Here is a 57,671-nt window from a genome sequence, read left to right as displayed (position 1 = left end):
AGGCGTCGCGGAGCCGGGCCCGCAGCGGGCGGGTGCCGGGGTTGGTGACCGTCAGGTGGACCTCCGCGGCTTCGCCGAGGCGGACGTTGGTGTCGCCGGAGCGGGCCAGGCGGAGGGTGCGCACGGGGGCCGCGAGGGCGTAGTCGCAGGCGCAGGCCAGGGCCAGCGGGCCGTTGACGGCCAGCAGACCCGTCCAGCTGGGTTCCAGCAGGCCGACGGGGATCGAGCCGAGGGCCGCGAGGAGCGCGGCGCGTCCGGTGAGGGCCATCAGCGCGGTACGGGGACGTGGGCCAGGATCGCGTTGATGACCGAGTCCGCGGTGACGCCTTCCATCTCCGCCTCGGGGCGCAGCTGGACGCGGTGCCGCAGCGTGGGCAGGGCGAGGGCCTTCACGTCGTCCGGGATGACGTAGTCGCGGCCGGTGAGCCAGGCCCAGGCGCGGGAGGTGGCCAGCAGGGCGGTGGCGCCGCGGGGGGAGACGCCCAGGGTGAGGGAGGGCGACTCGCGGGTGGCGCGGCAGATGTCGACGACGTACCCGGTGATCTCGGGGGAGACGGCGGTCTTCGCGATGGCGTCGCGGGCGGCCTCCAGGTCGGCGGCGGTGGCGACGGGGCGTACGCCGGCGGCGGCGAGGTCGCGGGGGTTGAAGCCCTGGGCGTGGCGGGTGAGGACGTCGATCTCGTCCTGGCGGGACGGGAGGGGGACGGTGAGCTTGAGGAGGAAGCGGTCCAGCTGTGCTTCCGGGAGGGGGTAGGTGCCCTCGTACTCGACGGGGTTCTGCGTGGCGGCGACCAGGAAGGGGTCGGGCAGCGGGCGCGGGGTGCCGTCGACGGTGACCTGCCGCTCCTCCATGGCCTCCAGGAGGGAGGACTGGGTCTTGGGAGGGGTGCGGTTGATCTCGTCCGCGAGGAGGAGGTTGGTGAAGACCGGGCCGGGCTGGAAGGAGAACTCGGCGGTGCGCGCGTCGTACACGAGGGAGCCGGTGACGTCGCTGGGCATCAGGTCGGGGGTGAACTGGACGCGCTTGGTGTCGAGTTCGAGGGAGGCGGCGAGGGCGCGCACCAGGAGGGTCTTGGCGACGCCGGGGACGCCTTCGAGGAGCACGTGGCCGCGGCAGAGGAGGGCGACGACGAGACCGGTGACGGCGGGGTCCTGGCCGACCACGGCCTTGCCGATCTCGGTGCGGAGGGCCTCCAGCGCGGAGCGCGCGCGGTCCGCGGTGGCTGCGTGGTCTGCGGGCTGGGCCGTCATGAGGAGCGGACCTCCCTTTCGAGGGCGTCGAGGTGGTCGGTGAGCGCGACGAGGGCCGCGTCGTCGGTGGGTGCGGGTCCGAACAGCAGGCCCGTCAGGTCGCGTCCGTCGCCCGGGAGTTGGGCGGCGACCGCGGGGGTCAGGGTGGCCGGGTCGTGGGCGCCGGCCGGGGGTACGCCGAGGAGTGCGGCGAGGCGTTCCCGGGTGGCGGCGCGCAGCACCTGGGCGGCACGGTCGCGGGCGTCGGCCTTGCGGTAGAGGCGGGCGCGGCCCTCGGTGGCCTCGGAGGCGCGGACGACGACCGGGAGGTCCTCGTGGACCAGGGGGCCGAGCCGCCGGGCGCGCCAGGCGGCGGCGAGGACGGCGGCGACGAGGAGCTGGAGCAGGGCCCAGGACCAGCCGTCGGGGATCAGGTCGGAGAAGCTCTGCTCGGTGCCCTCGCCGGTGGCCGCGGGGTCGGTGAGCGTGGGCAGGTACCACGTCACCTCGGGGCGGGTGCCGAGGAGTTGCAGGGCCAGGGAGGCGTTGCCCTCGTCGGCCAGGTTCTCGTTGAGGAGGGGTGCGGGGGAGCCGAGGAGGACGGTGTCCGCGCCGTCCCGGCCGGGGAGGACGAGGAGGGTGGCGGGACCGCCGTCCTCGTAGCAGGAGACGGCTCCCTGACGGGTCGTCGTGTACGCGAGTCCCTCGCCGGTGGTGGCGCGGCCCGCGCCGGCCGCCGGGGCGTACCCGCACCGCGGGTCCAGTACCTCGTCGCCGCCGGTGGCCGAGGCGGTGACGCCCGGGGCGAGGCCGGTCAGGGCGGTGGGGCCGGGGGAGAGCAGGACGGTGCGGCCGCCGGAGAGGTCCATGGCCGTCTTGAGGGTGTCGCGCTGGCCGTCGGTGAGGAGGCCGGGCGAGGTGACGACGAGCGTGGTGCCCGGGGCGGCCGCGGTGACGGCTTCGGCGGTGGTGGTGACCACGTGGGTGCGGATGCCGTGGCCGGTGAGGATTTCGGCGAGGGCGCGGGTGCCCTGGGGGTCGGCGGAGCGGGGGTCGAGGCGGCCGTGTGCCTCGCCGGAGTTGAGTGCGGCGAGCACGACGCCGGCCAGGAGGAGCGCCGCGAGGGCCAGCAGGGGGCCGCGGGCGCGGGCCCACAGCTGTGCCGGGCCGGGGGCGGTGGAGGTGCGGCCGGGGGTGGCGGCGGGGGCGGGGGCGGTGGTGCCGGTCATCCGGCGGCTCCCGGGGTGGTGGCGTCGAGGAGGGGGCGGGTCCGTTCCAGGGTGAGGTCGAGGTCCCGCAGGCGTACGTAGGCCTCCTGGTCGGCGGTGCGGCCGCCGTAGGTGACGTCGTCGAAGGCCCTTGCCGCGGCGCGCAGGGCGTCGGCGTGCCCGGGGAGGGTGCGGGCGGCCTCGGCGGCGGCCTCGTCGGCGGTGCGGCCGGGGCGCGGGTCGAGGAGGGTGCGTTCCTCCAGGGAGCGGACCAGGGCGCGCATCCGCTCCTGGACGGCTTCGGTCCAGCGGCCCGCCGCGGCGTGCGCCTCGGCGGCGGTGCGGTGTTCCGCGGCGCTGCGGGGGCGGTCGTCGAAGAGGGCGGCGGCGGAGGCGGCGGCGCGGCGGGGGGTGCCGAGCCGCCACCAGAGGGCGGCGAGGAGGGCGAGTACCAGCAGGACGACCACGACGAGGCCGAGCGTGCCGCCGGGGGTGACCCCGGAGGCGGCGTCGAGCACGTCGTCCACCCAGTCCCAGAAGGCGCTCCAGGCGCGCTGGAGCAGGCCCGGGTCGTTCTCGTGGTACATCGGCTTGGACAGTTCGCGTTCGGCCGCCTCGCGGGCGGGGACGCGGGGTGTCGTCACCGGTGGTTCGTCCGCGCGGCGGGCCAGTGCGGCCGCCGCGCGGGTGGTCGTGCCCCCCGTGGCCGTCACCGCATCAGCCTCCCGCGGCGGCGGTGCCGGGCGGGGTGTCGCCGGGGCCGTGGAGGCCGGCGGCGCGGGCCAGCTCCAGGTCCAGGGCCTCGCGCCGGATGCGCTGGTCGATGTACAGGAGGACGGTGACGCCCGCGCTGATCGGCATGGTGACGGTCAGGGCGATCACGGAGCCGATCGCGGTGATGACGAGGAAGCCCCAGCTGTAGGTGGCGGTGCCCTCGACGATGCCCTGGAAGCCGTCGCCGCCGAAGATCATGCCGGCGATCGTGAAGGGGAAGACGATGATGCCCGCCACGATGCTGGTGATGATGCCGGTCAGGAGCGTGATCAGGAAGATCCGCCACCAGGAGCCGCGGACCAGGCGGGCCGAGCGGGCGAGCGACTTGAGGACGGGCTGCTTCTCCAGCATCAGGGCCGGGGAGGCCAGGCTGAAGCGGACGTAGAGCCAGAGGGCGACGGGGAAGGCGAAGAGCAGGCCGCCGACGCCGAGTCCCCAGCTGCCGGCGAGGATGCCGGGCAGCAGGCCGACGGCGAAGATCGCCACGACCACCAGCAGGAGCAGCAGGGTGAGCCCGGTGAGCTTCAGCAGTCGCGGGCGGGCCTCCTGCCAGGCCTCGGCGACGGTGGAGGTGCGGCCGAGCACGGCCCGGCTGAACACCATCGTCAGGGTGGCGGTGGCGAGGATCGTGCCGACCAGGGTGATGACCTGGGCGACGGCGCTCGCCGCGATGCTGCCGCCGATGGCGTCGAGCTGCTGGCGGAGTGCGGCCTCCGGGTCGCCGGTGGCGGCCGTGTTGAGGTCGTCGAGCGCGAAGCCCTGGACCAGGGTGATCGCGAGCTGGGTGACCACGGCCACCGCGAGGGTGATCGAGAGGACCGTGCGCCAGTGGGCGCGCATGGTGGAGACCGCGCCGTCCAGGATCTCGCCGACGCCGAGGGGGCGCAGCGGGATCACGCCGGGCTTGGGCGCGTACGGCTTTGCGCCCCAGGCGCTGTGGGCGCCGCCGCCGGAGGACGGGTCCCAGCCGCCGCCGGGGGTGCCCCAGCCCTGGCCGGGCCCGCCGGGCGTGCCGGGACCCTGGGCCGGGCCGCCGGGGGTGACGCCGGTCCACTGGCCAGCGGGGGGCTGCTGGGCCGACCACCGCTGGTCTGCCGGGGGCGTGGCGCCGGTGCCGCCGTCGGGAGCGGTGGCGGCCGGGTCGGGGGCGGGGGCCGCTCCGTCCGGCGTGGCCGCCGCCCCGTCGGGGCGTTCGCCGTCCGACGGGGAGGATCCGGGCGAGGCCCAGCCCGGAGAGTCGTTCATCGTCACTCCTTCACGTGCCCGTACGGGGGCGGGGCGCTGGTCGGCTGCCATCGTGCCATGTGGTTGGGCCGATCGGGCGGGCCCCCGGGGTTGTTTCCCGATCTAGGTCCGTGCCGGGGGTCCCGTGGCCCCGGGGCCTCCCGAGCCTTCTGCCGGCACCCGCGGACGGGGCAGACTGGGGGGCCGGATCACGACGGGTGACCGGGGCGAAACCGCTGGTCGCACTGCTGTGTGCCAGCTCACCGCCGGGTAACGATTGGCTAATGGGATGATGTCAGTCATGAAGGGACGCGTCCTTGTCGTCGACGACGACACCGCGCTGGCCGAGATGCTCGGCATTGTGCTGCGTGGAGAAGGTTTCGAGCCGTCGTTCGTCGCGGACGGCGACAAGGCCCTGGCTGCCTTCCGTGAGGCCAAGCCGGACCTGGTGCTGCTGGATCTCATGCTGCCCGGACGGGACGGCATAGAGGTCTGCCGGCTGATCCGGGCCGAGTCGGGTGTGCCGATCGTGATGCTCACGGCCAAGAGCGACACCGTCGACGTGGTCGTCGGCCTGGAGTCGGGTGCCGACGACTACATCGTCAAGCCGTTCAAGCCCAAGGAGCTGGTGGCCCGCATCAGGGCCCGCCTGCGCCGCTCCGAGGAGCCGGCCCCCGAGCAGCTCACCATCGGTGACCTGGTCATCGACGTGGCCGGGCACTCGGTGAAGCGGGACGGGCAGTCGATCGCGCTGACCCCGCTGGAGTTCGACCTGCTGGTGGCGCTCGCGCGCAAGCCGTGGCAGGTGTTCACCCGCGAGGTGCTGCTGGAGCAGGTGTGGGGCTACCGCCACGCCGCCGACACCCGGCTCGTCAACGTGCACGTACAGCGGCTGCGCTCCAAGGTCGAGAAGGACCCGGAGCGCCCCGAGATCGTGGTGACCGTCCGTGGCGTCGGCTACAAGGCGGGGCCGAGCTGACATGCCGTCCCGCACGGCCCCCCGGGGCGGCCGGCGGTTCCTGATCGGAGCGTCCGGCCGGCCCCTGCTCCGTCTCTTCGTGCGCTGGGTGCGCCGACCGCTGCTGCCGGCGATCCGGCTGTGGCGGCGCAACCTCCAGCTGCGCGTCGTCGCGGGCACGCTGCTGATGTCGCTCGGCGTGGTCCTGCTGCTCGGTTTCGTCGTCATCGGACAGGTCAGCAACGGCCTGCTCGTCGCCAAGGAGGAGGCGGCCCAGAGCCAGGCCTCCGGCGGTTTCGCGGTCGCGCAGGAGAAGGCCAACGCGCCCGCGGTGACCGGCGCCCAGGACAACGCGGCGGGTGACAACCGGGCCGGGCGCAACGCCAGTGCCTGGATGTCCGACCTGGTCGAGCAGCTCGCCAGCAGCGGCCAGAAGGCGTACTCCGTCGTCGCGCTCGGCGCCGGCGAGGCCGAGGACGCGGCCGGCGACCTCGGCTCCGGCGTCCGCGGCCCGCGCGCCTCCGGTGGGGTCGACCCGACCGCGAGCGTGCCGGCGGCACTGCGCACGGCCGTCGACAGCGGGGCCGGGCCGTACCAGACCTTCTCCAGCATCGAGTACACGAGCAGCGGCAAGGCCCCCGAGCCCGCGCTGGTGATCGGCAAGCGGCTCACGGACATCAACGGCGACCCGTACCACCTGTACTACCTCTTCCCGCTCACGCAGGAGGAGGAGTCGCTGAACCTGATCAAGGCGACCATCGCGACCGCCGGCCTGTTCGTCGTCGTGCTGCTGTGCGCCATCGCCTGGCTGCTGGTGCGGCAGGTCGTCACGCCGGTGCGGATGGCCGCCGGGATCGCCGAGCGGCTCTCCGCCGGGCGCCTCCAGGAGCGGATGAAGGTCACCGGCGAGGACGACATCGCGCGCCTGGGCGAGGCCTTCAACAAGATGGCCCAGAACCTCCAGCTCAAGATCCAGCAGCTGGAGGACCTCTCGCGCATGCAGCGGCGGTTCGTCTCCGACGTCTCCCACGAGCTGCGCACGCCGCTGACGACCGTGCGGATGGCCGCGGACGTCATCCACGACGCCCGGGTCGACTTCGACCCGGTGACCGCGCGCTCCGCGGAGCTGCTCGCCAGCCAGCTGGACCGCTTCGAGACGCTGCTCGCCGACCTGCTGGAGATCAGCCGGTTCGACGCGGGCGCCGCGGCGCTGGAGGCCGAGCCGATAGACCTGCGCGACGTCGTACGCCGGGTCATCGACGGCGCCGAGCCGCTGGCCGAGCGCAAGGGCAGCCGGATCCGGGTGCTCGGCGACTCCCAGCCGGTGGTCGCCGAGGCGGACGCGCGCCGGGTGGAGCGCGTGCTGCGCAACCTCGTGGTCAACGCCGTGGAGCACGGCGAGGGCAAGGACGTGGTGGTCCGGCTGGCCTCGGCCGGCGGGGCGGTGGCCGTGGCCGTACGCGACTACGGCGTGGGCCTGAAGCCCGGCGAGGCCACCCGGGTGTTCAACCGCTTCTGGCGGGCCGACCCCGCGCGGGCCAGGACCACCGGCGGCACGGGCCTCGGCCTGTCGATCGCCGTCGAGGACGCCCGGCTGCACGGCGGCTGGCTGCAGGCCTGGGGCGAGCCCGGCGGCGGCTCGCAGTTCCGGCTGACGCTGCCCCGTACGGCGGACGAGCCGCTGCGCGGTTCGCCGATCCCGCTGGAGCCGGAGGACTCGCGGGCCGCCCGCGCCCGCGCCGCGGCCAAGGTGGAGGAGCGGTCCGGTGACCTGCCCCCCCAGGGCGTCGCCGAGCGGGACCGCGACCCGATACCGCCGCGCACCCTCGTCGCCACGGCCGTGCCCACCGACCCCACCGCGCTGCCCGGCAACGGCGCACGGGTGGTGGCCAGGCCCGGCGGCGACCAGGCCGCCCCGCAAGGACAGACAGCCCGGCCGACGGGCACGGACCGGGAGGACGGCGCAGGTGGACGCTGAGGCCCCGCAGGCCACCGAGACGACGGGCCGGGACGGCCGCGCCGGCCGGGACGACCGCAAGGGCCGGGACGGCCGCAGCGGCCGCGGCACCGGCGGTGGCCGGGGACGTCGCTGGCGGGCGGCGGGAGCCCTGGGCGGCGGCGCCCTGCTGCTGGCCGGCTGCGCCTCGATGCCCGACAGCGGCGAGGTCAAGCAGGTCGAGGCCTCCCAGGGCGTCGACTCGCAGGTCCGGGTCTTCGGCGTGCCGCCGAAGGACAAGGCCACCCCGTTCGAGATCGTCGACGGCTTCCTGGAGGCCATGACCAGCGACGACCCGAAGCTGGCCATCGCGCGCGAGTACCTGACCAAGAAGGCCGCGGCGAAGTGGAACCCGGGCAAGGGGATCACGGTCCTGTCGTCCGAGCTCAACCGCCAGCGCCTCGGCGCCGGCAACGACCAGGACGAGGAGGGGCAGCGCTTCGAGCTGTCCGGCAACCGCCTGGCCCGCGTGGACGAGCGCAGCGCCTACCAGCCGGAGGCCGGGAACGCCTCGTACAAGGAGTACCTCCAGCTGGTGAAGGAGGACAACCAGTGGCGGATCGACGGGCTCCCCGACGGCCTGGTGCTCGGTGAGTCCGACTTCCAGCGCATCTTCCGGTCCGTCAACAAGTACTACTTCGCCTCGGGGATGCTCGTCGCCGACCCGGTGTTCGTGCGCCAGCGCCCCGACCCGGAGTCGCGCATGGACGCCATCACCCAGACCGTGCAGTCCCTGCTCGCGGGCCCCTCGAAGTGGCTCGGCCCGGTGGTCGGTTCGAGCTTCCCCACCGGTACGGCCCTGCGCGACGGCACGCGCACGCTCTCGTACGACGGGGACAACGCGCTGCGGGTGCCGCTCAACGGCAAGGCCGACAACGTCGCCGACAGCCAGTGCCGGCGGATGGCCACCCAGCTGCTGTTCACGGTGAAGGACCTGACGGCCTCCCGGGTGACCAGCGTCGAACTGCTGCGCTCCGACGGCAAGTCGGCCCTGTGCCAGGTCGGCGAGCCCGAGGCCACGGTCACCGCGAACCGCTTCTCCAACGTCTCGCCGCAGCACCAGTACTACGTGGACCCCGAGAACCGGCTGCGCAGGATCCAGCTGATGTCCGACAGCGAGGCCAGGCCGGACCAGGGCGAGCCCGTGGCCGGGCCGCTGGCCACCGCGCAGCTCAAGATCGGCTCGGCGGCCGTCGCGCACGACGAGAAGCGCGCGGCGGTGATCGGCGAGAACGGCCGCGAGATGTACGTCGTCTCGCTGACCACCGGCGGGCCGCTCGGCCAGCCGCTGCTGACCAGCAAGGCGCCCGCCAACGCGGGCACCGGGCAGCGGCTCTCCGCCCCGAGCTGGGACGGCCGCGGCGACCTCTGGGTGGCCGACCGCAACCCGGCGGACCCGGCGGTGTGGGTGCTGAGCGGCGGCGAGGGCACCCCGCAGCGGGTGGACGTGGCCGGGCTGAACGGCGGCCGGATCGAGTCCCTGCGGGTCTCCTCGGACGGCGTGCGCATCGCGCTGCTGATCGAGAAGGACGGCCGGCACACCCTCCACGTGGGGCGGATCGAGCGCCCCGACGCCCGGGGCGGCAGCGAGGAGACCAGGGTGCTGGTGCGCGAGCTGCGCCCGGCGGCCCCCCAGATGGCGGACGTCACCGCGATGTCCTGGGCCTCGCGCGGGCGGCTGCTGGTCGTCGGCCGGGAGGCCGGGGGCGTGGTGCAGGCCCGCTACATGCAGGCCGACGGGTCCGTCGTGGTCTCCGGCAGCCTGCCGGGCGCCACGGGGCTGAGCGCGATCGCCGCCTCGGAGGACGAGAAGGCGCCCGTGGTCGCGTACTCCGGGACGGACGGCATCGTCTGGCTGCCGCCCGGCGCCCAGTGGCGGACCGTGGTGGACGGCGGCTCGGCCCCGGTCTACCCCGGCTGATCCGCTCCCCTCCGGACCGGACCGCCTGTCCCGGCCCACTCCTTCGGGTGAGATCCGGCCGACTTCCCCGGCACCTTCCGGGTGAGGTCCGGCCGGCTTCCGCCGTGTCCGCCCGGGGGCGCGGGCGCGCGCCGTCGGGGCGGTTGTCCACAGGGGTGGCCGGGCCGGTGCGCCGGGGGCACAGTGGAGCCATGCGGGGGTGGTGGCGGGAGCTGTCCGGGCTGGTCCTGCCGGTCGACTGCGGTGGGTGCGGCGCCGCGCGCACCCCGCTCTGCGAGGCGTGCCGCCGTGCGCTGCGCGGGGCCCGGGCGCGGCGGGTGCGGCCGAGCCCCGAGCCGTACGGGCTGCCGCCGGTGTACGCGGCCGCGCCGTACCGCGACGCGGTGCGCGCGGTGCTGCTCGCGCACAAGGAGCGCGGGGCACTGGGGCTCGCGGAGGTGCTGGGCGGTGCCCTGGCCGGGGCGGTACGGGCCGCCGCCCCCGGTGCCGGGGGAGGGCCGCTCGTACTGGTGCCCGTGCCCTCCGCGCGGCGGGCGGTGCGGGCGCGCGGGCACGACCCGGCCCGGGGGATCGCGCTGGCGGCCGCGCGGGAGCTGCGGCGCGGGGGCCGGCCGGCGCGGGTGGCGGCGGTGCTGGGGCAGCGGCGAGCGGTGGCGGACCAGGCGGGTCTGGGGGCGCGCGAGCGGCGCGCGAACCTGTCCGGGGCCCTGGAGGTCCGGCGGGGTGGTGTGCGGCTGCTGGCGGGTGGGCAGGTCGTCCTCGTGGACGACCTGGTGACCACCGGGGCGTCGCTGGCGGAAGCGGCGCGGGCGGTGCGCGCGGTGCTGCCCGGAGAAGTGTTCCCGGAAGGCGGAACACCTCCCCGAACGGTCGAATCCGATCGGGTACGAGCGGCCGTGGTCGGAGGACCTTCAGCCTCTTTCGAAAAGAATTGGAACTGACAAGATTGGCGCATCGTTGCAGGTGGTAGGAGGGAAAACACACCTGATCGGAGGTACGTTCCGGTAGCGGGTGCCGACAACCGTCCGAGCGAGATATGTTCGGTTGTAAGCGGTAATGGCGAGCACTTCGGCCCCACCAGCGGATCGCGTACTTCGGAGTTCGGGCGGGTTTCCCCGCCTCCCGAAGTCGGTGGGGTGGAGATCTTGCCGATGGGGGAGGAGGAGGTGAAAGTCGCCAAGTCCGAGGCTCCGGTGCTCACCGGAGTCTGGTGCAAAAGGGAGACGCTTCGCCCGATGAGGCGGAGCGATCCGGGAACGGAGTTCTGCGTGGACATCGTCGTCAAGGGCCGCAAGACCGAAGTGCCCGAGCGGTTCCGCAAGCACGTGGCCGAGAAGCTCAAGCTGGAGAAGATCCAGAAGCTCGACGGCAAGGTGATCAGCCTCGACGTCGAGGTGTCCAAGGAGCACAACCCGCGCCAGGCCGACCGTTCCGACCGCGTGGAGATCACGCTTCACTCACGTGGCCCGGTGATCCGGGCAGAGGCCGCGGCCGCGGACCCGTACGCGGCGCTGGACCTCGCGCACGAGAAGCTCGAGGCGCGCCTGCGCAAGCAGCACGACAAGCGCTTCAGCCGCAGGGGGACCGGCCGCCTGTCCGCCGCGGAGGTGGCCGACGCGGTGCCCGGCGCAGCGGTGCTGAACGGAAACGGCCACCTGGTCACCGAGGAGAGCGACGAGATCCCGACGACGCGGATCGGCTCGCTCGAAGTACAGGGCGAGGGACCGCTCGTGGTCCGCGAGAAGACCCACGCGGCCGCGCCCATGAGCCTGGACCAGGCGCTCTACGAAATGGAACTCGTCGGTCACGACTTCTACTTGTTCGTCGACGCGGACACCAAGCAGCCGAGCGTGGTCTACCGACGCCACGCGTACGACTACGGCGTCATCCACTTGGACGCCGACAGCCACTCGACCTCGGAAGAGGGCGGCGGAGCGGGCGGGGCGCTCGGCGGCTGACGGCCCCGGTCCCGCGCGCAGGCAAAACGTCAGCGAGATGCCCCTGGGAGGCGCTCCACGCGCCCCCGGGGGCATCCATTTGCGGCCAGCGGCCGACCATCGTGTCGGCCGGGCATGGAATCATGGCGGGCAGCCAACGGGCGGCCTGGGCGCCCGATTCGGCGCGGCACATGTACTTCGGGCCACGGCCTTCAGGGGGAGGAACGATGGCGGACAGCTTCGGACCGGTTCACGAGGACGAGGCGGACTGCTCCGGGACACCCGGCGCGGGCCACGGCGGGGAACCGATCCGGGTCCTGGTCGTCGACGACCACGCGCTCTTCCGCCGCGGGCTGGAGATCGTGCTGGCCCAGGAGGAGGACATCCAGGTCGTGGGCGAGGCCGGGGACGGCGCCGAGGCCGTGGACAAGGCCGCGGACCTGCTCCCCGACATCATCCTCATGGACGTGCGGATGCCCCGGCGCGGTGGCATCGAGGCCTGCACCTCCATCAAGGAGGTGGCCCCCAGCGCGAAGATCATCATGCTGACGATCAGCGACGAGGAGGCCGACCTCTACGACGCGATCAAGGCCGGGGCCACCGGCTACCTCCTCAAGGAGATCTCCACCGACGAGGTGGCGACCGCGATCCGGGCCGTCGCCGACGGCCAGTCGCAGATCAGCCCCTCGATGGCGTCGAAGCTGCTGACCGAGTTCAAGTCGATGATCCAGCGCACCGACGAGCGGCGGCTGGTGCCCGCGCCCCGGCTGACCGACCGTGAGCTGGAGGTCCTGAAGCTGGTGGCGACCGGGATGAACAACCGTGACATCGCCAAGGAGTTGTTCATCTCCGAGAACACGGTGAAGAACCACGTGCGGAACATCCTGGAGAAGCTCCAGCTGCACTCCCGCATGGAGGCCGTGGTCTACGCGATGCGGGAGAAGATCCTCGAAATCCGCTGACCGCGCCCGGGCCCGCGCCCGCGCCCGGGCCCGCGCCCGCGCCCGCGCCCGGGCACGGGCCCGCGCCCGTACCCGGGCCGGCGGACGTACGCGCACCGGGGCCCGGGCCGGCGGGCCGCGGGCCCACCCGGCCCCCGGCCGCTCCCGCCGTACGGGTCCTACGCGCCCAGCACCGCCAGCTCCGCGCTGACCGCGGCGGCCTGCTCCGGGGTGGCGCCGCGCTCCACCCGTACCGCGTCACAGCCCACCCACCCGGCCGCCTCCCGCAGCGCGGCCGCGACCGCGGGCGCCGACTTCGGGGTCTCCAGGGACAGCTGACGGGCCACCAGCGTCGTCCCCTCGCGGGCCGGGTCCACCCGGCCGACGAGCCGCCCGCCCGCCAGCACGGGCATCGCGAAGTAGCCGTGCACGCGCTTGGGCTTGGGGACGTACGCCTCCAGCTTGTGCGCGAAGCCGAAGATCCGCTCCGTACGCGGCCGGTCCCACACCAGGGAGTCGAAGGGCGACAGCAGCGTCGTGCGGTGGCGGCCGCGCGGCTCGGTGGCCAGCGCCTCCGGATCGGCCCAGGCCGGCTTGCCCCAGCCCTCGACCTCCACCGGCACCAGGCCGGAACCGGCGATCACCGCGTCGACCTGCTCGCCCTTGAGGCGGTGGTAATCAGCCAGATCCGCGCGCGTGCCCACCCCGAGCGAGCGGCCGGCCAGGGCCACCAGCCGGCGCAGGCACTCGGCGTCGTCCAGATCGTCGTGGAACAGCTCGTCCGGCACCGCGCGCTCGGCCAGGTCGTACACCCGCTTCCAGCCGCGCCGCTCGGTCACGACCACGTCCCCGGCGTCCAGCAGCCACTCGACGGCGATCTTGGTCTCGGACCAGTCCCACCACGGACCGCCGTTCTTCGCGCCGCCCAGCTGCGTCGAGGTCAGCGGGCCTTCGGCGCGCAGCCGGTCGAGGACCAGGCGGCACGAGGCCTCCTTGTCCTGCATCCGGTGCCAGCGGTACCCGTGGGCCCGCTTGACCCGGCGCCGGAAGGCGAAGTGCGGCCACTCCTCGATCGGCAGGATGCAGGCCGCGTGGGACCAGTACTCGAAGGCGTGGCTGTCGGTCCAGTACGCCCGCTCGACCGCCTCCCGGCCGACCGCGCCCAGCCGCGCGTACGGGATCAGCTCGTGCGAGCGCGCCAGCACCGAGATGGTGTCGAGCTGTACGGCGCCCAGGTGGCGGAGTATGCCGCGGACCCCCGCGCGCCGGTCGGGGGCTCCGATGAACCCCTGGGCGCGCAGGGCGATGCGGCGTGCTTCGTCGGCGGAGAGCGAGACCATGGTCATGGCCGCACCTTAGGCGGCACCACTGACAACGCCTCCCCGGGCGGCACTCAGGCCCCGGCGGCCGTGTCCGACTCGTGCGGCAGCGCGCTCGGCAGGCCCAGGTCGGACGGGAGCAGCGCCGCGGACCAGCAGTCGCGCAGGACGCCGTCGTGCTCCATGCCCGAGCGCTGGACGCCCTCCATCACGAAGCCGACCTTCTCGGCGATGGCGCGCGAGGCGTCGTTGCCGACGCCGGCCCGCCAGACCAGCCGTACCACTCCGGCCTCGGCGAAGGCCCAGTGGGCGGCGGCGCGCACGGCCTCGGTCGTGTAGCCCTTGCCGCGGTGGCCGGGGGCGGCCCAGTAGCCGATCTCGTGGATGTGGTCGTCGAGCCGGTGCACGCAGAGCGCGGCGACGAGCGGGCCGCCGTCGGCCTCGCGGGCGACGAAGTTGTACTGGGAGCCGTCCTTCCACCCGGCGGGCACGGTCTCCTCGACGAAGCGGGCGGCGGCCTCCACCGGGTACGGGTCCGGGATCGTCATCCAGCGGCGGATCTCGGGGTCGTGGCAGGCCGCGTGCATCTCGGCCGTGTCCTCGGGGGTGTGCGGGCGCAGGACGAGGCGTGCGGTGGTCAGGGTGACCATGTCCATCGGGTGTTACTTCGCTTCCGTGGGGTGGGGCAGGTAGGGCTCGGCGGAGGGCAGGCCCAGGTCGGAGGGGAGCAGGCCGGCGATCCAGGCGTCGCGGGCGGTGCCGCGCTGGGGGAGGGCGGCGCGCAGCAGGCCCTCGTAACGGAAACCCACCTTCTCGGCGACGGCGCGCGAGGGCGTGTTGCCGGCCTCGGCCCGCCACTCCAGGCGGGTGGCGCCCAGGTCGGTGAAGACCCAGCGGGCGATCCGGTCGACGGCCTCGGCCGTGTAGCCGCGGCCGCGGTGCTCCTTGGCGGTCCAGTAGCCGATCTCGTACTCGCCGGGGCCGTGGACGTGGACGCCGGCCGAGGCGACGAGGAGGCCCGAGTCGGCCAGACAGACGGCGAAGGCGTACTCGGTGTCCTCCCGCCAGCCGCGCGGGGCCAGCTCGCCCACCCACCCTTCCGCGTGGTGGTGCTCGTAGGGGGAGGGGACGGTCGTCCAGCGCTGGATGGCCGGGTCCTGGCAGTAGGCGTGCACCTGGTCGGCGTCGTCCGGTGTCCAGGGGCGCAGCAGCAGCCGCTCCGTGGTCAGTGTGGTGGGCTCCATGAAGGGATTCTCGTCACCCGCGCGTGGCGGGTGCGAACAGTTTTCGGGGAGACCGGCACCTTCCAGGCCCCCCGTACGTTCTCATTCCGGGCGCGCGCCGCCCTGCGGCGACGGCGGACCTCCCGGCGCGACCACGTCCTCGCTTACGATGGCCGTTGCGGTGGGGCCCACCTGCCGTGCCCGTGTACGAACCAGTGCCAGGCCCGACCGGCAAGGAGACCAGCCTCAGTGTCCGTCTTCAACAAGCTCATGCGTGCAGGCGAAGGCAAGATCCTGCGCAAACTGCACCGCATCGCGGACCAGGTCAACTCCATCGAAGAGGACTTCGTCAACCTCTCCGACGCCGAGTTGAAGGCGCTGACGGAGGAGTACAAGGAGCGGTACGCCAACGGCGAGAGCCTGGACGACCTGCTCCCGGAGGCCTTCGCCACCGTCCGCGAGGCCGCCAAGCGCGTCCTCGGCCAGCGCCACTACGACGTGCAGATCATGGGCGGCGCCGCCCTGCACCTCGGGTACGTGGCCGAGATGAAGACCGGTGAGGGCAAGACCCTCGTCGGCACGCTGCCCGCGTACCTCAACGCGCTGTCCGGCGACGGCGTCCACCTGATCACGGTGAACGACTACCTCGCCGAGCGCGACTCCGAGATGATGGGCCGCGTCCACAAGTTCCTGGGTCTGTCCGTCGGCTGCATCCTGGCGAACATGTCGCCGGCGCAGCGCCGCGAGCAGTACGCCTGCGACATCACGTACGGCACCAACAACGAGTTCGGCTTCGACTACCTGCGCGACAACATGGCGTGGTCGAAGGACGAGCTGGTGCAGCGCGGCCACAACTTCGCCGTGGTCGACGAGGTCGACTCCATCCTGGTCGACGAGGCCCGTACGCCGCTGATCATCTCCGGCCCGGCCGACCAGGCCACCAAGTGGTACGGCGACTTCGCGAAGCTGGTCACCCGCCTGACCAAGGGCGAGGCCGGCAACCCGCTGAAGGGCATCGAGGAGACCGGCGACTACGAGGTCGACGAGAAGAAGCGCACGGTCGGCATCCACGAGGCCGGTGTCGCCAAGGTCGAGGACTGGCTCGGCATCGACAACCTCTACGAGTCGGTGAACACCCCGCTCGTCGGTTACCTGAACAACGCCATCAAGGCGAAGGAACTGTTCAAGAAGGACAAGGACTACGTCGTCATCGACGGCGAGGTCATGATCGTCGACGAGCACACCGGCCGAATCCTCGCCGGCCGCCGCTACAACGAGGGCATGCACCAGGCGATCGAGGCGAAGGAAGGGGTGGACATCAAGGACGAGAACCAGACCCTCGCCACCATCACCCTGCAGAACTTCTTCCGCCTCTACACCAAGCTTTCCGGCATGACCGGTACGGCCATGACCGAGGCCGCCGAGTTCCACCAGATCTACAAGCTGGGCGTCGTGCCGATCCCGACGAACCGGCCGATGCAGCGCACCGACCAGCCGGACCTCATCTACCGCACCGAGGTCGCGAAGTTCGCCGCGGTCGTCGACGACATCGCGGAGAAGCACGAGAAGGGCCAGCCGATCCTCGTCGGCACCACCTCGGTCGAGAAGTCCGAGTACCTCTCGCAGCAGCTGAGCAAGCGCGGCATCCCGCACGAGGTCCTCAACGCCAAGCACCACGAGCGCGAGGCCGCGATCGTCGCGCAGGCCGGCCGCCGCGGCGCCGTCACGGTCGCCACGAACATGGCCGGCCGCGGTACGGACATCAAGCTCGGCGGCAACCCCGACGACCTCGCCGAGGCGGAGCTGCGCCAGCGCGGCCTCGACCCGGAGGAGCACATCGAGGAGTGGGCGCACGCCCTGCCCTCCGCGCTCCAGAAGGCGGAGGAGGCCGTCAAGGCTGAGTTCGAGGAGGTCAAGTCCCTCGGCGGCCTGTACGTCCTGGGCACCGAGCGGCACGAGTCGCGCCGTATCGACAACCAGCTGCGCGGTCGTTCCGGCCGTCAGGGCGACCCGGGCGAGTCCCGCTTCTACCTGTCGCTGGGCGACGACCTGATGCGCCTGTTCAAGGCCCAGATGGTCGAGCGGGTCATGGCCATGGCCAACGTCCCGGACGACGTCCCGATCGAGAACAAGATGGTGACGCGCGCGATCGCGTCGGCCCAGTCGCAGGTCGAGACCCAGAACTTCGAGACGCGCAAGAACGTCCTGAAGTACGACGAGGTCCTCAACAGCCAGCGCGAGGTCATCTACGGCGAGCGCCGCCGCGTCCTGGAGGGCGAGGACCTGCACGAGCAGGTGCGCTTCTTCATGGACGACACCATCGACGCGTACATCGCGGCCGAGACGGTCGAGGGCTTCGCCGAGGAGTGGGACCTGGACCGGCTGTGGGGCGCCTTCAAGCAGCTCTACCCGATCAAGGTCACGGTGGAGGAGCTGGAGGACGCCGCGGGCGACCGTGCCGGCATCACCGCCGAGTTCATCGCGGAGTCCGTCAAGGACGACATCCACGAGCAGTACGAGGCGCGCGAGAAGCAGCTCGGCTCCGACATCATGCGCGAGCTGGAGCGCCGCGTGGTGCTGTCGGTGCTGGACCGCAAGTGGCGCGAGCACCTCTACGAGATGGACTACCTCCAGGAGGGCATCGGCCTCCGTGCCATGGCGCAGAAGGACCCGCTGGTCGAGTACCAGCGCGAGGGCTTCGACATGTTCAACGCCATGATGGAGGGCATCAAGGAGGAGTCCGTCGGCTACCTGTTCAACCTGGAGGTCCAGGTCGAGCAGCAGGTCGAGGAGGTCCCGGTGGCGCCTTCGCTGGAGAAGGAGGACGCCATCCCGGCGGCCCGTCCCGAGATCCGCGCCAAGGGCCTGGACGCCCCGCAGCGTCCGGACCGGCTGCACTTCTCCGCCCCCACGGTGGACGGCGAGGGCGGTGTCGTCGAGGGCGACTTCTCGGACACCCTTCCCGAGGGCGACGGCCTGACGCGGGCCGAGCGCCGCAAGGCGCAGAAGGCCGCGGGCGGCCGGCGCCGCAAGAAGTAGCACCGCCGCGCGGTGCGTACGGCCGGGGCCGGTCACCCTTCGGGGGTGGCCGGCCCCGGCCGCGTTCCGCCTCATCCGCGGGGGCCGATCTCCACCGCCGCGCAGCGCCAGCGGAGGTCCCGGCCGCGCTCCAGGCGGAAGGCCATGGCCGAGAGGCGGTCGCCGGCGGCGATGCGGGCGAAGGCCTCGATGACGTCCGGGGCGGGCATGCCGATGTCGCAGTACCGGACGACGGGGCGGACCCGGGCCGCGGGGCGCAGGGGTGCGCCGGGGGCGAGGACGACCAGCTGCTCGTACGCCTCGCCGATGGTGTGGCCCAGCATCCGGTGCACCGGGCACTGGCCGCTGAGCACCGCCAGCAGGCGTTCGGCGAACCACTGGTGGGGCCGGGGGGCCCGGCCCGGGCCCGCCGGGCCGCCGGGGCGGGCCGCGTCGTGGCGGCCGCGGGGCCTGGTCCGGTCGGTGCTGCGCCTGTCCCTCTGCATGCCGGTCGTCCCCATCCGCCGGGCCCGGGCTATACCGGGCGGTAACTTCGTCGGGGTTCTTCTACGGCCCGTCCGGGGGCCCGGCAATCGTCCGCCCGGCTCCGGGCCCGCCGCCGGCCCGTTCACCTATCCGGGTGAGCGGTACCGCGTCCGCCCTGGTCAGAGGCGGCGGGAGAGGTGTGCGGGTGGACGGGAGGGAGACCGGGGTCCGCACCCCGAAGGGGGACCGGCGCACGTATCCTGAGCAGGTCCCGACTACGGAAAGCGGCCGCCCATGCGCGTGTACGTCCCCCTGACCCTCCCCGGCCTCGCCGAGGCGCACAAGGCGGGCGAGCTGGGCCCGGCCCCGCTGCTCGCGTACGCCGTGACCCCCTCGCTGCGCGAGTGGTACGTCTCGGACGACATCGAGGAACTGGAGTACGCGGCCCTCAGCCGGGCCGCCGCCGCCTCCCTGCGCCTGATCGCCACCAGCCCCGGCACCGCCCGCCGCCGCGTCGTCGTGGCCGTGGACGTGGACGACCGGGCCGCCTCGGCCGTCCCCGGCATGGAGACCGCCACCCTGGGCGAGGTGAAGATCGACGGCACGGTCCGGCTGAAGCTGGCCGCGGCCGTCCACGTGGACGCCGACGACGCCGTCGCGGACATCACCGCCGCCGCCGACGCCCTGGGCGCCGCGGACCAGGGCGACGACGACGCCCAGTTCACCGTGGACGGCGCCGAGGACCACGAACTGCTCTGGTACGGCGTGCAGGAGATCCCCAACCTGATCTCCTGACCAGGCGGTTTCAGCCACCGGGTACGGTCTTCGCATGGGGAAGAACGCCGGGAAGGCCGCACCGCACCTCGTCTGGGACTGGAACGGCACGCTGCTGCACGACATCCACGCCGTCATCGACGCGACGAACGCCTCGTTCGCCGAGCTCGGCCTGGAGCAGATCACGCTGGAGCGCTACCGCGACCTGTACTGCGTGCCGGTGCCCAAGTTCTACGAGCGCCTCATGGGCCGCATGCCCACCGACGCCGAGTGGCTCGTCATGGACGACGTCTTCCACCGCCACTACTGGGCCTTCGCCGAGCACGTGGGCCTCACCGACGGGGCCCGCGAGCTGCTGGCCGGCTGGCAGGACGCCGGGCTGACCCAGTCCCTGCTCTCCCTCGCCCCGCACGACCGGCTGATACCGCTGGTCCGCACCCACGGCATCGACCACCACTTCCTGCGCGTGGACGGCCGTACGGGGCCGTCGCACACCAGCAAGGCCGGGCACCTGGTCCGCCACCTGGAGGCCCTGGACGGGGTCACGGCGGCCCGTACGGTCGTCATCGGGGACGCCGTGGACGACGCGGCCGCCGCCGCCCACGTGGGCGCCCTGGCGGTGCTCTACACCGGCGGCTCGCACAGCCGCGCCAGTCTGGAGACGGCCGGCGTGCCCGTCGTCGACACCCTTGGGGAAGCGGTCGAGACCGCGCGGGAACTGGCTCGATAGCCACTCCAGCCCGCGTCGCTGTCCAGAGTGTCAAAGTTCTCCCCCAGGTTTTGTACACATACAGCTCATGACGGCCCGGGGGGATGGCGAGATAGCCTTGGACCCGTGATCAGCGCGATATCCCTCGGGGGCAGTGACGCCCCCGGACTGCGCCCGGAGCACCACAGTGCCCGGGCAGTCGCTGATTCCCGCTTCCGGAGCCCGCTGCCGATCTTGGCCGAAACCGCTCCGGTCGCCTCTCCTTACGGCATAGCGTCGAAGTCGGCCGGGCACCCCGTGTCGCGGCGCAACGCCATTCCTTCCTTCCCCTACGTCACGCAACGGCGCGCGACAGGAGCCAGAGGACATGCAGACCAAGCTGGACGAAGCAAAGGCCGAGCTGCTCGCACGGGCGGCACGGGTAGCTGAGAACAGCCCGGCCGGGGGGCTACTTCCGACTGGGTCCGAGCAGACGGAGCGTCCGGACCGGGACACCCTGCTCTCGTACCTCCAGCGCTACTACCTGCACACCGCACCCGAGGACCTGCTCGACCGCGACCCGGTGGACGTCTTCGGCGCCGCGCTCTCGCACTACCGGCTCGCCGAGAACCGCCCGCAGGGCACGGCGAGCGTCCGCGTCCAGACCCCCACGGTCGAGGAGAACGGCTGGACCTCCAGCCACTCGGTCGTCGAGGTCGTCACGGACGACATGCCGTTCCTCGTCGACTCCGTCACCAACGAGCTCTCCCGCCAGGGCCGCGGCATCCACGTCGTGATCCACCCGCAGGTCGTCGTCCGCCGCGACGTCACCGGCAAGCTCATCGAGATCCTCGGCCCGGACTGCGACGCGCACGGCCCGCGCACCTCGCGCCCCCACGACTCCCTCGTCGAGTCCTGGATCCACGTCGAGATCGACCGCGAGACCGACAAGGCCGACCTCAAGCAGATCACCGTCGACCTGCTGCGCGTGCTGTCCGACGTCCGCGAGGCCGTCGAGGACTGGGAGAAGATGCGCGACGCCGCGCTGCGCATCGCCGACCAGCTGCCCGACGAGCCCACCGCCGGCGACCTGCGCGAGTACGAGCTCGAAGAGGCCCGGGAGCTGCTGCGCTGGCTCGCCGACGACCACTTCACCTTCCTCGGCTACCGCGAGTACAACCTGGTCGACGGCGACTCCCTGGCCGCCGTGCCCGGCACCGGCCTCGGCATCCTGCGCTCCGACCCGCACCACAGCGGCAAGGAGGACGGCCACCCGGTCTCGCCGTCCTTCAACCGCCTGCCGGCCGACGCCCGCGCCAAGGCCCGCGAGCACAAGCTGCTGGTGCTGACCAAGGCCAACAGCCGCGCCACGGTCCACCGCCCCAGCTACCTCGACTACGTCGGCGTCAAGAAGTTCGACGCCGACGGCAACGTCATCGGCGAGCGCCGCTTCCTCGGCCTGTTCTCCTCGGCCGCGTACACCGAGTCCGTCCGCCGGGTCCCGGTGATCCGCCGCAAGGTCATCGAGGTCCTGGAGGGCGCCGGCTTCGCGCCGAGCAGCCACGACGGCCGCGACCTGCTCCAGATCCTGGAGACCTACCCGCGCGACGAGCTGTTCCAGACCCCGGTCGACAAGCTCCGCGAGATCGTCACGTCCGTGCTGTACCTCCAGGAGCGCCGCCGGCTGCGGCTCTACCTGCGCCAGGACGAGTACGGCCGCTACTACTCGGCCCTCGTCTACCTGCCGCGCGACCGCTTCACCACCGGCGTCCGCCTGCGGCTGATGGACATCCTGCGCGAGGAGCTCGGCGGCACCAGCGTCGACTTCACCGCCTGGAACACCGAGTCGGTCCTCTCCCGGATCCACTTCGTCGTCCGCGTCCCGCAGGGCACCGTCCTGCCCGACCTCACCGACGCCGACGCCGAGCGCATCGAGGCCCGCCTGGTCGAGGCCGCCCGCTCCTGGGCCGACGGCTTCCAGGAGGCCCTGGTCAACGAGCTGGGCGAGGAGCGCGCCGCGGAGATGCTGCGCCGCTACGGCGACGCCTTCTCGCAGGGCTACAAGGCCGACCACTCGCCCCGCGCCGCGGTCTCCGACCTCGTGCACATGGAGCGGCTGTCGGCCAGCGGCCGCGAGTTCGCGCTCTCGCTGTACGAGCCGGTCAGCGCCGGCCCGGGCGAGCGCCGCTTCAAGATCTACCGCCGGGGCGAGCAGGTCTCCCTCTCGGCCGTCCTGCCCGTGCTGCACCGCCTGGGCGTCGAGGTCACCGACGAGCGCCCGTACGAGCTGCGCTGCAGCGACCGCAAGGGCGCCTGGATCTACGACTTCGGTCTGCGGATGCCGGCCGGCAGCGGCAACGGCGACCTGGGCGACGACGCCCGCGAGCGCTTCCAGGACGCCTTCGCGGCCGTCTGGACCGGCGAGGCGGAGAACGACAACTTCAACGCCCTGGTGCTCGGCGCCGGGCTGACCTGGCGGCAGGCCGTCGTCCTGCGCGCGTACGCCAAGTACCTGCGCCAGGCCGGCTCGACCTTCAGCCAGGACTACATGGAGGACACCCTCCGCAACAACGTCCACACCACCCGCCTGCTGGTCTCGCTCTTCGAGGCCCGGATGTCGCCGAGCCGCCAGGCCGCCGGCACCGAGCTGATCGACGCGATGATGGAGGAGCTGGACGGCGCGCTGGACCAGGTCGCCTCGCTCGACGAGGACCGGATCCTGCGGTCCTTCCTCACCCTCATCAAGGCGACCCTCCGGACGAACTTCTTCCAGAGCGCCAACGCGGAGGGCGAGCCGCACTCCTACGTGTCGATGAAGTTCGACCCGCAGGCGATCCCGGACCTCCCCGCGCCGCGCCCGGCGTACGAGATCTGGGTCTACTCGCCGCGCGTCGAGGGCGTGCACCTGCGCTTCGGCAAGGTCGCCCGCGGCGGCCTGCGCTGGTCCGACCGCCGCGAGGACTTCCGTACGGAGATCCTCGGCCTGGTCAAGGCGCAGATGGTCAAGAACACCGTGATCGTGCCGGTCGGCGCCAAGGGCGGCTTCGTCGCCAAGAACCTGCCGGACCCGTCGGTCGACCGTGACGCGTGGCTGGCCGAGGGCATCGCCTCGTACAAGATCTTCATCTCGGCGCTGCTCGACATCACCGACAACATGGTCGCCGGCGAGGTCGTGCCCCCGAAGGGCGTGGTCCGCCACGACGAGGACGACACCTACCTCGTCGTCGCCGCCGACAAGGGCACCGCCACCTTCTCCGACATCGCCAACGGCGTCGCGGAGTCGTACGGCTTCTGGCTGGGCGACGCCTTCGCCTCCGGCGGCTCGGCCGGCTACGACCACAAGGGCATGGGCATCACCGCCCGCGGCGCATGGGAGTCGGTCAAGCGGCACTTCCGCGAGCTGGGCCACGACACGCAGACCGAGGACTTCACGGTCGTCGGCGTCGGCGACATGTCCGGCGACGTGTTCGGCAACGGCATGCTGCTCTCCGAGCACATCCGCCTGGTCGCGGCCTTCGACCACCGGCACATCTTCATCGACCCGAACCCGGACGCGGCCACCTCGTACGCCGAGCGCCGCCGCCTGTTCGAGCTGCCGCGCTCCTCGTGGGCCGACTACGACACCGAGCTGCTCTCCGCGGGCGGCGGCGTCCACCCCCGCTCCGCGAAGTCCATCCCGGTCAACGCCCAGGTCCGCGAGGCCCTCGGCATCGAGGCCGGCGTCACCAAGATGACCCCGGCCGAGCTGATGCAGGCGATCCTCAAGGCCCCGGTGGACCTGCTGTGGAACGGCGGCATCGGTACGTACGTCAAGGCCGGCAGCGAGTCCCACACGGACGTCGGCGACAAGGCCAACGACGCCATCCGCGTCGACGGCGCCGACCTGCGGGTCAAGGTCGTCGGCGAGGGCGGCAACCTGGGCCTGACCCAGCTGGGCCGCATCGAGTTCGCCCAGCACGGCGGCAAGGTCAACACCGACGCCATCGACAACAGCGCCGGCGTGGACACCTCCGACCACGAGGTGAACATCAAGATCCTGCTGAACGCGGTGGTCGCGGACGGCGACATGACCGTCAAGCAGCGCAACAAGCTGCTCGCCGAGATGACGGACGAGGTCGGCCACCTCGTGCTGCGCAACAACTACGCGCAGAACACGGCCCTGGCCAACGGCATCGCCCAGTCCGCCAGCCTGCTCCACGCCCAGCAGCGCTTCATGCGCCGCCTCGGCCGCGAGGGCCGGCTGGACCGCGCGCTGGAGTTCCTGCCCAGCGACCGGCAGATCCGCGAGCTGCTCGGCAACGACAAGGGTCTGACCCAGCCCGAGCTGGCCGTGCTCCTCGCCTACACGAAGATCACGACCGCCGACGAGCTGATCCTCACCGGCCTGCCGGACGACCCGTACCTGCGCCGCCTGCTCTTCGCGTACTTCCCGCAGGCGCTGCGGGACCGGTTCCCCGAGCAGGTCGAGTCCCACGCGCTGCGCCGGGAGATCATCACCACGATCCTGGTCAACGACACCATCAACACCGGTGGTTCGACCTTCCTGCACCGTCTGCGGGAGGAGACCGGCGCCTCGCTGGAGGAGATCGTCCGGGCGCAGCTGTCCGCCCGCGAGATCTTCGGCCTGGCCGAGGTGTGGGACGCGGTCGAGGCCCTGGACAACCAGGTCGCGGCCGACGTCCAGACCCGGATCCGGCTGCACTCGCGCCGCCTGGTCGAGCGCGGCACGCGCTGGCTGCTCAACAACCGCCCGCAGCCGCTGGAGATCACCGAGACCATCGAGTTCTTCAGCGAGCGGGTGGCCACGGTCTGGGCCGAGCTGCCCAAGCTGGTGCGCGGCGCGGACCTGGAGTGGTACCAGCTGGTCCTGGACGAGCTGACCGGGGCCGGCGTGCCGGAGGAGCTGGCCCAGAAGGTCGCGGGCTTCTCCTCGGCCTTCCCGACGCTCGACATCGTCGCGATCGCCGACCGGACGGGCAAGGACGCGCTGGACGTCGCCGAGGTGTACTACGACCTCGCCGACCGCCTGAACATCACCCAGCTGATGGACCGGATCATCGAGCTGCCGCGCAACGACCGGTGGCAGTCGATGGCCCGCGCCTCCATCCGCGAGGACCTGTTCGCCGCCCACGCGGGCCTGACCGCCGACGTCCTGGCGGTCGGCAACGGCACCTCGACCCCCGAGGAGCGGTTCAAGGCCTGGGAGGAGCACAACGCCGCGATCATCGGCCGCGCCCGGACCACGCTGGAGGAGATCCACGGGTCGGACGACTTCGACCTGGCGAACCTGTCGGTCGCGATGCGGACGATGCGGACGCTGCTGCGCACGCACAGCTGACGCGGGCGGCCACGCCGTACGACGGAGCGCCCCGGACCTTCACGGTCCGGGGCGCTCCCGCGTGCGGGCCGGTGCCGTCGTGGGGGCCGGTCCCGTCGTGGGGGGGGCGTCCCGTTCCCCCGGGCCGCCTCCGGCGCTACTTCCTGCCGAAGGCCTCGTACGCGTCGCAGACCTCCTTCGTCGGGCCGTCCATGCGCAGCACGCCCGATTCCAGCCAGATCGCCCGGTCGCAGGTCTCGCGGATGGTGCCGATGCCGTGGCTGACCAGGAAGACGGTGCCGGCCTCCTTGCGCAGCTCCTCGATGCGCCGCTGGCTGCGGCGCTGGAAGCGGGCGTCGCCGGTGGCCAGCGCCTCGTCGATCATCAGCACCTCGTGGCTCTTCGCGGCCGCGATGGAGAAGCGCAGCCGGGCGGCCATGCCGGAGGAGTAGGTGCGCATGGGCAGCGAGATGAAGTCGCCCTTCTCGTTGATGCCGGAGAACTCGACGATCTCCTGATAGCGCTCCTGGATCTGCTGCCGGGTCATCCCCATGGCGAGGCCGCCGAGCATGACGTTCCGCTCGCCGGTCAGGTCGTTCATCAGGGCGGCGTTGACGCCGAGCAGCGAGGGCTGGCCGTCGGTGTAGACCCGTCCGGCGGCGGCCGGGAGCAGGCCGGCGATGGCCTTCAGGAGGGTGGACTTGCCCGAGCCGTTGGAGCCGATCAGGCCGATGGCCTCGCCCTTGTACGCGACGAAGCTGACGCCCCTGACGGCGTGCACCTCGCGCACGCCGGGCCGCTCGCGGCGGGAGAAGATGCGGCTCAGGGCGGAGGTGGCGCTGCCGCGGCCGCCTCCGGCGCCCTGCACCTTGTAGACCACGTGCACGTCGTCCGCGATCACGGTCGGAATCCTGGGTTCAGCCACGGCCGTACTCCTCCTCCGCCTTCCAGAACCAGACGAAGCCGCCGATCCCCGCGAGCAGCGCCCAGCCGACGGCGAGCGCCCAGGCGTGGTGCGGCAGCTGGTGGGCGTGGTGGCTGTCGAGCAGGGCGCAGCGCACCAGGTCGATGTAGAGCGCGGCCGGGTTCCACTGGAAGGCCAGCGTCACCGCGTGCGGGACGTGGTGCTTCTCCAGTGTGGGCCCGATGTTCCACATCACGCCCGAGAAGTACATCCAGGTGCGCAGCAGGAACGGCATGAGCTGCTGGACGTCCGGCGTCCGGCTGCCGATCCGGGCCATCACGAGCGCGCAGCCGGCGCAGAACACCGCGAGCAGCGCCAGGGCGGGCAGGGCCAGCAGCCAGGACGGCCGGGGCGGCTGGCCGAAGGCGAGCAGGATCAGGGCCAGCGCGCCCATGGTGACCATCAGCTGCTGGAAGAGCTGGACCACGGCGGAGACGGGCAGCGCCGCGCGCGGGAACTGCAGGGCGCGGACCAGGCCGAGGTTGCCCGAGACGGCGCGGGTGCCGGAGGTGAAGGCGCTGGAGAAGAAGTCCCACACGAACACGCCCGTCACGAGGTACGGGATGAACTGCGGCGTGCCGCTCCGGGCGTCGAGGATGACGCCGAAGACGAAGTAGTACACGGCCGCGTTGAGCAGCGGGGTCATCAGGTGCCAGACCTGGCCGAGCCTCGCCGTGCTGTACGTGGCGCTCATCCGGGCGGTGGCGAAGGCGGCGATGAACTGCCGCCGCCCCCACAGCTGCCGGGTGTAGGCGAGCAGGCCCGGACGTTCGCCGCTGATGCGCAGGCCGTGCGCCGCGGCCAGCCGGGCGGCCTCCGGGTCGGGGGGCGTGGCGGGCAGCGTCGCGGTGGTGCCGCCCGGCCGGCGGTCCGGTTCCGGGGGCGGTTCCGGGGCGGGTTTCGGGGGCGCGGTCGTCAGGCTCACGGAGGAGGTCGCTTTCGAGGGGGAGACTCGGTCGGCGATGGGACGGACCCGTATCGTCGCTACGCCGAGAGTAGGGGGCCGTACGTCGGAACGCAACCGTATCGTCGTGACGCCGGCCCCCGCTATGCTCGTGTGCATGACCAACGAGTCCGCCGCCGCCTCGCCCTCCCGACGCGCGCCCGCAGGAGCGGCCGTGCTCCGCGAGGACGTCACCGAGGCCATCCGGGCCGCGGTCTTCGAGGAACTGGCCGCGGTCGGGTTCTCGAAGATGTCGATCGAGGCCGTGGCCCGCCGTGCCGGGGTCGGGAAGACCGCCGTCTACCGCCGCTGGCGCTCCAAGCTCCACCTCGTGCTCGACCTGGTCTCCGCCTTCGCCGCCCAGGGGCTGCCCGCCCCCGACACCGGCTCGCTGCACGGCGACGTCCGCGCCCTGCTGGAGGTCACCGCGCACCTGCTGCGCCACCCCGTGGCCTCCCAGGTCATCCCGGACCTGCTCGTGGAGGCCGCCCGCAACCCCGAACTGGCCGAGGCCGTGCGCGGGGTGCTGCTCCAGGGCCAGGAGGGCATCGCCGGGGACATCGTGCGGGCCGCCGTGGCGCGGGGCGAGCTGCCGGGGGGCACCGACCCCGAGCGGGCCCTCGACCTCGCCATCGGCCCGCTGTACTGGCGGCTCGTCGTGATCCGTGCCGGGCTCCCGGACTCCTACCTGGACGACCTGGCCCACGCGGTGGTCGCCGGGCTGCGGGCGCCCGGGGCCTGACGGGTGCCTGACCGGTACCTCACCCGCGCCCGACCGGTGCCCGCGTGGTGCCTGCCCGGCGCCTGACCGGCGCGCGCCCGGTGCCCGCCCTGGTGCCTGACCCGCGCGTGGCCGGCGCCCGACCCGTGCCCCCCTGGTGTCACGCGGGATTCACCCGGCCGCCGCCCGGCGCCCCGAGACTGGCGCCGTGGGACTCACCAGACGGGCCGCCCTCGCGGCCCCCGCCGCCGTCGCGCTCGCCGTCGGGGCGTGGGGCCTCGACCGCGGCACCCTCTGGCGCGACGAGGCCGTCACCTGGCAGGTGGCCCGGCGCACCCTCCCGGAGATCTGGCACCTGGCGGCCTCCGTCGACGCCGTCCACGCGCTGTACTACACCCTGGTCCACGCCCTGTTCGCGGTCGACCCGGACCCCGGCGAGGTGGTGCTGCGGCTGCCGTCCCTGCTGGGCGCGGCCGCCACCGCCGCCCTCGTGGCGGAGCTGGGGGTGCGGCTGGCCCGGCCGCGCGTCGGACTCTGGGCGGGCCTCGCGTACGCGGTGACGCCGCTGGTGAGCCGCTACGCCCAGGAGGGCCGGTCGTACGCCCTGGTCGCCGCCCTCGTCGCCCTCGCGACCGTGTTCTTCACCGCCCGCCGCTGGGGTGCGTACGCCGCCGTCCTCGCCGCCGCCGGGCTGCTGCACGTCTTCGCGCTGCTCGTGGTCCCGGCCCATCTGCTCAGCCTCCGGCTCGCCGGGTACCCGCCGGCCGACCGGCGCCGCTGGGCCCTCGCGGCCGGTGCCGCCTGTGCGGCGGTGGCCCCGCTGCTGTGGTGGTCCCTGGGCCAGACCGGCCAGGTCGACTGGCTGGAGCGGCCCGGCGCCGAAGCCGTGGGCAGGCTGGTGGCCGACTTCGCCGGCCCGGTCCCGGCCGTCACCGCCGTGGTGCCGGCCCTGGCCGCCGCCGGACTGTGGGCCGCCCCCCGGGTGGCCGCCGTCGCCGCGCCGCTGCTGCTGGTGCCGCCCGCGCTGCTGCTCGGCGTCTCGCAGCTGGAGCCGCTGTACTACGACCGGTACGTGCTCTTCGCGCTCCCCGGACTGCCCCTGCTGGCCGCGGCCAGCCTCGACGCCCTCCCGGCGGTGCTGCCGGCGGCCCTTTCGGCGCTGCCGTCGCGGTGGCGCGCCGCCCGGGCCGCCGGGGCTCGCCCCGCGCGGCCGCCCGGGCGCCGTCCCGCCGCCGTGGCGTACGGGCTGGCCGGCGTGCTGCTGGTCGCCGCCGGATTCTGGACGCAGTACCCCGTACACGCCCGGCTGCGCACCCCCGAGTCCCGCGGCGACGACTTCGCCGCCGTGGCCCGGGCGGCGCGGTCGCTGGTGCGGCCCGGGGACGCCGTGCTCTACGTGCCCGACATGGGACGGCGCATCGCCCTCGCCTACCCGGACGGCTTCCGCGCCGCCGCCGACGTGGGCCTGTCGGTCCCCGGACCCCGGTCCGGCACGCTGTACGGGACGGAGACGGACCCCGCCACCCTCGGCAGCCGCCTCGCCCGCCACGACCGGGTCTGGCTCGTCCTCACCAACGAGGCGGCCAAGGACCCCGGCCGGCCGCCGGCCACCCCCGCCGAGCACGCCAAACGCGCCCTCCTGCGGACGGAGTTCGCCGAGACGGGCCGCCGCCGGCTGGTGCACGGCCGCGTCGTGCTCGTCCGGTACGAGCGCCTGCCGTGACCCGCGTCGGCGCCGCCGCGGCCCGCCGCCGCGGTGCCGTGATCCGTGGCCGCGTGGACGTGACCCGCGGCCGCGTCGCCCCGCCGCCGCGGCCGCCGTCAGCCCTGTAGCAGCCGGTCCGCCACCCGCTGCGCCGCCCGCCCGTCGTCGAGGTCGCAGAACGCGGCCCGGAACGCCGCGTACGCGTCCGCGTGCCGGGCCCGCACCGCCCCGGCCTCCCGCACCGCCGCGCACAGTTCGGCGGTGGTCTTCAGCAGCGGTCCCGGCGCCGTGCGCTCCAGGTCCAGGGTCAGCCCCCGCACCAGGTCCCGGTAGTCCTCCAGGTCGTGCGTGTGCAGCAGCACCGGCCGCCCGGTCAGCGTGAAGTCGCACATCAGCGACGAGTAGTCGGTCACCAGCACGTCCGCCACCAGCATCAGCGCCGCCGGGTCCGGGTGCCCCGACACGTCCCGCACGAACGGCGTACGCGGCACCGCCGGACCCGTCGCCAGCGGGTGCCGGCGGACCAGCAGCACGTGGTCGGCGCCCAGCTCGCGCTCGGCCAGCTCCAGGTCCAGGTTCCGCCCCGGATCGAAGCCGAACCGGCCCTCCGCGTGCGCCAGGTGGTCCCGGAACGTCGGCGCGTACAGCACCGTCCGCGCCCCCGGCGGCAGCTCCAGCGCCCGCCGCAGCTCCTCCGCGGCCTTCTCCCGGTCGGGGGCCAGCAGCAGGTCGTTGTGCGGCGAGCCCGCCTCCAGCACCTCGCCCGCGTACCCCAGGGCCCGGCGCAGCACCCCGGTCGCGAAGGTGCTCGGCGAGACCAGCACCGACCACTGCCGGGTCTGCCGGGGCAGCGCCTCCAGCCTGCGGTGGTCGGCGTACACCCCGCCGGTCAGGTCCGTGCCGACCCGCTTCACCGGCGTGCCCTGCCAGATCCGTACGACCGTCTGCTCGGGGCGCCGCTCGAACCAGTCCGGCAGGTCCGCCGCCGTCACGATCCGGCGTGACCGGGCCAGCGCCTCGTACCAGGCCGAGCCGTGCAGCTCGACGGGGGTGGCCGCGGGCGGCACCGGGGTCCGCTGGTCGTGCGTCACCCACAGGTGCTCCACGTCGGTGCCCCGCCGCAGCAGCTCGGCGTGCACCGCGCGGGCCGCGGGCGAGTCGCCGTAGAGCACCGTCTCGCGCAGCGGGCGGGCCAGGTGCGCCGGGTAGTGGGCGGTCTGGAGGATCTGCCGCCGGTACGGGCCCCGCTCGGCCCGCGGCAGCATCGACCCGGAGGTGAGGTGCAGCCGGTCCCCGTGCCGGCGGCTGACCGTGAACTCCCGCCCGGCCGCGGTGAACCGCAGCGGCAGTTCCTGGGCCGGAGCGGCCAGCAGGCGCAGCGTGTGCTCGGTGCCGTTGGCCTCGCGCAGGTACGCCGCCCACTCGCCCTCCCGCAGGGCCCCGCCGCCGGGACCCACCCGTACGGCGAACCGGCCCTCCTGCGGGGCGACCGGAGTGACCAGCTCCTCGTGCAGCGTGGTGTGCCGCAGCACCAGCTCCGCCCCCGCGTCCTGGGCGCAGTCGCCCTCCAGGCACAGCACCGCCCCCTCCGGGTCCCAGGAGACGGCGGACAGCAGGGGCCGCTCGGTCAGCTCCACGGTGAGCCGGCCGTACGGGTCGGTCAGCACGCACAGCGGGTGCCGGCCGGGCGGCAGCGCCGGCGAGGAGGCCAGCTCGGCGGTGGTGCCGTCGGGCAGCACCAGTTCCGCGGCCCACACCTCGCCGTCCGGGGCGCCGACCTGGGCCGGGTCGAGGTGCGGGACGCGGGGGGCCTCGTACAGCAGGGCCGGGTCGACCGTCACGGTGAAGGAACGCCCGTCGGCCGACAGGGGGAAGAGGAACCCGTCGCCGCCGCGGCGGCCCAGCCGCAGGTGGGAGGGGACGGTGTCGCCGAAGAGGGTGCCGGAGAGGGTCAGCGGGCCCCCGTCCGGCAGCTCGTGTCCGGTCACCAGCGCCGCGTACGGGCGCACCCGCAGCACCGCGCGGCCCTCGGCGAAGTCCAGCGTCACCCGCGTGCCCAGGCCCCGGTCGAAGACCAGCGGCTGCGCCCGCCCCTGGTCCAGGGCCCGGACCGCCGCCCGGCGCAGGCCGCTGACCACGGAGACGTCCCAGTCGCCGGGGCGCAGCCCGTGCGGGTCCACGGTCATCTCGAAGCCGGAGCCGTCGTAGTCGTGCCGGTGCTGGCCGGACTGCTCGGTGGCCTCCGAGGCCGTCGTGCCGCGGGTGGGGACGAGGCGCAGCGCGCGCCCCGACCTCAGCACCCCGGTCCGCAGGGGCAGCCGGGGCGCGGCCGCGCCGAGGTTGCGGATGTACGCGTAGCCGGTCATCCGCAGCCGTCCGTCCGCGCCCCAGGCCGCGGACAGCAGCCTGGCCACCACCGGCAGGTCGGAGCCGCGCAGCCGGGTGGTGGCGGCGGGCAGCGGCACCCCGGGGAAGACCGCGTGCCGGCGGCGGACGTCGAAGACCGGCCCCTCGGCGATCAGGTCCAGCAGCTCGGGTACCCGCCCCTCCCGGACCAGCTGGTACTGGGCGCGCAGGTCGACCGGCAGGTCCTCGGTGACCGTGGGCCCGGCCCGGTCGAGGAAGGCGGCCGTGCCGGCCAGCAGGGTGTCGCGGAAGTCGGGGCCGCCCGCCGGGAGCCGGCGCAGGAAGAACACGAAGTCGTCGCGCAGGCAGGACACGTCGTACGTGCGCCGGTGGCCGGTGGAGCCCCCGGCCCGGCCCCGGCCGGCGGAGGAGCCGGGGCCCAGCCGCGCCAGGAACTCGCTGATCTCCTCGCAGGCCGCGATCCGGTCCCGCACCCCCGCCGCGTCCGCGCCCCGCCGGCTGACCGAACCGCCGCGCACCCGCCAGTAGTAGACGTGCCCGTGCAGCACGTCCACCGAGTCCGCCAGGAAGTGCGCGGGGATGGTGACCGGCGCGTCCTCGTACAGCCGGCCCTCGGGGAAGACGAGCTGGTGCCGGTCCCAGAAGGACCTGCGGAACACCTTGTTCCGGGCGGACCGGTCGGTCAGCAGCTCCCACCGGCGGGTGATGTGCGTGCCCGCCAGGTCGCCGCCCAGCCACCGGTACCGGCGGACCTGCTCGCGCTCGCGGCCCCGCAGCCGCCACACGTTGCCGGTGGCGAAGTCCGAGCCGGTCCGCTCCAGACTGGCCAGCATCCGCTCGTACGCGTCCGGGGCGACCAGGTCGTCGCCGTCGACGAAGGTCAGGTACGGGACGCCCGGACCCGTGTGCCGCACCCCGGTGTTGCGGGCCGCCGCCAGGCCCGCGTGGGGCTGCCGCACGTACCGGAAGCGCGGGTCGCCCGCCGCGAACGCCTCCGCGATCCGCCCGCTGCCGTCCGTGGACCCGTCGTCCACCAGCACGGCCTCCAGGTCGGCGGCCGTCTGGGCGGCGACCGACCGCAGGCAGGCGAGCAGGTACGGCTCGACGTCGTGGACCGGGATGACAACGCTCAGGCGGGGCTTCACGGGTGGCGCCTTCCGGGACGCGGGTGACGGGTCGTGCGCAACGGCTCAGTCCAGCGTGAGCCGGTCGAAGTCCCGGGGGCCGCGGCGCTGCGAGGGCGCCGTGACCGAGGCGGCGGGGGCGGCCGGGGCCGGGCGCCGCTCCTCCGGCGGCACGAAGGCCGGCAGCCCCGCCGGCTGGTCCAGGAACACCCGGCGCACCACGCGCTCCGCCGCGTGCCCGTCGTCGTACGTGCAGAACCGGGCCCGGAACGCGGCCCGCAGCTGGGCCGAGCGGGAGCCCTGCCAGTGGCCGGTGGCGAAGATGTCGACCAGCTCGTCCTCGGTCTTCGCGATCGCGCCCGGCGGACAGGACCGCAGGTCGAAGTAGGTGCCGCGGGCCGCCTCGTACGCCTCCCAGTCGTCCGCGTGGATCACGATCGGCCGGTCCAGCACCGCGTAGTCGAACATCAGGGACGAGTAGTCGGTGACCAGCGCGTCCGAGGCCAGGCACAGCTCCTCGACCGACGGGTGGTCCGAGACGTCGACCAGCCGCGGGTGCGGCTCGGCGCCGAGCGGGCCGCCGTACGTGTGGTGGGCGCGGGCCAGGATGGTGAAGCGCGGGCCGAGGTCCCGCAGCACCTTCTCGAAGTCCGGCTGGTCGGGGCGGCTGCGCCGGTAGTCGCGGTGCGTGGGCGCGTACAGGATGGCGGTGGTGCCGGCCGGGATGCCCAGGCGCTCGCGGATCTCCAGCACCTCGGCCGCGCCGGCCCGGTGGAAGACGTCGTTGCGCGGGTAGCCGTACTCCAGCGTGGTGTAGCGCGCGGGCAGGGCCTTCTCCCAGACCAGGGTCGAGTGCCGGTTGGCCGACAGCAGGTAGTCCCACTGGTCGGCGCCGCGCAGCAGGCCCGCGAAGTCGGCGGTGGGGGTGGCGGCCGGGCGGTCCAGCAGGTCCAGGCCCACCCGCTTGAGCGGGGTGCCGTGCTGGGTCTGGAGCAGCACCTGGCCGGGCCGCTTGCGCAGGCCCCGGTCGAAGTTGACGTTGGTCACCAGGTACCGGGCCCGGGCCAGGGCCGTCCAGTACGCGAAGGTGTCCGGCCGCAGCCGTGCGGTGGCGGCCGGCACGGTGGCGTCGTGGGCCGGTCCGCAGATCCAGGCGGTCCTGATGCGGGGGGCCAGCTCCCGCAGCTTCTCCTCGATGGCCGCCGGGTTGCAGGCGTAGCCGCCGTGCCAGTACGCGGAGAACACCGCCAGGTCCGGGCGGAGCGGCAGCCGCCGCTGGAGGCGGTAGTGGAGCAGCATCAGCCCCGAGCGCACCGCCGCCCAGGCGGCCCGGGCCCGCGCCCGGCCGCGCAGGACGGCGCGGTACAGCCCGGCGACGGCACCGTACGTACGCGGCGTGCCCAGCCGCATCAGCGCGTGCCGGGCCCGTACCGCCGGGGCCGGGGCCGCTCCCCGGACCCGGTGGCGGCGCAGCCGGGCGCGGGCCTCGCGGAAGAACTCGGCCCGCGAACCGCGCGGCAGGCGCCCGGGGATCGCCAGCAGCCGGGAGTGGTGGTCGGCCATCCGGCGGTAGAGCAGCGGCCGCCAGCGGTCCAGCTGGGGGTGCTCGCCGAGGAACGCGAACAGCCGGTCGTACTGGCCGGAGAGGTCGAGGTGGCGGCGGCCGGGGGTGGTCAGCATGGAGCCGGTGCGGCGCTGCCGGTAGTGCACGCACACCCGGTCCAGGACGGCGATGGACCCGGCGGTCAGCAGCGCCGGGTAGCTCCACGGGATGTCCGGGTAGTGGCCGGGCGGGAAGGTGAAGCCGGAGCGCTCGGTGAACTCACGGCGGTAGGCCTTGTTCCAGGCCACCGCCAGCAGGCCGAGGAGGGCGGGCCGGTCGGCGATGCGGAAGCTGGCCGGACCCTCCTCGGAGAGGCGGTCGGCCAGCTGGTTGCGCACGGTCTCGCCGGACCAGTACGTGCGCGCGTAGTCGTACACCAGGACGTCGGGGGAGCCGGTGGCCTTGAGCCGGTCGGCGATGGCCTGGAGACCGCCCGGGGCCAGCGTGTCGTCGCCGTCGAGGAAGATCAGGTAGTCGCCGGTGGCCCGGGCGGCGCCCGCGTTCCGTGCCGGGCCGGGCCCCGTGTTGTGCGGCAGGTGGACGGCCGTGACGCGGGGGTCGCGGGACGCGTACCCGTCGATGATCGAGCCGCAGGCGTCGGGGGAGCAGTCGTCGACGGCGATCAGTTCGAGGTCGGTGTACGACTGGGTCAGGACGGAGTCCAGACTCTCCTGGAGGTACGCCTGGACCTTGTACGCGGGCACGATGACGCTGAACCGGGGCACGGCACATCCAGGGGTCGGCGCGGGCATATTGCCCGTGAACCCCGGTCGCGGCGGGCGGGTTACGCGGTTCGTGGCATCCGGGTCATAAGCGTGATTACTCGATCATCGAGGGCCGGGCCCGGGCACCCGCCCGGGCCCGGCGGCTACTTGATCGCCCCGGCCAGCACGCCGGAGACGAACTGGCGCTGGAACGCGAAGAAGACGACCAGCGGCACCACCATCGAGATGAACGCGCCAGGCGCGAGCACGTCGATGTTGTTGCCGAACTGCCGTACCTGCTGCTGGAGGGCCACCGTGATCGGCGGCCGCGTGGAGTCCGCGAAGACCAGCGCCACCAGCATGTCGTTCCACACCCACAGGAACTGGAAGATGCCCAGCGAGGCGATGGCCGGACCGCCGAGCGGCAGCACCACCCGTGTGAACAGCCGCAGTTCGCCCGCCCCGTCGAGGCGGGCCGCCTCCAGCAGCTCCCGCGGGATCTCGGCGAAGAAGTTGCGCAGCAGGAAGACCGCGAACGGCAGCCCGAAGGCGGTGTGGAACAGCACCACCCCGGCCGTGGTCTCGAACAGCCCGATCGCTCCGAAGAGTTCGGACACCGGGATCAGGGCCACCTGCACCGGCACCACCAGCAGCGCCACGACCACCAGGAACAGCGCGTCCCGGCCGGGGAACTCCAGCCAGGCGAACGCGTACCCGGCGAAGGCCCCGAGGGTGAGGACGAGCAGCGTCGCCGGCACGGTGATCAGCACCGTGCTGACCAGGGAGGTGGTCACCGCCTCGTTGGACAGCAGCGCCGAGTAGTTCTCGGCGGTCAGCCGGGCCGGCGCGGTCAGCGCCCGCCACCAGCCCCCGGACGCGAGGTCCGCGGGGGAGAGCAGCGAGGAGACCAGCAGCCCCACGGTCGGCAGCAGCCAGAAGGCGGCCGCCAGCACCAGGAACACCCGCACCGCGCCGGACGCGGCCCGGGCCGCGAGGCGGGAGGCGAGCGGTACGGCGGCCCGGGGACCGGCCGTACCGGCCCCGGCGGGAGCGGTGCGGGGGGCTGCGGCGTGCGGGGCGGCACCGTTCACCGGGCGCCCTCCTTCCTCATCCGGCGGATGTTGAACCACATCACCGGCACCACCAGCACCAGCAGCAGCACCGCGATCGCGGAGCCCAGCCCCTGGTCGGCGTCCGTGCCGAAGGAGGTCCGGTAGAGCTGGAGCGCCAGCACGTTCGCGTCGTCCTGCACCGCGCCCGGCGCGATCACGAAGACCAGGTCGAAGATCTTCATCACGTTGATCACGAGCGTCACCAGGACCACCGCGAGCACCGGCGCCAGCAGCGGCACCGTCACCCGCCGGAACACCTGCCACTCGTTCGCCCCGTCCACCCGGGCCGCCTCCAGCAGCTCCCGCGGCACCGCGGCCAGACCCGCGCCGATCAGCACCATCGCGAAGCCCGCCCACATCCACACGTACGCGCCGATCACCGACGGGGTCACCAGCGCCGGCCCCAGCCAGTCCACCCCCGCGTACGGCTCCCGGAAGTTCTCCGCGGGCAGCCGCAGCAGCGCGCCGTCCGCCGCACCCGGCAGGACGAAGGTGCCGTCCGACCCGGCCCGCGCCGAGGCCACCACCCGCCCGTCCCGCACCGCCTCCACTCGCATCCCCGCGTACCCCGGCTCGCGGGCGTCCACCGCGCCCCGCTGCCCGCCGCCGCCCCGCGCGAAGTCCTGCCACACGACGCCCGTCACCCGGCCCGGCTCCGCACCGGCGGCCCGCGCGGGCGCGGTCCCGTCCGGCAGCTCCTCCGGCCGTACGCCGACCAGCGGCAGCGCCACCGGCACGCCCGCCCGTGCCGGCGCGCGGGTCACGTACCCCCCGCTCCCGTCCGCCACCAGCGGCGCGTCGGGGCGCGGACGGGCCCGCGGGAAGGCCGAGGACTCGGCGAAGGTGTCGTGCACCCCGACCCACACCGCGTTCGCCACGCCCCGGCCGGGGTCCTGCTCGTACACCAGGCGGAAGATGATCCCCGCCGCCAGCATCGAGATCGCCATCGGCATGAACACCAGCAGCTTGAACGCCGTGCCCCAGCGCACCCGTTCCGTGAGCACCGCGAAGACCAGGCCCAGCGCGGTGGCGGCGGCCGGCGCGGCCACCACCCAGACCGCGGTGTTGGCCAGCGCGGTCCGCACCGCGCCGTCCGAGAACAGCGCCGCGTAGTTGTCCAGTCCGGCGAAGGAGCGGCCGCTGCGGTCGAAGAGGCTGCGCCAGACCGAGTAGCCGATGGGCTGGACGACCAGCGCGCCCAGCAGGAGGAGCGCGGGCAGGAGGAAGACCGCCGCGACGGTCCCCCTCCGGCGCGCGGCGCTGCGGGAGGGCCCGGCCACCGGGTCAGCCCTTCCCGTACGCCTTGACCGCGGCGGCCTCCAGCCGTTCCTGGACCCCCGCGACGTCCTCCGGGTTCTTCAGGAAGTCCTGGAGCGCCTTCCACTCGCCGGCCCCCGGGGTGCCGCCGAACGCGGCCGGGGCCTGGTCCGACATGTCGAACCGGAAGTCGTCGCCGGCCGCGACCAGCGCCTTGGCGATCTCCCGCTGCACGTCGTCCGGGTACACCGCCGGGCTGACCGCCTTGTTGGGCGAGACGAAACCGCCCTGGGCGGCCCAGATCGAGGCCGCGTCGGGCGAGGCGAGGAAGGTCAGCAGAGCCTGCGCGCCCTTGGAGGGCTTGAGCGCCACCGCCACGTCGCCGCCGGACACCACCGGGGCCTTGTCGCCCACCGCCGGGAACGGGAACACCAGGGCGTCCTTGCCGATCTCCGCGTCCGTCTCCGCGATGTTGACGGCCACGAAGTCGCCCTCGAAGACCATCGCGGCGGCCGGCCGGTCCCCGCCCGCGAAGGTCTGCGTGACGGACTTGGGGAACTCGGTCGCCAGCGCCCCGGTCTGACCGCCCGCCAGGTAGTCCTTGCGGCCGAACAGCTGGGCGAGGGTGCCCAGCGCCTCACCGACGGTCGGATCCGTCCACTCGATCTCGTGGCGGGCCAGCTTGTCGTACCTCTCGGGCCCGGCCTGGGAGAGGTAGACGTTCTCGAACCAGTCCGTGAGCGTCCAGCCGTCCGCGCCGCCCACCGAGACGGGGGTCGTGCCCGAGGCGGACAGGTCCTCGGCGGTCTGGAGGAACTCCTTCCAGGTCGCCGGGGGCTTGGAGATCCCCGCGTTCTCGAACGCCGCCGCGTTGTACCAGACCAGCGACTTGTTGGCGGCCTTGAAGTACACGCCGTACTGGGTGCCGTCGACCGCGCCCAGGTTCTTCCAGCCCGCGGAGTAGTTCTTGTCGAGCTGCGCCCGCGCCTCCGGGCCCACCGGCTGCGCCCACTTCTTCTCCACGGCCTGCGCCAGCGCGCCGACCTGCGGGAGCATCGCCACGTCCGGCGGCTGCCCGCCGGCGATCTTCGTCCCGAGGAAGGTGACGATCGGGTCCTGCGCGGGGACGAAGGTCACCTTCGCGCCCGTGCGCTTCTCGAACTCCTTGAGCACCTTGGTGAAGTTGGCCTGTTCCGGACCCGTCCAGACCGCGGCCACCGACACCGACTGCCCGGCCAGGGAGGGTAACTCCACGGTCCGGCCGGTGGACTTCCCGGGCGTGGGGCCGCCTTCCGGGGCCGCCTCGGGGTCGCTGGTGCAGGCGCTCAGCGCCAGCGCCCCGGCTGCCGCGAGTGCCGTCCAGGCGTACGCGGTACGGCGCTTGGCCGGACCGCGGCGGTGCGGTGTCCTGCTCCGGTTGCTGAGGGTTCCGTGCATCAGACTGCCCCCGTCTCCCTGTGTCCCGATCCCACAGGTCTACGCCCGCCCCGCCGCCACCCGCAATACCGCGTACGGAGCCCGCCGGAACGGACCGGTGCGCCGGGGCGCCGTCGCGGACGGCCTCAGGGAGCGGCCGGGAACAGCACCGGAACCGCCGAGACCAGCTGCGACGCGCGGTCCAGCGCGCTCGCGAGCAGGGCCAGGTCGGTGGGGCCGTTGCCCAGTTCGCGGACCGGCCGGCGGGCCGGCGGATCACCCATCCGCTCCCACTCCACGGGCACCACCGTCGGCCGCAGCGTCGCCGTGCGCGGGATCCGGCCGGTCACCCGGCCCCCCTGGAAGGGGGTCGTACGGCCGTCCGCGTGGCGCAGCAGTCCCCGGCCCGGCGAGGGCTGGTCGGGGCCGGTGCCGGCCGGGGCCGGCTCCAGCTCGACCCGCACGGTCGCCGCGCGGGCCAGCTCCGTCTCCGCCGTACGGTCCGGGCGCGCCGTCGAGGCCACCAGGTGGACGCCGAGCCGGGCGCCCTCCCGGGCCACCGCCTCCAGGGCGCGCACCACCGAACCGGCCGCCGGGCGGCCCGTACTGCCCAGCGCCGGGGCGACCAGCGCGTCGAGGTCGTCGACCACCACCACCAGGCGGGGCAGCGGGCTCGGCCCGGCCGGCTCCGCCCGGACGGTGGAGGACCGCAGCCGGAGCGTGCCCGTCCTGGCCGGGTCGAGGTCGCCCCGCAGCTCCGCGGGCGACGGCTGCCGGGGCGCGACGACCCGGCCGGGCGCCGCACCGGCCACCGCCGGGGACACCTCCCCCAGGCGCGCGTGCCACTCGGCGAAGGCGGTGCCGTCCAGCAGCTCCGACCGGCGCTTCAGCTCGGCCCCCAGCGCCTGCGCGAACTCCCGCATCCGCAGCGGGTCGGAGGCCACCAGGTGCGCCGAGACGTGCGGCAGCTCGGTGCACGGCGCCAGCCCCTCGCCCCGCTCGCCGCCCGCGCCGTCCAGCAGCACCAGCCCGAGCCGGTCCGGCCGGGACGCGGCGGAGAGGGAGGCGGCGACGGCGCGCAGCAGCTCGGTGCGGCCGCTGCCCGGAGGGCCCTCGACCAGCAGGTGCGGGCCCTCGGCGACCAGTTCGACGCCGACCGGCCCGCCCCTGCCGGTGCCCAGCACGACCTCGGCGTGCCCGCCGACCGTCTGGCCCTGGTCGGTGGCGGCGGCCCAGCGGGCCATCAGGGAGGCCGGGGTGGCCCGGGCCAGGCCCAGCTCGTCCAGCAGCCGGGCCGAGTGGGGCAGGGACGCGGCGGTCCGGCGCCGCGGCTCCTGGTCGCCCGCGTCCGCCCGCAGCGGTGCCAGGGCGCGGGCGAAGCGCTCGGCCCAGGCGGCCGAGACCGCGTCGGCGGTGACCACCTCGCCGTGGCCCGCGGGGCGGCCGCCGCGCACCGGCAGGACCCGCAGCGCGGTCGCGACGTCCCCGCTGAGCAGCGCGGCCGTCCCGCACTCGCGGAAGGCGGGGGAGGCCGCGCAGGCGGTCTCGAACGTCTCGGAGACGGGCGACGCCGGGGAGGCCGCGGGCGCCTCGGCCAGGCAGAGCAGGTGGATGCCGACGGCGGGGCCGTGCCCGGCCAGCCGGGCCACGGTGTCGCGCAGCGGGCCGGGGCCGGGGTCGCCGTCGAGGACCAGCACCGTGTACGGGCCGGAGTACGCGGCGGCCGCCTCCGCCACCGCCTCCCTGGGCTGGGAGGCCCAGTGCCGGCCCAGCGGGCCCTCGTCGAGGCGCCGGGTCAGCTCGGCCGTCCGCGCGGTGGCCTGGTCCTTGTCGTACGCGAGGAGCAGCCGGCAGTCCTGGCCGTGCGCGGGGCGCACGTGGGGCAGCCAGCCGAGCCAGGACCATTCGGCCCGGCGCTCCGCCAGGGGCCGGGCCCGGTCGGTGCTGACCAGGACGATCTCCAGGCCGCCGGGCGCGTGCAGGGCGGCCAGCTGGGCGAGGACGGACCGGGCCAGGCCGGCGAGCCGGGTGCGCGGTCCGGCGAGCGCGAGGGAGCCGGTGGCGCGCAGCCGGACGGCCGCGCCCTGCCCGAGCCGCACCTCCAGGGCCTCGGGGTGGGCGGGGTCCCGCTCCCAGAGCCGGGGACCGGGCCCGAGGGCGGCCAGCAGGAGTTCCGCGGGGTCGGGCCGGCCGTCGGCGGCGGGGGTGCGGGGGGCCGCGGGGTGGCCGCTGCCGCCGCCGGGCGTCTGCTCCTCCTGGCCGTCCCGGCCGGCCCAGCGGCGGGCCCAGGCCCCCAGGCCGCGGCGGCGGCGGGCGCCCGGGTCGGGGGAGGGGCCGGGGGCGTCGGCGAGTGCGGCGGCGGGGTCGTCGTACGGGCCGGGGGCGGCCGGAGCGACGGGTGCCGCCGGGGCGGCCTGGGAGGCGTACGGGGCCGGCGCGGCCGGGGCCCGGCCGTGCGGGGCGGCCCCGCCGTCGTACCGGCCGGGGGCGTGCTGGGCGCCGGCGGGGGCGTACGGAGCCCCGGGTGCGGGTGCGGGTGCGGGTGCGGGGGCCGGGCCCGGAGCCGGGTGACCGGCCGCGGCGGGGCCCTCCGCGGCGGGCCCGACGTGGTGCGTGGGGGAGCTGACGGTGCCGTACCGGGGGCGGACGTGCCCCTCCGGCTCCGCCTCGGGCCCGGGGCCGGTGTCGGGGTGCCGGCGCGCCGCCGGTACGTACCCCTCGGGGCCGCGCGCGGAGCCGTGCCCCTGGCCGTGCGGTTCCGGTACGGGCGCCTGGGCGGGGGCGCCGGCCGGTGCGGCGAGCCGCAGGTGCCCCTCGGAGTCCGGGGTGACCGCGCGGGTGCCCGCGGGGCCCGCGGGGCGCAGCCTCAGGGTGGACTCGCCGACCCGGAGCAGGGCCCCCGGCGGCAGCGGGACGGGGCGGGTGCCGAGCGGGGTGCCGTCGAGGGTGGTGCCGTTCGTGGAGCCGAGGTCGGCCACCGTCACCCGGCCGTCCTCCGAGACGGTCACCGCGCAGTGCAGCCGCGAGACGTCCGGGTCGTCCAGCGGCACGTCCGCGTCCGCGGACCGGCCGATCCGGATCTGCCCGCCGTGCAGCAGGTGGACGCCGCCCGCGTCGGGGCCCGCGACCACGTGCAGTTCGGCGGCCGCGCCGGCCGCCGGGTCCTCGTCCGCCACCGGGGCGTGCAGGGCGAGCACCGCACCGTCCACCAGGGGCGGCTCGCCGAGTATCCGGCGCTGGAGGTCGAGGCGCTCCTGGCCGGCGTAGAGGATCACCGTGCCGCCCGTGTCGGGGCCGCCGACGGTGGCGGCGAGGCCGGAGGCCACGGCGGCCAGCGCCGTCCCGGCCGGGGCCGTCACGAGCACGTCACAGGTCGCGGTCTGGTGGCCGCTGCGCGGCCCGAGGACGGTCAGCCGGATCTGCATCGCCGTCAGCGGTCCCTTCTGCGCGGTGCGCCCGGCAGGGAGGGGGCCCGGTGTGCCGCCCTGACGTCCCCCCGCCCGGCACGGACGCGTCGCCCGGTCAGGTCTGCCGGACCGAGGGGCTCCCGTCCCCGCGGTTCCGTGCTGGGTGCATCCTCGCACCTGTCGCCGACAACACGCCCGGCACCCACCCAGAAGTGATCTTGATCGATCGCGGGGGCGTCCGAAACCGTACGCAAATCACCTCGCGGGCGTCCCCGCGCGGCCCACCCGTCGCACGCGTGTGCGGCAACCATCCCTCCGAGGCCCGCGTCTTCCCCGTAGCCACCCCCTAGAGTGGGCGGAACGAGGAAATTGACAGCAGGGAGCTGGTGACGTGCGGCCAGTCGGCAGCAAGTACTTCCTGGAGGAGCCGCTCGGCCGCGGCGCCACCGGGACCGTCTGGCGTGCCCGCCAGCGGGAGACGGCGGGTGCCGAGGCGGCCGTCGCCGGGCAGCCCGGCGAGACCGTCGCCATCAAGGTGCTCAAGGAGGAGCTGGCCCACGACGCCGACGTCGTGATGCGCTTCCTCCGCGAGCGCTCGGTCCTGCTGCGCCTCACCCACCCGAACATCGTGCGCACCCGCGACCTGGTCGTCGAGGGCGACCTCCTCGCCCTGGTCATGGACCTGATCGACGGCCCGGACCTGCACCGGTACATCCGCGAGAACGGCCCCTTCACGCCGGTCGCCGCGAGCCTGCTGACCGCCCAGATCGCCGACGCGCTCGCCGCCAGCCACGCCGACGGCGTGGTCCACCGCGACCTCAAGCCGGCGAACGTGCTGCTCGACGAGAGCGGCGGCCAGATGCGCCCGATGCTGACCGACTTCGGCATCGCCCGCCTCGCCGACTCCCCGGGCCTGACCCGCACCCACGAGTTCGTCGGCACCCCCGCGTACGTGGCGCCCGAGTCCGCCGAGGGCCGCCCGCAGACCTCAGCCGTGGACATCTACGGCGCCGGCATCCTGCTGTACGAGCTGGTCACCGGCCGTCCGCCGTTCGCCGGCGGCACCGCCCTGGAGGTCCTGCACCGGCACCTCAGCGAGGAGCCGCAGCGCCCCTCGACGATGCCGGAGCCGCTGTGGACGGTCATCGAGCGCTGCCTGCGCAAGGAGCCGGACGAGCGGCCGAGCGCCCAGAGCCTGGCCCGCGCCCTGCGCGTGGTCGCGGCCGGCATCGGCGTGCACTCCAGCCCCACCGAGGTCGAGGCCGCCCTCGGCGTCGGCGCGCTCCTCGCGCCCGACCCGTCCCCGGCCCCGGTCCCCGAAACGCCAGGCGCCGCGGACCCGACCCAGGTGCTGCCCAGCACCGCCGCGGCCGGCGCGTACGACCCGAACGCGGCGACCAGCGTCATGCCGCCCGTCTCCGCACAGGGCCCGGCCGGAGCCGAGGACGCCACCTCGGTGCTGCCGCCCATCGGCGCCCAGGGCGGACCGGGCGCCGCCGACCCGACCGCGGTCATGCCGCCGGTGCAGCGGCCGGACGCGCCGCACCCGTGGCAGTCGCAGCTCCAGGGCGTCCGGGACCGGAACGAGCAGACGCAGATCCAGTACCTCGACCCGAGCGAGGACCCCCTGCGCCGCCGCCCGCAGCGCCAGGCCCCGCCGCCGGCGCCCCCGGTGCAGCCGCGCCGGCAGCCGCAGCAGCAACCGCAGCCCCAGCAGTACCGCCAGGCCCCGCAGGCCCAGCCGTACCAGCGGCCGGCCCACCCGCAGCAGCCCTATCCGCAGCAGCCGCCGCACTACCAGGCGCCGCCCGCTCCGTACCAACAGCCGTACCAGCAGCCGCAGCACCAGCCGCAGCCGTACGCGGCCCCGCCGCAGCAGCCCCCCGCCCGCCCGGCGGCGCCGCAGCGCGAGCCGCGCGAGCGCGAGCCCCGGCGCCGCAGCGCCAACCCGATGCGGATCCCGGGCCTGGGCTGCCTCAAGGGCTGCCTGTTCGTGATCGTGCTGTTCGTGGTCGCGGGCTGGATGATCTGGGAGCTCACCCCGGTCGGCGGCTGGGTCACCGACGGGGCCGAGACCACCAAGAGCTGGTGGGACCAGCTCTGGTCGTGGGGCAAGTCCATCACCGACTTCATCGGCGACATCGGCGGCGGATCTGGTGGCGGCTCGGGTGGCGGGGGCGCCGCGTAGGCGCCTCTCCGGGGCCCGATAGCGCCGACCACGTGGATTTGTCGACTTCTGGGGCGCGATTTCGCCCACAGAAGTGAAGGTCACCGAGAAGTGGGCCCCCTAATGGCCCTCATCGCCCTCCCGGCCGCGTACTTTTGTGCCGTACGCCAGCCGCTGAGGGAGCAGTCGTGGCACGGAAGATCGGCAGCCGGTACACCGCGCACCAGATCCTGGGGCGCGGCAGCGCGGGCACGGTGTGGCTGGGCGAGGGGCCGGACGGGCCCGTCGCCGTCAAGCTGCTCCGCGAGGACCTCGCGTCCGACCAGGAGCTGGTCGGACGCTTCGTCCAGGAGCGCAGCGCCCTGCTCGGCCTCGACCACCCGCACGTCGTCGGCGTGCGCGACCTCGTCGTGGACGGCAACGACCTCGCGCTCGTGATGGACCTCGTGCGCGGCACGGACCTGCGCACCCGGCTCGACCGCGAGCGCCGCCTCGCGCCCGAGGCCGCCGTCGCGATCGTGGCCGACGTGGCCGACGCGCTGGCCGCCGCGCACGCGGCCGGGGTCGTGCACCGGGACGTGAAGCCCGAGAACGTGCTGCTCGACATGCAGGGGCCGCTCGGCCCCGGCGGGTCGCACCCCGCCCTGCTGACCGACTTCGGCGTCGCGAAGCTCATCGACACCCCGAACCGGTCCGGCGCCCCCGCGTCCGGCGCCCGTACGCGGATCATCGGCACCCCGGATTACCTCGCGCCCGAGATCGTCGAGGGCCTGCCCCCGCGCGCCGCCGTCGACATATACGCCCTGGCCACGGTGCTGTACGAGCTGCTCGCCGGGTTCACCCCGTTCGGCGGCGGCCACCCCGGGGCGGTCCTGCGCCGGCACGTGACCGAGACCGTGGTGCCGCTGCCCGGCATCCCCGACGAGCTGTGGCAGCTCGTCGTCCAGTGCCTGGCCAAGGCCCCCGCCTCCCGGCTCAGGGCCTCCGAGCTGTCCGCCCGCCTGCGGGACCTGCTGCCGATGCTCGCCGGGATGCCGCCGCTGGACGTGGACGAGCCGGACGACCTGGACGCGGACGAGCCGGAGTACGAGGAGACCCCCGCGGCGGCACCGGGCGAGCCGGTCCGCCGGCGCGGTGCCGTACCGCTGGTGCGCGGCTCCGCCACCGACTCCAACCGCGACACGCACACCTCGATGCGCGTGCCCGGCCCCGACGAACTCGCCGGCGGCGCGCTGGGCACCGCCCGCGTCCCGCGCCCCACGGGCGCCCCGCGCCCCGGGTCCGCCCGGCACCGCGCCGAGGCCGTCCGCAAGCGGCGTCTGGTGCTCGGCACGGCGGCGGTGGCCCTGGCGGCGGCGGTGGGCGTCGGCGGCTGGCTGGCCTCGGGCCCGGACGAGGCGCCGCCGCAGGACTCGAAGCGGACGGGGCAGGTCGCCCCGTAGCGGCCCCGGCCGGCCCCGTCAGGGGACGATCAGCTCCGGGTGCCAGCGCCGGGCCACCGCCGGGTGGGCCCGTACCCAGCCCTTGAGCTCGTTGCGGCCGTACTCGGCGTGCAGCGGGTTGGAGGCGTCGTGCGCCACCCCCGGCGCGTCCTCCAGGTACGCGCCCGGCACGGTGTCGATCACGGCGTCCAGCCGCGGGTTGTAGAAGAACGGCACGGAGAAACGTTCCACCGCACCGGGAGGGCTCACCACCCGGTGGTCCGTGGCCGTCAGGTACCCCTCCGTCGCGATCTCCAGCAGCTCGCCCAGGTTCACCACGAACGCACCGGGCATCGGCGGCACGTCCACGAAGCCGCCGTCCTTCACCACCTGGAGCCCGCCCACCGAGTCCTGCAGCAGCAGGGTCAGGAAGCCGTAGTCCTTGTGCGCGCCGACGCCCTGGTCGGCCCCCGACGGGGCGGATCCGGGGTAGCGGATCAGCTTCGTGTGCAGGTGGGGCCGGTCGAAGGCCTCGTCGAAGAAGTCCTGCGGCGCCCCGATCGAGGCCAGCAGCTCCTTCAGCAGCCGGTGCGCCACCGCCGCCAGCCGCCGCTGCCACTCCAGCACCACCGTGCGCAGCTCGGGCAGGGCCTCGGGCCACTGGTTGGGGCCCTCCAGCCACAGGTACGCGGGGTCGCCGGGGCCCACCTCGGGCGCCGGGCGCTCGGCGCCCACGTCGAGCTGGTCGCGCCAGTCGGAGGCGCCGCCGGTCAGCTCGTGGCCGATCCGGGTGTACCCGCGGAAGTGCGGGGAGTTCAGGTTGCTGACCGCCAGCCGGTCGGCCTCGGGAAGGGCGAAGAACGCCCTGGTCACATCGAGGATCCGGGTCATCTCGGCGGGGCTGATCCCGTGGCCGGTCAGGTACAGGAAGCCGGTCTCGCGGGCGACCGCGTGCAGCTGCTCGCGGAAGGCGTCGCGAGTGGCCGGGTCGTCGGCCGCGCTCAGGTCCAGTACGGGCAGCGCGGGGGCGGCGGGCGCGGAGGGGGACGCGGGCGCAGCGGGCGCAGCAGGTGCGGAGGACGCAGGAGATGCGGAGGAAAGGGACGATTCGGTGGTGGAGGTGGGGTGCGCGGACGTCATGACGGCTCCGTTTCGGATGTCACGGGGCCCTGTTCCCCCAAGGGTGGCGGGGCGCGGGTGGGAGGGACCGACGGCGGAAGGGTGGGCCGTGGCCTGCGAGCCGCTGAACAGGACCGAAGCAGACGGAAGGAATGCTGGGGAATCAGTCCGGCGGCCGACAGCTCATGGTGGTGACGCGCATGTAATCCACGTGGCGTCGCATCACGAGCAGAAGAGTCATAAGCGAAAGGGTACGCCCGACGGCCCGGCGCGTCCCCGGACCCCCATCCGTCCCCTACGGGGAACTCCCGGGGAACGCCGGGCGCCGCAGCCGTTACGCTGGACCCGTGGCAGTCGTCGATGTATCCGAAGAGCTGAAGTCCCTCTCCTCGACCATGGGGTCGATCGAGGCCGTCCTGGACCTCGACAGGCTGAGGGCAGACATTGCCGTGCTCGAGGAGCAGGCCGCGGCCCCGTCCCTGTGGGACGACCCGGAGGCGGCCCAGAAGATCACGAGCAAGCTTTCCCACCTCCAGGCCGAGGTCCGCAAGGCCGAGACGCTGCGCGGCCGCATCGACGACCTCGCCGTCCTCTTCGACCTCGCCGAGGAGATGGACGACGCGGACACCCGCGCCGAGGCCGAGACCGAGCTGGCCGCCGTCCGCAAGGCGCTGGACGAGATGGAGGTCCGTACCCTCCTGTCCGGCGAGTACGACGAGCGCGAGGCCCTGGTCAACATCCGTGCCGAGGCCGGCGGCGTCGACGCCTCCGACTTCGCCGAGCGCCTCCAGCGCATGTATCTCCGCTGGGCCGAGCGCCACGGCTACTCCACCGAGGTGTACGAGACGTCGTACGCCGAAGAGGCCGGCATCAAGTCCACCACCTTCGTGGTCAAGGCGCCGTACGCCTACGGCACCCTCTCCGTCGAGCAGGGCACGCACCGCCTGGTGCGCATCTCGCCCTTCGACAACCAGGGCCGCCGTCAGACCTCCTTCGCGGGCGTCGAGGTGCTCCCGGTCGTCGAGCAGTCCGACCACGTCGACATCGACGAGTCCGACCTGCGCGTCGACGTCTACCGCGCCTCCGGCCCCGGCGGCCAGGGCGTCAACACCACCGACTCGGCCGTGCGCATCACGCACATCCCGACCGGCATCGTCGTCTCCTGCCAGAACGAGCGCTCGCAGATCCAGAACAAGGCGAGCGCGATGAACGTCCTCCAGGCCAAGCTGCTGGAGCGCCAGCGCCAGGAGGAGCGGGCCAAGATGGACGCCCTCAAGGGCGACGGCGGCAGCTCCTGGGGCAACCAGATGCGCTCGTACGTCCTGCACCCGTACCAGATGGTCAAGGACCTGCGCACCGAGTTCGAGGTCGGCAACCCGCAGTCCGTGCTGGACGGCGAGATCGACGGCTTCCTGGAGGCCGGCATCCGCTGGCGCAAGCAGCAGGAGACCGTCGAGAGCTGATCGCCCGGCGCGGGCCGGCCCCCCGGCCCGCCGAGGTGACGCACGCGACATGAGAAGGGCCCGGAGCGACGCTCCGGGCCCTTCTTCCCTACGGGCATACGATCGGGACGCGGCGGACCTGCGGGCTCAGCGTGCGAGCAGGGCCACGGCGGCCACCAGGACCACGAGGAGCGCGGCGAGCGCCATCGGGTTGAAGCCGGCGAAGGGGCTCTCCTGCTGGAGGCGCTCCCGGTTCGCCCGGCAGACGGGGCAGCGGCCCTGAGCGACGGGTGCCGCGCAGTTCGCGCACACGAGCCGGTCATATGTCATGCGCTCTCCTCCTCTCGTCCCTCCAGAGAACGCCGACGGGAACAGGACGGTTCCCACTACCACTGTGCCAGCTCCGCCGGCATTCGGCGCGGCCCGTCGGTGCAATCGCCCCCCGCACCCGTTCCCGACCGCCCGGAAACCCCGCGAGAACAGGGAGATATCGGGCATCTCCGGTCACCGACTGCCGCCCTCGCGCCGGGTCGCGTATGGTCACGCACACCTACTCCCGGCGACCGTGGTGCACCCGTGATCCGATTCGACAGCGTCTCCAAGTCCTACCCGAAGCAGAACCGGCCCGCTCTCAGGGACGTGTCCCTCGAGATCGAGAAGGGCGAGTTCGTCTTCCTGGTCGGCTCCTCCGGCTCCGGCAAGTCCACCTTCCTGCGGCTCCTCCTCCGCGAGGAGCGGGCGAGCCACGGCCAGGTGCACGTCCTCGGCAAGGACCTCGCCAGACTCTCCAACTGGAAGGTGCCCCAGATGCGCCGCCAGCTGGGGACCGTCTTCCAGGACTTCCGCCTGCTCCCCAACAAGACGGTGGCGCAGAACGTCGCCTTCGCCCAGGAGGTCATCGGCAAGCCGCGCGGCGAGATCCGCAAGGCCGTGCCCCAGGTCCTCGACCTGGTCGGCCTCGGCGGCAAGGAGGACCGCATGCCCGGCGAGCTCTCCGGTGGTGAGCAGCAGCGCGTGGCCATCGCCCGCGCCTTCGTCAACCGGCCGAAGCTGCTCATCGCGGACGAGCCCACCGGCAACCTCGACCCGCAGACCTCCGTCGGCATCATGAAGCTGCTGGACCGGATCAACCGGACCGGCACCACCGTGATCATGGCGACGCACGACCAGCAGATCGTCGACCAGATGCGCAAGCGCGTCATCGAACTCGAACAGGGCCGTCTCGTCCGCGACCAGTCGCGCGGCGTCTACGGCTACCAGCACTGACGCGCGGCGTCTCGAAGCCTCCAGCACTGAAAGGACGCCATGCGCGCCCAGTTCGTCCTGTCGGAGATCGGCGTCGGTCTCCGCCGCAATCTGACGATGACCTTCGCGGTCATCATCTCCGTCGCCCTGTCGCTGGCCCTGTTCGGCGGTTCCCTGCTCATGCGCGACCAGGTGAGCACGATGAAGGGCTACTGGTACGACAAGGTCAACGTCTCCATCTACCTCTGCAACAAGAACGAGGCGGAGTCGGGGACGAGCGCGACCTGCGCCAAGGGCGCGGTGACCAACGACCAGAAGAAGCAGATCGAGTCCGACCTGAAGAAGATGGACCTGGTCGAGTCGGTCCAGTACGAGTCCGCCGACCAGGCCTACAAGCACTACAAGGAGCAGTTCGGCGACTCCCCGCTGGTCACGTCGGTCACCCCGGACCAGATGCAGGAGTCCTTCCGGGTCAAGCTCAAGGACCCCGAGAAGTACAAGGTCATCACCACCGCCTTCGCGGGCAGGGACGGCGTCCAGTCGGTCCAGGACCAGCGCAGCGTCCTCGACAACCTCTTCCGGCTGCTGGACTACCTGAACAAGGCCGCGCTCGGCGTGATGATGGTCATGCTGATCGTCGCGCTGCTGCTGATCGTCAACACCGTGCGCGTCTCGGCGTTCAGCCGTAGGCGCGAGACCGGCATCATGCGGCTGGTGGGCGCCTCCAGCTTCTACATCCAGATGCCGTTCATCATGGAGGCCGCGTTCGCCGGCCTGATCGGCGCCGTCATCGCATGCGTGATGCTGATGGCGGGCCAGTACTTCGTGATCGACCACGGCGTGGGGCTGGCCAAGCAGCTGGAGCTCATCAACTTCATCGGCTGGGATTCCGTGATCACCAAGCTGCCGCTGGTGCTCGCGATCGGCCTGCTGATGCCCTCCATGGCGGCGTTCGTCGCGTTGCGCAAGTACCTGAAGGTGTGACAAGCGCCCCGGGAGCGGAACCGTCAACCGCCGGTTCCGCACCGGGGCTTGTCCTAGACTCGGCGCCATGCCGGGTCGTCCCGTCTCTTCTCTCCGGCCCCGTGACCTGCGTCGCGGGGCCGTTCTGACGTTGGTGTTCCTCGGCGTGCTGGGCACGGCCGCGGCCACCGGCTGCTGGGACCGCGAGGACGCCCTCGCGCCGCCGGCCCGCGCGGAGGGCCGTACGGGGGCCGTGGGCGCGGGCTACCGCGAGGCCGTCGAGCGGGCCGCCGCCGAGGCGATGGCCGACGGGAAGTCGGGCAAACAGGCGGCCGAGGAGGTCGTCAGCCGCAGCGGGGACCGCTGGGCGGTCGTCTACGACCAGACCGAGTACGCGGAGTTCGAGGCGGCCCTCGACGGCCACTACACCGGTGTCGGACTGTGGGTCGAGGCCGGCCGGGACGGCCGCATCCAGGTGTCCAGGGTCCAGCGCGGCGGGCCCGCGGACCGGGCCGGCATCCGCGAGGGCGACCTGGTGCGGAGCGTCGACGGCCACCGGGTGACCGGTCTGGGACCGGCCCGTGTCGTCGGGCTGCTGCGCGGCGAGGCGGACCGCGCCGTCGCCGGCACCCCGGTGGTGCTGGTGCTGGAGCGCGACGGCCGGACCCGTACCGAGACGCTGCGGCGCGAGCGGCTGAGCACGGAGCCGGTCACCGTGGAGCGGCTGCCGGACGGCGTGCTGCTGATCAAGGTCTCCGCCTTCACCAAGGGTTCGGGGGAGCGGGTGCGCGCCGCCGTGCGCGAGGCGCCCCGCGGCACCGGCGTGATGCTCGACCTGCGCGGCAACCGCGGCGGCCTGGTCACCGAGGCGGTCACCGCCGCCTCCGCCTTCCTGGACGGCGGGCTCGTGGCCACGTACGACGTACGGGGCGACCAGCGCGCCCTCTACGCCGAGCGGGGCGGCGACACCGGGCGCCCGCTGGTGGCGCTGGTGGACGGCGGCACCATGAGCGCGGCCGAGCTGGTCACCGGCGCCCTCCAGGACCGGGGCCGGGCCGTGACGGTGGGCACCCGCACCTTCGGCAAGGGCGCGGTGCAGATGCCGACGCAGCTGCCGGACGGCTCGGTCGCCGAGCTCACGGTGGGCCACTACCGCACGCCGGCGGGCCGCAGCCTGGACGGACGCGGCATCAACCCGGACCTCGTGGCGGCCGACGGCGCCGAGGAGCGGGCCCGTGGAGTATTGGGTGGCCTCGGGGTGGCCCCGTAGTGCGAAAATGACCGCACTATGGCTAAGGAAAAAGGGCGCAAGCTGATCGCCCAGAACAAGAAGGCGCGGCACGACTACACGATCCTCGACACCTACGAGTGCGGTCTGGTGCTGACCGGCACCGAGGTGAAGTCGCTGCGCCAGGGCCGGGCCTCGCTGGTGGACGGCTTCGTGCAGATCGACGGCCACGAGGCGTGGCTGCACAACGTGCACGTGCCGGAGTACAGCCAGGGCACCTGGACCAACCACAGCGCCCGGCGTAAGCGGAAGCTCCTCCTCCACCGGGTCGAGATCGACAAGCTGGAGTCGAAGTCCCAGGAGACGGGTCACACGATCGTGCCCCTCTCGCTGTACTTCAAGGACGGCCGGGCCAAGTGCGAGATCGCGCTGGCGAAGGGCAAGAAGGAGTACGACAAGCGGCAGACCCTGCGCGAGAAGCAGGACCGGCGCGAGACCGACCGGGCGATCTCGGCGGCCAAGCGCAAGGAGCGGGCCACGCTCTGACCCCGGCCCGCCCCCCGCGGGGCTGACCTGGACCGGAATAGGCTGGCACGGCCGTGCGTTGTTCCCGTACGATGTGCCCGTACCCCACGGAACTGGGGTGCACATTGATAAATCAACATGGGGATGATCGGTTTCGACAGCGGATGTCGAAGCAGGGGAAGCGAGCCGAGGAAGCGGCAATGATCTCGTAAACCATATGTCGCAACCAATAATCGCCAACACCAAGAGCGATAACTCCCGCTTCGCCCTCGCTGCCTAATTTTAGGTAACGAGCAGAAGCCTCTGTGAGGAGCGTCAGCCCGGGGGTGATCCCGACCCGGATCCTGGCGTCATCAAGGGATCTAAACCTCTAGCCCCGGTCACGGGGGTTGGAGGGAAACCAAACAGTGACTGAGCCCGTCGGAGACTTGTCCGCGTGATCTCCGGGGCCGAGAAAATCGCAGCGGACTGCGCTCGGAGAAGCCCTCCTTCTGCACCGTTGGACGCGGGTTCGATTCCCGCCATCTCCACTCATCCCATGTGGGCGAAGGCCCCGCTGCCCTGACGGGCGGCGGGGCCTTCGTCATGCCGCGGTGCGTGCGGCCCGTGCTCCTCGGTCCGAGTGGTGGTACCGGGCCTTGGGACCTTCGCCTCCGTGCCCCCGGCCCGGCGGACGGGCGGACGGTGCGTCAGTCGCCGCTGCCCGTGTCCGATCCGCAGCTGCTCCAGCTGTTCGAGCTGCTGCCCTTCGACTTGCCGCCTGAGGCGAGGATCTTCAGCAGGACGTCCGCGACCGTGGAGACGACGCGCATCCAGCGGGGGGTGTCGGTGGTGCTCAAGGGGGTTCCTCTCGGCAGGGGCGGGGCGCCGGGGTGCGGCCGGCCGACGTGCCGACGGGCCGCTCCGCGTCCGTCGTGTGCAGGCTACGACGCCGGGGTGCGGCCGCGGGTTGCCCGGGCCGGCCGGTGGACCGGCCGGGCCGGGGCGCCGCCCGGCCGGGACGGTTCCGGCCGGGGGCCGCTACCGCGTGGCGCCGTCCCGGCGGGCCGGCCTGCGGCGGAGCTGGGCCGAGGACGCGACCAGCACGGCCACCGCCGCCGCCGGGGGCGCCAGGTACGCGACGGCGGGGCCCACCCGCTCGACCGCCCAGCCCCCGGTCGCCGCCCCCGCGGCGATCCCCGCCAGCAGCGCGGTCACCGCCAGGGTCATCCCCTCGTTCAGCCGCCCGGCCGGGGTCACCCGCTGCACCAGCGCCATCGCGGTGACCATCGCCGGCGCCGTGGCCATGCCCGCCGCCAGCAGTGCCCCGGCCAGCACCGGCACCGCACCCGTGGCGGCGGCCGCCAGCGGCAGGCTCATCAGCACCGTCATCGCCGCCACGCAGGCCACCAGCCGGCGACGCACCGAGCCCGCCGGGCGCAGCGTCCCGTACACCAGCCCGGCCGCGCAGGAACCGAGCGCCTGCAGCGCCAGCACGGGACCGGCGGTGGCGGTCAGCCCGTGCGCGTCCAGGAAGGCGATGGAGACCACCTCCATGGAGCCGAACACCGCGCCCATCGCCAGGAACATCACCAGCAGCGCCGGCATCCCCGGCGCCCGCAGCGGCCCCGGGCCCCGCACCGCCGCGGCCGGCGCCACCGGCGGCTCGGTGGCGCGCTGGGCGCAGAACACCAGCATTCCCGTCAGCAGGAGGAGGGCGCCGGCCAGCGTGCCCGCCTCGGGGAAGAGCGTCCCGCACAGGAAGGCCGCCAGCACCGGGCCGAGCATGTAGCACAGCTCGTCGGCGGCCTGTTCGAAGGAGTTCGCGGTGTGCAGGGCGGCTGCGTTCCGCGGGTCGCCGCCCAGCAGGTGCGCCCAGCGGGCCCGGGACATGCCGCCGATGTTCGGGGTGGTCGCGGTGGCGGCGTACGCGGCGAAGAGCGTCCAGTCCGGCGCTCCGGTCCGTACGCACACCACCAGCGCCAGCGAGCCGAGCACCGCGAGCACCGTGGCCGGCACGGCGATCCTGGCCTGCCCGTACCGGTCCACCAGCCGCGCGGTCCACGGGGCCACGACCGCGGTGGCGGCCAGGCCGGTCGCCGTCACGGCACCGGCCAGGGCGTACGAGCCGCGCTGCCCGGCGATCATCATCACCGCGCTCACCCCGAACATGCCCATGGGCAGCCGGGCGATCAGGTTCCCGGCGGTGAAGGCCCGGGCGCCCGGGGTGCGCAGCAGCCGCCGGTAGGGCCCGGCGGGGCGCGTCGGGCGGACGGCGGGGGAGGCGATGACCAGCGTGGATCCGGTGACGGTGAGGAGCGGCATGGAGATCACCTTCGCCCGCGCGGCCGCCCGTGGTCCAACACCTGTTCGGTGCCCATTCACGCATCCGGATTGTTAGTCTCCTGCGGTGACCGGGAACCCCAGGGCGGACGACATCGAACCGCGGCTGCTCCGCGGCTTCCTCACGGTGGCCGAGGAGCTGCACTTCACGCGCGCCGCCGCCCGCCTGTACGTGGCCCAGCAGGCCCTCAGCCGCGACGTGCGCCGCCTCGAAACCGCGCTGGGCGCCGAGCTGTTCGTCCGCACCACCCGGCAGGTCGCCCTCACCCCCGACGGCGAGCGGCTGCTGCCGTACGCCCGCCGGGTCCTGGAGGCCCAGGACGAACTCGCCGCGGCCTTCGGCGGGGCGGCCGCCCGCCCCCTGCTGGTCGACCTCAACACCGACGGACCCAGTTCCGCCCGCCTGGTCCTGGAGCGGGCCCGCGAACTCGCCCCCGGCCAGGAGCTGATGGCCCGCTTCGAGAGCGGCCTCACCCACGCCGCCGCCGAGATCGCGGCCGGCCGGCTCGACGTCTCCTTCGGCCGCTTCGCCGGACTCGACCCCGCGCTCCGGGCCCGGCTGGACCACCAGCCCGTCCGGTTCGAGCCGCTGGCCGTGCTGCTGCCCGAGGACCACCCGCTGGCCGGTGCCGACGCCGTGCCCCTCGACGCGCTCGCCGGGGAACGCGTCTACGCGGGTGCCGGGAACCCGCGCACGCTGGAATGGACCGACTACGCGCGCCGGCTGTTCGCCGGCCGGGGCATCTCCCTCGCGCCGCCCGCCCCGGTGGCCGTGGGCAAGGAGGAGTTCCGCCGGGTGATGGCCAAGACCCGGACGCCGGTGCTGGTGACCGTGGACTTCCTCGACATGCCCGGCTCCGTGAAGCTGCCGCTCGTGGAGCCCGTACCGCTCTCGCCGCTCTCCATGGTCTGGCGCAGGGGGTTCGGCCACCCCGGGATCGAGGCCCTCCGCACCGCCGCCGCGGAGCTGGCGGCCGGGCGCGGCTGGCTGCGGCGCCCGCCGGGCGGCTGGCTGCCCGGACCGGACGAGGAGCTGATGCGTACGGGCGGCCGCTGACCCGTGCACGGGTACCCCGCAGGCCTTGCCTCCCGTGCGCTCCGCCGCTCTCCCGCACCCCTCACATCCCGCCGCCCGCCCGGGTGAGAGCAACGTTCCGCGGCGGTCATCCCGTGGGCACGGGGGCCGAAACGCGCCATCCCTAGCGTCTGGCAGCACGGACACCAGAGCAGTGGAGGGCGTGATGGGCGCAGGGCGCACCGGGGGCCGCTGGATCGAGCAGTGGGACCCCGAGGACGAGGTCTTCTGGAAGCAGACGGGCGAGAAGACGGCCCGCAGGAACCTGATCTACTCCGTGCTCTCCGAGCACATCGGCTTCTCCATCTGGTCCGTGTGGTCGGTGATGGTGCTCTTCATGGGCCCGCAGTACGGGGTCGACCCGGCCGGGAAGTTCTTCCTGATCGCCACGGCCACCCTGGTGGGCGCCTTCGTCCGGGTCCCGTACACCTTCGCCGTCGCCCGCTTCGGCGGCCGCAACTGGACCGTCTTCAGCGCCCTGTTGCTGCTGGTCCCCACCATCGCCGCCTTCGTGGTGATGGAGCCCGGCACCTCGTACGGCACCTTCCTGCTGGTGGCCGCGCTCACCGGGGTCGGCGGCGGCAACTTCGCCTCCTCGATGACCAACATCAACGCCTTCTTCCCGCTGCGGAAGAAGGGCTGGGCCCTCGGCCTCAACGCGGGCGGCGGCAACATCGGCGTACCCGTGGTCCAGCTCGCCGGCCTGCTGGTCATCGGCACCGCCGGCGCCGCCCACCCGCGGATCCTGCTGGGCGCGTACGTCCCGCTGGTGCTCGTCGCCGCGGTGCTGGCGGCGGTGAGGATGGACAACCTCGCGCCGGTGAAGAACGACACCGGAGCGGTCAAGGAGTCGGTGCGCCAGGCCCACACCTGGATCATGGCCTTCCTCTACATCGGCACCTTCGGGTCCTTCATCGGCTACAGCTTCGCCTTCGGCCTGGTGCTCCAGACGCAGTTCGGCCGCACCCCGCTGCAGGCCGCCTCGCTCACCTTCATCGGCCCGCTGCTCGGCTCGCTCATCCGGCCCGTGGGCGGGTCGCTGGCCGACCGGTTCGGCGGCGCGCGGATCACCCTCGGCACCTTCGTGGCCATGGCCGCCGCCACCGGCGTGGTGGTCCTCGCCTCCGTGCGCGAGTCGCTGCCCGTCTTCCTGGTCGGCTTCATCGCCCTGTTCATCCTGAGCGGGCTGGGCAACGGCTCGACGTACAAGATGATCCCGGGCATCTTCCAGAACCAGGCGCTGGCCCGCGGCATGACGGGCGAGGCCGCCGACGCGTACGGGCGGCGGCTGTCCGGCGCCTCGATGGGCCTGATCGGTGCGGTCGGCGCCCTCGGCGGCCTCGGCATCAACCTGGTCTTCCGCGAGGCCTTCCTCAGCTCCGGGTCCGGCACCGGCGCCTTCGTCACCTTCCTCGGCTTCTACGCGCTGTGCTGCCTGGTCACCTGGGCGGTATACCTTCGGCGGCCCGCCCCGAGCCGCGTCGTCGCCCCGCACACCGAAACGGAGCCGCAGCTCAGCACCGTCTGAGCCGCTCGCGCCGCACCCTTGTTACGAGGGTGAAATACCGGTGAACCGAGCCTGACACGCCACGTTGGCAGGCTCGGTTCCCGCCGTACCGCCCCATTGCTCAAGGCAGGGACCCCGCCATGGACGACACCACACCCCGCCCCCCGGCCGGATCCGGAACCGTCACCGGCCCCCTGGCGGGCTTCACGGTCGGCGTCACCGCGGCCCGCCGCGCCGACGAACTCACCGCACTGCTCCGCCGCCGCGGCGCCGCCGTGCTGCACGCGCCCGCACTGCGGATCGTGCCCCTGGCCGACGAC

Annotated in this window: 43 protein-coding genes and 1 other RNA gene (2 of these 44 running past the window's edge); 23 read left to right on the top strand and 21 right to left on the bottom strand. The window is 73.8% G+C overall.

Annotated elements, in window-relative coordinates:
- The 5 genes in view from ACIQUR_RS26750 to ACIQUR_RS26730 are tightly spaced (at most 4 nt apart) and all read right to left on the bottom strand, a layout consistent with a single transcriptional unit that may run on beyond the window.
- Nucleotides 1-268 carry the beginning of a DUF58 domain-containing protein gene (locus ACIQUR_RS26750; protein WP_403669085.1) on the bottom strand. Its footprint begins 1,043 nt before the window's first position, so 268 of the gene's 1,311 nt are visible here — the first part of the coding sequence; its start codon is at nucleotides 266-268; its stop codon lies beyond the left edge, outside the window.
- Nucleotides 268-1,251 (bottom strand): AAA family ATPase, encoded by a 984-nt coding sequence (locus ACIQUR_RS26745; protein ID WP_403669082.1) that lies wholly within the window; start codon nucleotides 1,249-1,251, stop codon nucleotides 268-270. Before ACIQUR_RS26745 ends, ACIQUR_RS26750 begins: the two co-directional genes overlap by 1 nt.
- The gene (locus ACIQUR_RS26740; RefSeq protein WP_403669079.1) at nucleotides 1,248-2,459 is read right to left on the bottom strand and encodes a DUF4350 domain-containing protein; all 1,212 of its coding nucleotides are present in this window, start codon (nucleotides 2,457-2,459) and stop codon (nucleotides 1,248-1,250) included. The genes ACIQUR_RS26745 and ACIQUR_RS26740 overlap by 4 nt, the downstream gene beginning before the upstream one ends.
- Complete coding sequence (locus ACIQUR_RS26735; RefSeq protein ID WP_403669076.1) at nucleotides 2,456-3,151, bottom strand: DUF4129 domain-containing protein; 696 nt, start codon at nucleotides 3,149-3,151, stop codon at nucleotides 2,456-2,458. Before ACIQUR_RS26735 ends, ACIQUR_RS26740 begins: the two co-directional genes overlap by 4 nt.
- Before the next feature lie 4 nt (nucleotides 3,152-3,155).
- Nucleotides 3,156-4,457, bottom strand: a complete 1,302-nt coding sequence (locus ACIQUR_RS26730) for a hypothetical protein (protein WP_403669073.1) — start codon at nucleotides 4,455-4,457, stop codon at nucleotides 3,156-3,158.
- Between the two features lie 268 nt (nucleotides 4,458-4,725).
- On the opposite strand from ACIQUR_RS26730, the gene mtrA reads away from it, so the two are divergent.
- The 6 genes from mtrA to ACIQUR_RS26700 all read left to right on the top strand — a co-directional run bounded on the left by mtrA (nucleotide 4,726) and on the right by ACIQUR_RS26700 (nucleotide 12,210).
- Nucleotides 4,726-5,415 carry a two-component system response regulator MtrA gene (mtrA, locus tag ACIQUR_RS26725; protein WP_399944632.1) on the top strand — a complete coding sequence of 230 codons (690 nt, stop codon included), beginning with the start codon at nucleotides 4,726-4,728 and terminating at the stop codon, nucleotides 5,413-5,415.
- Between the two features lies 1 nt (nucleotide 5,416).
- Nucleotides 5,417-7,372 (top strand): MtrAB system histidine kinase MtrB, encoded by a 1,956-nt coding sequence (gene mtrB, locus ACIQUR_RS26720; RefSeq protein WP_403669069.1) that lies wholly within the window; start codon nucleotides 5,417-5,419, stop codon nucleotides 7,370-7,372.
- A complete protein-coding gene (locus ACIQUR_RS26715; RefSeq protein ID WP_403669066.1) occupies nucleotides 7,362-9,311 on the top strand; it encodes an LpqB family beta-propeller domain-containing protein in 1,950 nt (649 codons plus the stop codon). Before mtrB ends, ACIQUR_RS26715 begins: the two co-directional genes overlap by 11 nt.
- 191 nt (nucleotides 9,312-9,502) lie before the next feature.
- On the top strand, nucleotides 9,503-10,252 hold the full coding sequence (locus ACIQUR_RS26710) for a ComF family protein (protein ID WP_403669063.1): 750 nt from the start codon (nucleotides 9,503-9,505) through the stop codon (nucleotides 10,250-10,252).
- A 327-nt stretch (nucleotides 10,253-10,579) separates the two neighbouring features.
- Entirely contained in the window at nucleotides 10,580-11,269 is a 690-nt protein-coding gene (gene hpf, locus ACIQUR_RS26705) for a ribosome hibernation-promoting factor, HPF/YfiA family (protein WP_403669131.1), read from the top strand.
- 206 nt (nucleotides 11,270-11,475) lie between these two features.
- Nucleotides 11,476-12,210 carry a response regulator gene (locus ACIQUR_RS26700; RefSeq protein WP_399944646.1) on the top strand — a complete coding sequence of 245 codons (735 nt, stop codon included), beginning with the start codon at nucleotides 11,476-11,478 and terminating at the stop codon, nucleotides 12,208-12,210.
- 158 nt (nucleotides 12,211-12,368) lie between these two features.
- On the opposite strand, the gene ACIQUR_RS26695 is transcribed toward ACIQUR_RS26700, so the two are convergent.
- Genes ACIQUR_RS26695 through ACIQUR_RS26685 form a run of 3 tightly spaced genes read right to left on the bottom strand, consistent with a single transcriptional unit; the run spans nucleotide 12,369 to nucleotide 14,752 of the window.
- Nucleotides 12,369-13,529 (bottom strand): winged helix-turn-helix domain-containing protein, encoded by a 1,161-nt coding sequence (locus ACIQUR_RS26695; protein ID WP_403669128.1) that lies wholly within the window; start codon nucleotides 13,527-13,529, stop codon nucleotides 12,369-12,371.
- 53 nt (nucleotides 13,530-13,582) lie between these two features.
- Nucleotides 13,583-14,164 (bottom strand): GNAT family N-acetyltransferase, encoded by a 582-nt coding sequence (locus ACIQUR_RS26690; RefSeq protein WP_403669059.1) that lies wholly within the window; start codon nucleotides 14,162-14,164, stop codon nucleotides 13,583-13,585.
- A gap of 6 nt (nucleotides 14,165-14,170) precedes the next feature.
- The gene (locus ACIQUR_RS26685) at nucleotides 14,171-14,752 is read right to left on the bottom strand and encodes a GNAT family N-acetyltransferase (RefSeq protein ID WP_403669057.1); all 582 of its coding nucleotides are present in this window, start codon (nucleotides 14,750-14,752) and stop codon (nucleotides 14,171-14,173) included.
- 228 nt (nucleotides 14,753-14,980) lie between these two features.
- On the opposite strand from ACIQUR_RS26685, the gene secA reads away from it, so the two are divergent.
- Entirely contained in the window at nucleotides 14,981-17,770 is a 2,790-nt protein-coding gene (secA, locus tag ACIQUR_RS26680; RefSeq protein WP_403669054.1) for a preprotein translocase subunit SecA, read from the top strand.
- A gap of 71 nt (nucleotides 17,771-17,841) precedes the next feature.
- On the opposite strand, the gene ACIQUR_RS26675 is transcribed toward secA, so the two are convergent.
- Nucleotides 17,842-18,255 (bottom strand): Rv3235 family protein, encoded by a 414-nt coding sequence (locus tag ACIQUR_RS26675; protein WP_403669051.1) that lies wholly within the window; start codon nucleotides 18,253-18,255, stop codon nucleotides 17,842-17,844.
- A gap of 274 nt (nucleotides 18,256-18,529) precedes the next feature.
- On the opposite strand from ACIQUR_RS26675, the gene ACIQUR_RS26670 reads away from it, so the two are divergent.
- From ACIQUR_RS26670 to ACIQUR_RS26660, 3 genes are all read left to right on the top strand, one after another.
- The gene (locus ACIQUR_RS26670) at nucleotides 18,530-19,030 is read left to right on the top strand and encodes a DUF6912 family protein (protein ID WP_403669048.1); all 501 of its coding nucleotides are present in this window, start codon (nucleotides 18,530-18,532) and stop codon (nucleotides 19,028-19,030) included.
- Between the two features lie 34 nt (nucleotides 19,031-19,064).
- The gene (locus ACIQUR_RS26665) at nucleotides 19,065-19,739 is read left to right on the top strand and encodes an HAD family hydrolase (protein ID WP_403669045.1); all 675 of its coding nucleotides are present in this window, start codon (nucleotides 19,065-19,067) and stop codon (nucleotides 19,737-19,739) included.
- Nucleotides 19,740-20,085: 346 nt separating this feature from the next.
- Complete coding sequence (locus ACIQUR_RS26660; protein ID WP_403669042.1) at nucleotides 20,086-25,035, top strand: NAD-glutamate dehydrogenase; 4,950 nt, start codon at nucleotides 20,086-20,088, stop codon at nucleotides 25,033-25,035.
- A gap of 136 nt (nucleotides 25,036-25,171) precedes the next feature.
- On the opposite strand, the gene ACIQUR_RS26655 is transcribed toward ACIQUR_RS26660, so the two are convergent.
- Both ACIQUR_RS26655 and ACIQUR_RS26650 read right to left on the bottom strand, forming a co-directional pair.
- A complete protein-coding gene (locus ACIQUR_RS26655) occupies nucleotides 25,172-25,939 on the bottom strand; it encodes an ABC transporter ATP-binding protein (RefSeq protein ID WP_403669039.1) in 768 nt (255 codons plus the stop codon).
- Nucleotides 25,932-26,903 carry an ABC transporter permease gene (locus tag ACIQUR_RS26650; protein WP_403669036.1) on the bottom strand — a complete coding sequence of 324 codons (972 nt, stop codon included), beginning with the start codon at nucleotides 26,901-26,903 and terminating at the stop codon, nucleotides 25,932-25,934. Before ACIQUR_RS26650 ends, ACIQUR_RS26655 begins: the two co-directional genes overlap by 8 nt.
- Before the next feature lie 124 nt (nucleotides 26,904-27,027).
- On the opposite strand from ACIQUR_RS26650, the gene ACIQUR_RS26645 reads away from it, so the two are divergent.
- Nucleotides 27,028-27,663, top strand: coding sequence for a TetR/AcrR family transcriptional regulator (locus ACIQUR_RS26645; protein WP_403669125.1), 636 nt, complete (start codon nucleotides 27,028-27,030; stop codon nucleotides 27,661-27,663).
- Between the two features lie 187 nt (nucleotides 27,664-27,850).
- On the top strand, nucleotides 27,851-29,365 hold the full coding sequence (locus ACIQUR_RS26640) for a hypothetical protein (RefSeq protein WP_403669033.1): 1,515 nt from the start codon (nucleotides 27,851-27,853) through the stop codon (nucleotides 29,363-29,365).
- A gap of 98 nt (nucleotides 29,366-29,463) precedes the next feature.
- On the opposite strand, the gene ACIQUR_RS26635 is transcribed toward ACIQUR_RS26640, so the two are convergent.
- From ACIQUR_RS26635 to ACIQUR_RS26610, 6 genes are all read right to left on the bottom strand, one after another.
- Nucleotides 29,464-32,859, bottom strand: a complete 3,396-nt coding sequence (locus tag ACIQUR_RS26635; RefSeq protein ID WP_403669030.1) for a CDP-glycerol glycerophosphotransferase family protein — start codon at nucleotides 32,857-32,859, stop codon at nucleotides 29,464-29,466.
- 45 nt (nucleotides 32,860-32,904) lie between these two features.
- Nucleotides 32,905-35,166: a CDP-glycerol glycerophosphotransferase family protein gene (locus ACIQUR_RS26630; protein WP_403669027.1), complete on the bottom strand. Its 2,262-nt coding sequence runs from the start codon at nucleotides 35,164-35,166 to the stop codon at nucleotides 32,905-32,907.
- Between the two features lie 143 nt (nucleotides 35,167-35,309).
- A complete protein-coding gene (locus ACIQUR_RS26625) occupies nucleotides 35,310-36,236 on the bottom strand; it encodes a carbohydrate ABC transporter permease (RefSeq protein ID WP_403669024.1) in 927 nt (308 codons plus the stop codon).
- Nucleotides 36,233-37,537 (bottom strand): carbohydrate ABC transporter permease, encoded by a 1,305-nt coding sequence (locus ACIQUR_RS26620; RefSeq protein ID WP_403669021.1) that lies wholly within the window; start codon nucleotides 37,535-37,537, stop codon nucleotides 36,233-36,235. Before ACIQUR_RS26620 ends, ACIQUR_RS26625 begins: the two co-directional genes overlap by 4 nt.
- A 4-nt stretch (nucleotides 37,538-37,541) precedes the next feature.
- Nucleotides 37,542-38,951 carry an ABC transporter substrate-binding protein gene (locus ACIQUR_RS26615; protein ID WP_403669017.1) on the bottom strand — a complete coding sequence of 470 codons (1,410 nt, stop codon included), beginning with the start codon at nucleotides 38,949-38,951 and terminating at the stop codon, nucleotides 37,542-37,544.
- A 125-nt stretch (nucleotides 38,952-39,076) separates the two neighbouring features.
- The gene (locus ACIQUR_RS26610; protein ID WP_403669014.1) at nucleotides 39,077-42,355 is read right to left on the bottom strand and encodes an FHA domain-containing protein; all 3,279 of its coding nucleotides are present in this window, start codon (nucleotides 42,353-42,355) and stop codon (nucleotides 39,077-39,079) included.
- A gap of 373 nt (nucleotides 42,356-42,728) precedes the next feature.
- On the opposite strand from ACIQUR_RS26610, the gene ACIQUR_RS26605 reads away from it, so the two are divergent.
- On the top strand, nucleotides 42,729-44,525 hold the full coding sequence (locus ACIQUR_RS26605) for a protein kinase (RefSeq protein ID WP_403669011.1): 1,797 nt from the start codon (nucleotides 42,729-42,731) through the stop codon (nucleotides 44,523-44,525).
- Nucleotides 44,526-44,692: 167 nt separating this feature from the next.
- Complete coding sequence (locus ACIQUR_RS26600; protein ID WP_403669008.1) at nucleotides 44,693-45,946, top strand: serine/threonine-protein kinase; 1,254 nt, start codon at nucleotides 44,693-44,695, stop codon at nucleotides 45,944-45,946.
- Between the two features lie 18 nt (nucleotides 45,947-45,964).
- On the opposite strand, the gene ACIQUR_RS26595 is transcribed toward ACIQUR_RS26600, so the two are convergent.
- Nucleotides 45,965-47,065, bottom strand: coding sequence for an isopenicillin N synthase family dioxygenase (locus tag ACIQUR_RS26595; RefSeq protein WP_403669005.1), 1,101 nt, complete (start codon nucleotides 47,063-47,065; stop codon nucleotides 45,965-45,967).
- A 326-nt stretch (nucleotides 47,066-47,391) separates the two neighbouring features.
- On the opposite strand from ACIQUR_RS26595, the gene prfB reads away from it, so the two are divergent.
- On the top strand, nucleotides 47,392-48,507 hold the full coding sequence (prfB, locus tag ACIQUR_RS26590) for a peptide chain release factor 2 (protein ID WP_403669002.1): 1,116 nt from the start codon (nucleotides 47,392-47,394) through the stop codon (nucleotides 48,505-48,507).
- A 126-nt stretch (nucleotides 48,508-48,633) separates the two neighbouring features.
- Here prfB and ACIQUR_RS26585 read toward each other — a convergent pair whose 3' ends face one another.
- Nucleotides 48,634-48,816 (bottom strand): hypothetical protein, encoded by a 183-nt coding sequence (locus ACIQUR_RS26585; protein WP_399944708.1) that lies wholly within the window; start codon nucleotides 48,814-48,816, stop codon nucleotides 48,634-48,636.
- A 246-nt stretch (nucleotides 48,817-49,062) separates the two neighbouring features.
- On the opposite strand from ACIQUR_RS26585, the gene ftsE reads away from it, so the two are divergent.
- The 5 genes from ftsE to ssrA all read left to right on the top strand — a co-directional run bounded on the left by ftsE (nucleotide 49,063) and on the right by ssrA (nucleotide 52,980).
- Nucleotides 49,063-49,752, top strand: coding sequence for a cell division ATP-binding protein FtsE (ftsE, locus tag ACIQUR_RS26580; protein WP_365035182.1), 690 nt, complete (start codon nucleotides 49,063-49,065; stop codon nucleotides 49,750-49,752).
- 39 nt (nucleotides 49,753-49,791) lie between these two features.
- Nucleotides 49,792-50,715, top strand: a complete 924-nt coding sequence (gene ftsX / locus ACIQUR_RS26575) for a permease-like cell division protein FtsX (RefSeq protein WP_399944710.1) — start codon at nucleotides 49,792-49,794, stop codon at nucleotides 50,713-50,715.
- Nucleotides 50,716-50,782: 67 nt separating this feature from the next.
- Nucleotides 50,783-51,964, top strand: a complete 1,182-nt coding sequence (locus ACIQUR_RS26570; RefSeq protein WP_403668997.1) for a S41 family peptidase — start codon at nucleotides 50,783-50,785, stop codon at nucleotides 51,962-51,964.
- 18 nt (nucleotides 51,965-51,982) lie between these two features.
- Nucleotides 51,983-52,468: an SsrA-binding protein SmpB gene (gene smpB / locus ACIQUR_RS26565; RefSeq protein WP_399944716.1), complete on the top strand. Its 486-nt coding sequence runs from the start codon at nucleotides 51,983-51,985 to the stop codon at nucleotides 52,466-52,468.
- 119 nt (nucleotides 52,469-52,587) lie between these two features.
- Nucleotides 52,588-52,980: a transfer-messenger RNA gene (ssrA, locus tag ACIQUR_RS26560) on the top strand.
- 156 nt (nucleotides 52,981-53,136) lie between these two features.
- Here ssrA and ACIQUR_RS26555 read toward each other — a convergent pair.
- Nucleotides 53,137-53,286: a hypothetical protein gene (locus tag ACIQUR_RS26555; protein WP_403668993.1), complete on the bottom strand. Its 150-nt coding sequence runs from the start codon at nucleotides 53,284-53,286 to the stop codon at nucleotides 53,137-53,139.
- A gap of 181 nt (nucleotides 53,287-53,467) precedes the next feature.
- A complete protein-coding gene (locus ACIQUR_RS26550; RefSeq protein WP_403668990.1) occupies nucleotides 53,468-54,751 on the bottom strand; it encodes an MFS transporter in 1,284 nt (427 codons plus the stop codon).
- Nucleotides 54,752-54,836: 85 nt separating this feature from the next.
- Here ACIQUR_RS26550 and ACIQUR_RS26545 point away from each other — a divergent pair, with 85 nt between their 5' ends.
- The 3 genes from ACIQUR_RS26545 to ACIQUR_RS26535 all read left to right on the top strand — a co-directional run.
- On the top strand, nucleotides 54,837-55,826 hold the full coding sequence (locus ACIQUR_RS26545) for a LysR family transcriptional regulator (protein WP_403668987.1): 990 nt from the start codon (nucleotides 54,837-54,839) through the stop codon (nucleotides 55,824-55,826).
- Nucleotides 55,827-56,010: 184 nt separating this feature from the next.
- Nucleotides 56,011-57,372: a nitrate/nitrite transporter gene (locus ACIQUR_RS26540; protein WP_403668984.1), complete on the top strand. Its 1,362-nt coding sequence runs from the start codon at nucleotides 56,011-56,013 to the stop codon at nucleotides 57,370-57,372.
- Nucleotides 57,373-57,491: 119 nt separating this feature from the next.
- Nucleotides 57,492-57,671: the 5' end (the start) of a uroporphyrinogen-III synthase gene (locus ACIQUR_RS26535; protein WP_403668981.1), read on the top strand. It continues 990 nt past the right edge of the window; 180 of the gene's 1,170 nt are visible here — the first part of the coding sequence; the start codon lies at nucleotides 57,492-57,494; the stop codon falls past the right edge of the window.

The organism is Streptomyces sp. NPDC101132, assembly GCF_044759225.1.
Taxonomy (GTDB): Bacteria; Actinomycetota; Actinomycetes; order Streptomycetales; family Streptomycetaceae; genus Streptomyces.
The sequence above is the reverse complement of the archived record's forward strand: the minus strand, read 5'-3'. Positions and strand labels throughout refer to the sequence as shown.

What these genes read in the sequence shown, in the direction of transcription:
- ACIQUR_RS26745 (WP_403669082.1), bottom strand. Translation starts at nt 1,251, where the DNA reads ATGACGGCCCAGCCCGCAGACCACGCAGCCACCGCGGACCGCGCGCGC.
- ACIQUR_RS26740 (WP_403669079.1), bottom strand. Translation starts at nt 2,459, where the DNA reads ATGACCGGCACCACCGCCCCCGCCCCCGCCGCCACCCCCGGCCGCACC.
- ACIQUR_RS26730 (WP_403669073.1), bottom strand. Translation starts at nt 4,457, where the DNA reads ATGAACGACTCTCCGGGCTGGGCCTCGCCCGGATCCTCCCCGTCGGAC.
- mtrA (WP_399944632.1), top strand. Translation starts at nt 4,726, where the DNA reads ATGATGTCAGTCATGAAGGGACGCGTCCTTGTCGTCGACGACGACACC.
- mtrB (WP_403669069.1), top strand. Translation starts at nt 5,417, where the DNA reads ATGCCGTCCCGCACGGCCCCCCGGGGCGGCCGGCGGTTCCTGATCGGA.
- ACIQUR_RS26710 (WP_403669063.1), top strand. Translation starts at nt 9,503, where the DNA reads ATGCGGGGGTGGTGGCGGGAGCTGTCCGGGCTGGTCCTGCCGGTCGAC.
- ACIQUR_RS26700 (WP_399944646.1), top strand. Translation starts at nt 11,476, where the DNA reads ATGGCGGACAGCTTCGGACCGGTTCACGAGGACGAGGCGGACTGCTCC.
- ACIQUR_RS26695 (WP_403669128.1), bottom strand. Translation starts at nt 13,529, where the DNA reads ATGGTCTCGCTCTCCGCCGACGAAGCACGCCGCATCGCCCTGCGCGCC.
- ACIQUR_RS26690 (WP_403669059.1), bottom strand. Translation starts at nt 14,164, where the DNA reads ATGGACATGGTCACCCTGACCACCGCACGCCTCGTCCTGCGCCCGCAC.
- ACIQUR_RS26685 (WP_403669057.1), bottom strand. Translation starts at nt 14,752, where the DNA reads ATGGAGCCCACCACACTGACCACGGAGCGGCTGCTGCTGCGCCCCTGG.
- ACIQUR_RS26675 (WP_403669051.1), bottom strand. Translation starts at nt 18,255, where the DNA reads ATGCAGAGGGACAGGCGCAGCACCGACCGGACCAGGCCCCGCGGCCGC.
- ACIQUR_RS26670 (WP_403669048.1), top strand. Translation starts at nt 18,530, where the DNA reads ATGCGCGTGTACGTCCCCCTGACCCTCCCCGGCCTCGCCGAGGCGCAC.
- ACIQUR_RS26665 (WP_403669045.1), top strand. Translation starts at nt 19,065, where the DNA reads ATGGGGAAGAACGCCGGGAAGGCCGCACCGCACCTCGTCTGGGACTGG.
- ACIQUR_RS26660 (WP_403669042.1), top strand. Translation starts at nt 20,086, where the DNA reads ATGCAGACCAAGCTGGACGAAGCAAAGGCCGAGCTGCTCGCACGGGCG.
- ACIQUR_RS26645 (WP_403669125.1), top strand. Translation starts at nt 27,028, where the DNA reads ATGCTCGTGTGCATGACCAACGAGTCCGCCGCCGCCTCGCCCTCCCGA.
- ACIQUR_RS26615 (WP_403669017.1), bottom strand. Translation starts at nt 38,951, where the DNA reads ATGCACGGAACCCTCAGCAACCGGAGCAGGACACCGCACCGCCGCGGT.
- ACIQUR_RS26610 (WP_403669014.1), bottom strand. Translation starts at nt 42,355, where the DNA reads ATGCAGATCCGGCTGACCGTCCTCGGGCCGCGCAGCGGCCACCAGACC.
- ACIQUR_RS26595 (WP_403669005.1), bottom strand. Translation starts at nt 47,065, where the DNA reads ATGACGTCCGCGCACCCCACCTCCACCACCGAATCGTCCCTTTCCTCC.
- ACIQUR_RS26585 (WP_399944708.1), bottom strand. Translation starts at nt 48,816, where the DNA reads ATGACATATGACCGGCTCGTGTGCGCGAACTGCGCGGCACCCGTCGCT.
- ftsX (WP_399944710.1), top strand. Translation starts at nt 49,792, where the DNA reads ATGCGCGCCCAGTTCGTCCTGTCGGAGATCGGCGTCGGTCTCCGCCGC.
- ACIQUR_RS26570 (WP_403668997.1), top strand. Translation starts at nt 50,783, where the DNA reads ATGCCGGGTCGTCCCGTCTCTTCTCTCCGGCCCCGTGACCTGCGTCGC.
- smpB (WP_399944716.1), top strand. Translation starts at nt 51,983, where the DNA reads ATGGCTAAGGAAAAAGGGCGCAAGCTGATCGCCCAGAACAAGAAGGCG.
- ACIQUR_RS26550 (WP_403668990.1), bottom strand. Translation starts at nt 54,751, where the DNA reads ATGCCGCTCCTCACCGTCACCGGATCCACGCTGGTCATCGCCTCCCCC.
- ACIQUR_RS26540 (WP_403668984.1), top strand. Translation starts at nt 56,011, where the DNA reads ATGGGCGCAGGGCGCACCGGGGGCCGCTGGATCGAGCAGTGGGACCCC.